The following is a 48,463-nucleotide window of genomic DNA, read 5'->3' as shown; positions in this document are numbered from 1 at the left end:
CCCACCGGCGTTTCACGGGGGATCGGTGAGGGCGTGTCGGGTGCGGCGGGTCGCGCGCGTGCGGTGGCGGCGCAACCCCCATAGGATGGGCGGGTGGTTGAGGTGCGCGGGGCCTTCGGGGTGCGGCATCCGGATGATCCGGAGCCGGTGGAGTCGACGAAGCTGGTGGCGGCGCGGATGCTCGCGGGTGTCGCGGTCGCGTTGTCGCCCTTCGTGGGCGGGGTGATCCCGGCCCTGATCGCGCTGATGCTCGCGCGGCAGGCCGAGGCCGATATCCGCGCGTCCGAAGGGTTCCTGCTCGGCGCCTCCCGACTGCCGCTGATCCGGCGGCTCGCGTGGACCGCCGTGGGGATCGCCTCGGCGGTCGTGGTGGCCGCCTTGCTCGTCTGGGTGATCACGATGGCCCGGGAGGCCGGCGGCTCGACCTATGGCGGGGGCGTCGCGGTTTCGGGTTGACGGCTCGGGGAACTGCTGGTGAACAGCGCCTCTCAGGGGGCATCCCGCGCGGGCCCGTCCCGTATCGCGAGCTAATATAGGCGACGGTGTGTCTACCGCACCGAATGAACAGGTCAGCGCCCCATCCACGGTGAAGCTTGCGAGCCGTGCTCTGGTCGGCCCCGTCAATCCGTGACTCTGAACACGGATGCCTTGCGGGACGAAATCGGCTTTGACCTTGTTCGTTAGGCTAGGTAGGCTTCTCCCTTGCGCCTGGACACCGCTTTGAGCGGCATGGTGGCCCTGTCAACTCCGGCAGCTCGGTCCCCGTGAGAGCCAGGCCAGGTTGCGTGCCTGCAAGACGGTGGGATCTGATCCCTCCGGCTGGCGTCACCGGCACGCATCCCTCGCACTGGGGGCTTCGTGAACACGGCCATGATGGTCGGCCCTATGGGTCCGTTCGCGAACGCGTCTGAATCTGCACGACGGTCGACTCCGGTCTGCCGCGGTTGCGGATATGGGTCCGGAGAGACGCGACACGCCCGAACGCGGGGGACGGGAACCCACGCCGCTGAGCAGGGCCGTTATACGGCCTCGCACACGCGCGCGGGTGAACAGGTGACGCCGCACAGCCAGGAATACGCAACCGTCGACTGTTGAGAGGGGTTCGCCTCAGTGCCAACCATCCAGCAGCTGGTCCGCAACGGCCGCAAGGCCAAGACCAGCAAAACCAAGACGCCCGCGCTGAAGGGCAGCCCGCAGGCGCGCGGTGTGTGCACGCGTGTGTACACCACGACGCCCAAGAAGCCGAACTCGGCCATGCGCAAGGTCGCCCGTGTGCGCCTCATGAACGGCACCGAGGTCACCGCCTACATCCCGGGTGTGGGTCACAACCTGCAGGAGCACTCCATCGTGCTCGTCCGCGGCGGTCGTGTCCGCGACCTGCCCGGTGTCCGTTACAAGATCATCCGCGGCGCGCTCGACACCCAGGGTGTCCGCGACCGCAAGCAGGCCCGCAGCCGCTACGGCGCGAAGAAGGAGAAGTAAGCCATGCCGCGTAAAGGTCCCGCGCCGCGCCGGCCGCTTACCGCCGACCCGGTCTACAACTCGGTGCTCGTCACCCAGCTCATCAACAAGGTCCTCAAGGACGGCAAGCGTCGCCTCGCCGAGCGCATCGTCTACGAAGCCCTCGAGAACTGCCGCAAGAAGGCCGACTCGGACCCCGTGGTGATCCTCAAGCGCGCGCTCGACAACGTCAAGCCGACCCTCGAGGTCCGCTCCCGCCGCGTCGGCGGCGCGACCTACCAGGTCCCGGTCGACGTCCGTCCGCAGCGCGCCACCACCCTCGGTCTCCGCTGGCTCGTGGGCTACTCCCGCGACCGCCGCGAGAAGAGCATGGTCGAGCGCCTGACGAACGAGATCCTCGACGCCTCGAACGGCCTCGGCGCCGCGGTCAAGAAGCGCGAAGACACGCACAAGATGGCCGATTCCAACAAGGCATTCGCGCACTACCGCTGGTAGTCGCAGAGAGACTGAGAGATCGTGGCTAACAAAGCTAACGCGGAACTCGCCAAGCTTCGCAACATCGGCATCATGGCGCACATCGACGCCGGCAAGACCACCACCACTGAGCGCATCCTGTACTACACGGGCGTGTCGCACAAGATCGGTGAGGTCCACGACGGCGCCGCCACGATGGACTGGATGGAGCAAGAGCAGGAGCGTGGTATCACCATCACCTCCGCCGCCACCAAGTGCACTTGGGGCGAGAACATCATCCAGATCATCGACACTCCCGGTCACGTCGACTTCACCGTCGAGGTGGAGCGTTCGCTCCGCGTGCTCGACTCCGCCATCGCCGTCTACGACGGTGTCGCGGGCGTGGAGCCGCAGACCGAGAACGTCTGGCGTCAGGCGAACAAGTACGACGTTCCGCGTATGTGCTTCGTCAACAAGCTCGACCGCACCGGCGCGAACTTCTTCCGCTGTGTCGAGATGATGCAGGACCGCCTCAACTCCAACACCGCGGTGATCCAGCTCCCGATCGGCAACGAGTCCGACTTCATCGGCGTCGTCGACCTGGTCGAGATGCACGCCAAGGTGTGGCGCGGCGAGACCGGTCTGGGCGAGAACTACGAGGTCGAGGAGATCCCCGCGGACCTGGCCGACCAGGCCGAGGAGTACCGCGAGAAGCTCCTGGAGACCCTCTCCGACGTCGACGACGAGTTCGCGGAGAAGTTCCTCTCCGGCGACGAGATCACGACCGCCGAGATCAAGGCCGCGATCCGCAAGGCCACCATCGCCAACCAGATCAACCCGGTGCTCTGCGGCACCGCGTTCAAGAACAAGGGCGTGCAGCCCCTGCTCGACGCGGTCGTGGACTACCTGCCGAGCCCGCTCGACATCCCGGCGATCCAGGGGACCCTCACCGACAACGAGACCCCGGCCGAGCGCCACGCGGACGTCGAGGAGCCCTTCGCGGGCCTCGCGTTCAAGATCCAGACCGACAAGCACCTCGGTCGACTCACCTACGTCCGGATCTACTCCGGCACGGTCGAGTCCGGCACTCAGGTCATCAACTCGACCAAGAGCCGCAAGGAGCGCATCGGCAAGATCTACCAGATGCACGCCAACAAGCGCGAAGAGCGCTCGGTGGCGCAGGCCGGCGACATCATCGCGGTGCAGGGCCTCAAGGGCACCACCACCGGTGACACGCTGTCCGACTCGAACAAGCAGGTCATCCTGGAGTCGATGATCTTCCCGGAGCCGGTTATCGACGTGGCCATCGAGCCGAAGTCGAAGGCCGACCAGGACAAGCTGGGCACCGCGATCCAGCGCCTGGCCGAGGAGGACCCGACCTTCCGCGTCAAGACCGACGAGGAGACCGGGCAGACCGTGCTCTCGGGCATGGGCGAGCTGCACCTCGACATCATGGTCGACCGCATCAAGCGGGAGTTCGGTGTCGAGGCGAACATCGGCAAGCCCCAGGTGGCCTACCGCGAGACCGTCACCCAGCGGGTGGAGAAGGTCGAGTACCTGCACAAGAAGCAGACCGGTGGTTCCGGTCAGTTCGCGCGCGTGCTCGTCAACCTCGAGCCGCTCGAGATGAAGTCGAACGAGGACACGGTCTTCGAGTTCGACGACCAGATCACCGGTGGCCGCATCCCGCGCGAGTACATCCCGTCGGTCAAGGCCGGCGCGGAAGATGCGCTCCCGGACGGCGTCCTGGCGGGCTTCCCGCTGGTGGGCGTCAAGATGGAGCTCATCGACGGCCAGTACCACGAGGTCGACTCGTCGGAAATGGCCTTCAAGATCGCGGGCCGCATGGCGCTGAAGGAGGCCGCGAAGCGGGCTCGTCCGGTGCTGCTCGAGCCCGTGATGGCCGTCGAGGTCATCTGCCCTGAAGAGAACATGGGCGATGTCATCGGCGACATCAACTCCCGTCGTGGCATGGTCCAGGAGATGGGCGAGCGCGGCAACGACCGCACGGTCGTGGCCCGGGTGCCGCTGTCGGAGATGTTCGGTTACGTCGGCGACCTGCGGTCGAAGACGGCCGGTCGCGCGAACTACTCGATGCAGTTCGACACCTACGCCGAAGTCCCGGCGAACGTCGCCAAGGAGATCATCGCCAAGGCGACAGGCGAGTAAGCGTTTCGGGCGCCCAAGCCTGGGCGCCCGGCGCTGACCACCTGTTGCCAGCAGAGGTGCTGAGTTCCAAAGCGACGCAATAGGTCAGATAAGTCAAACCAGATTTAACCAGTCCACAGGAGGACGAAGTGGCAAAGGCAAAGTTCGAGCGGACCAAGCCGCACGTCAACATCGGCACGCTGGGTCACGTCGACCACGGCAAGACCACGCTCACCGCGGCGATCACCAAGGTCCTGCACGACAAGTTCCCGGACCTGAACCCGTACACGCCGTTCGACGAGATCGACAACGCTCCCGAGGAGCGCCAGCGCGGTATCACGATCTCGATCTCGCACGTCGAGTACCAGACCGAGGCGCGTCACTACGCGCACGTCGACTGCCCCGGGCACGCCGACTACATCAAGAACATGATCACCGGTGCGGCCCAGATGGACGGCGCGATCCTCGTCGTGTCCGCCGCTGACGGCCCCATGCCGCAGACCCGCGAGCACGTCCTCCTGGCCCGCCAGGTCGGCGTCCCCTACGTCGTGGTGGCGCTCAACAAGTCCGACATGGTCGACGACGAGGAGATCCTCGAGCTCGTCGAGATGGAGGTCCGCGAGCTGCTGTCCGACCAGGGCTTCCCGGGCGACGACGCCCCGGTCGTGCAGGTCTCCGCGCTGGGCGCCCTCGAGGGCGAGCAGAAGTGGGTCGACGCCGTGGCCGAGCTCATGCAGGCCGTCGACGACTCGGTCCCGGAGCCGGAGCGCGCGACCGACCTGCCGTTCCTCATGCCCATCGAGGACGTCTTCACCATCACCGGCCGCGGCACCGTCGTGACCGGTCGTGTGGAGCGCGGTGTGCTCCTCCCCAACGAGGAAGTCGAGATCGTCGGCATCCGCGAGGGCGCGATCCAGACCAAGGTCACCGCCATCGAGATGTTCCGCAAGACCCTCGACGACGCGCGCGCCGGCGAGAACGTGGGCCTCCTGCTCCGCGGCACCAAGCGCGAAGAGGTCGAGCGCGGCATGGTCGTCGTCAAGCCGAAGACCACCACGCCGCACACCGACTTCGAGGCCGCGGTCTACATCCTGTCCAAGGACGAAGGCGGCCGTCACACGCCGTTCTTCAACAACTACCGTCCGCAGTTCTACTTCCGGACCACCGACGTGACCGGCGTCGTGACCCTCCCCGAGGGCACCGAGATGGTCATGCCGGGTGACAACACCGACATGAAGGTGGAGCTCATCCAGCCCATCGCCATGGACGAGGGTCTCCTCTTCGCGATCCGCGAGGGTGGCCGCACGGTCGGCTCCGGCCGCGTCACCAAGGTCCTCAAGTAAGACCGAATGCCGGGGTGATCCACTCGTGGGTCACCCCGGTTTACTTGCGCCTCATGCCGAACGTTCGGTGACCGGGGGCATCCCCGGATCCGGCTTCCGAGGCGCGGAGACATCGCTACCGCGTAACCTGTCCCACTGTCCCCCGACCCCAGCTTGCTGGGTGAATGGGGGAGCAGGCATAATATTCAGGTTGCGTACGCTCCGGCGTTCCCAGTGCTGTGCACTGCGATGGACACCGGTGCTCACGCCCGGCCCGCGGGCCCGAGTAGGCACTCGTAGGTGCTGAGAGGGACCGTTTCACGACGGGCAGGCGGGCGAGCCAAAGAGACCAGCAGAAGGCACAGCTGTGCCCAAGCCAGTCTCGAACTCGCGACACGCCCGACCGCGTGGAGCGGTCTGAACAGCCAATTTACGTTAGGTAAGGACACATGGCGGGACAGAAGATCCGCATTAGGCTGAAGGCCTACGACCACGAGGTCGTGGACTCCTCGGCCCGCAAGATCGTGGAGACGGTCACCCGTACCGGTGCTGCCATCTCCGGGCCGGTGCCGCTGCCGACTGAGATCAACCGCTTCTGCGTGATCCGGTCGCCGCACAAGTACAAGGACTCGCGCGAGCACTTCGAGATGCGCACGCACAAGCGCCTCATCGACATTCTCGACCCGACCCCGAAGACGGTCGACTCGTTGATGCGCCTTGACCTCCCGGCCGGCGTCGACATCGAGATCAAGCTGTAGGGGACCAATGGACAGGCAGATCAAGGGAATCCTGGGCACCAAGCTCGGCATGACCCAGGTTTGGGACGAGAAGGGCCGCGCCGTGCCCGTCACCGTGGTGCAGGCCGGACCCAACGTGGTCACCCAGGTTCGCAAGCCCGATGTCGACGGCTACTCGGCCGTCCAGCTGGGCTTCGGCGACATCAAACTCAAGAACGTGACCAAGCCGCTCCAGGGCCACTTCGAGAAGGCCGGCGTCGCTCCGCGTCGCCACCTCGTCGAACTGCGCACCTCGGACGCCGCCGACTACGACCTCGGCCAGACCGTCGAAGCGACGATCTTCGAATCCGGTCAGCTCGTGGACGTCACCGGCACCACCAAGGGCAAGGGCTTCGCCGGCGTCATGAAGCGCCACGGCTTCGGCGGTCTCCCCGCCAGCCACGGTGCGCACAAGGTCCACCGCGCCCCCGGTTCGATCGGTGGCTGCGCCACCCCGGGCCGCGTCTTCAAGGGCATGCGCATGGCCGGCCGGATGGGCCACGCCCGTCACACCACGCAGAACCTGCGCATCCAGGCGGTCGACGCCGAGCGCGGTCTGCTGCTCATCGTGGGCGCCATCCCCGGCCCGAAGAACGGCCTGGTGCTCGTCCGCACGGCAGTCAAGCAGGTGGCATAACCATGAGCCTCGAAATCAACGTCAAGAACGCCTCTGGCGAAGAGACGGGTAAGACCATCGAGCTCCCCGCGTCGATCTTCGACGTCGAGCCGAACATCCCGCTCATGCACCAGGTCGTCACGGCGCAGCTGGCCGCCGCCCGCACGGGCTCGGCCAAGACCAAGACCCGCGGCGAAGTCCGCGGCGGTGGCAAGAAGCCGTACCGGCAGAAGGGCACCGGTCGCGCCCGTCAGGGCTCGATCCGCGCGCCGCAGTTCGCCGGCGGCGGCGTCGTCCACGGCCCGCAGCCGCGGTCGTTCGCCGAGCGGACCCCCAAGAAGATGAAGGCCGCCGCTCTCGCGGGTGCCCTCACCGACCGGGTCCGCGGTGACAACGTGCACGTCATCGACGCCTTCATCGAGGGCGAGTCGCCCAAGACGAAGTCCGCGCAGGCCGCTCTGGCCGCGATCACCGAGTCCTCCAAGGTCCTGGTGGTCCTCACGCGCGACGAGCAGACCGCGGCCCTGAGCCTGCGGAACCTGCCGGCGGTGCACCTGCTCGACTGGGGCCAGGTCAACACCTACGACGTGCTCAACAACGAGGACATCGTGTTCAGCGAGGCCGCCATCGAGGCGTTCATCGCTGACCGGACTGAGCAGGAGGTCGCGGCGTGAGCGAAGTGACCGTCGCCGACCCGCGCGACATCATCATCAAGCCGGTCATCTCGGAGAAGACCTACACCCTGCTGGGTGAGGGCAAGTACACCTTCGAGGTCGACCCGCGCGCCAACAAGAGCCACATCAAGATCGCCATCAAGCAGATCTTCGACGTGGACGTCAAGAGCGTCAACACCTTGAACCGCTCGGGCAAGCGCAAGCGCACCCGTACCGGTTGGGGTCAGCGCAAGAGTGTCAAGCACGCGATCGTCACCGTGGAAGGCGACCCCGGTCGCCTGGGTGAGATCTTCGGCGGACAGATCTCGTAGGAGCAAGAAGCAATGGCTATTCGCAAGTACAAGCCGACGACCCCGGGTCGTCGCGGTTCGAGCGTCTCCGACTTCGCCGAGATCACCCGCTCGACCCCCGAGAAGTCGCTGCTGCGTCCGATCTCCAAGACCGGTGGCCGCAACAACTCGGGCAAGATCTCGACCCGTCACCGCGGCGGCGGCCACAAGCGTCGTTACCGCGTGATCGACTTCCGTCGGCACGACAAGGACGGCGTCCCGGCGAAGGTCGCTCACATCGAGTACGACCCGAACCGCACCGCCAACATCGCGCTGCTGCACTACGCGGACGGCGAGAAGCGCTACATCCTGGCCCCCAAGGGCATCAAGCAGGGTGACGTGATCGAGAACGGCCCGGAGGCCGACATCAAGCCCGGCAACTCGCTGGAGCTTCGTCACATCCCGGTCGGTACCACGATCCACGCGGTGGAGCTCAAGCCGGGCGGCGGCGCCGCCCTCGGTCGCTCCGCCGGCGCCTCGATCCAGCTCCTCGCCCGTGAAGGCAAGTACGCGCACCTGCGCATGCCTTCCGGTGAGATCCGCCTGGTCCAGGTCACCTGCCGCGGCACCGTCGGTGAAGTCGGCAACGCCGAGCAGGGCAACATCAACTGGGGCAAGGCCGGCCGTATGCGCTGGAAGGGCTGGCGCCCGACCGTCCGCGGTGTCGTCATGAACCCGGTCGACCACCCGCACGGTGGTGGTGAAGGCCGTACGTCCGGTGGTCGCCACCCGGTGAACCCGCAGGGCAAGCCCGAGGGCCGCACCCGCAAGCGCAACCACCCGAACGACCGGCTCATCGTCCGTCGTCGCAACGTCAACCGGAAGCGAGGGAAGTAGTCCATGGCTCGCAGCCTCAAGAAGGGCCCGTTCATCGACGACCACCTGCAGAAGAAGGTGGACGTTGCGATCGAGACCAAGAGCAAGAACGTCATCAAGACGTGGTCGCGCCGCTCGACGATCACCCCGGACTTCATCGGGTTGACCTTCGGCGTGCACGACGGTCGCAAGCACGTTCCGGTCTACGTCACGGAGAACATGGTCGGGCACAAGCTCGGCGAGTTCGCTCCCACCCGCACGTTCCGCGGGCACGAGAAGGACGACCGGAAGAGCCGTCGCCGCTAGGCCACGGGCTATGAGAAACGAACGAAGGATTTAAAACGATGGCAACAGTGGAGCAGGAGGCTCCGAAGGCGCGCGCGGTGGCGCGGTACGTCCGCGTAGCACCTCGCAAGGCGCGCCGCGTCGTCGACCTCGTGCGTGGTCTGCCCGTGGACGAGGCCTTGACGACTCTCGAGTTCGCGCCTTTCAGCGCGGCCGAGATCGTGTACAAGGTCATCGCGTCGGCTCAGGCGAACGCCGAGAACAACCTCGGTCTCGACCCGGAATCGCTTCTGGTGTCCGAGATCAAGGTCGACGAGGGCCCGACCATGCGCCGGTACCGTCCGCGCGCCCACGGCCGTGCCTACCGGATCAACAAGCGCACCAGCCACATCACCGTGGTGGTCGAGTCGGTCCAGGCCAAGCAGTCCGCCGCTCCGTCGGTGCGCCGCCCCAAGGCGGCCGCCCCGAAGCCGGTCGAGGCTGACGTGAAGTCCGAGAACGCTGAGAAGGAGGAGACCGCCTAATGGGTCAGAAGATTCACCCGCACGGGTACCGCCTCGGCATCAGCGCCGACTGGACCTCGCGTTGGTACGCCGACAAGGAGTACGCGGACTACGTCGGGGAAGACGTCAAGATCCGCCAGCTCATGACCAAGGGTCTCGAGCGCGCCGGCATCAGCAAGGTCGACATCGAGCGCACCCGCGAGCGGGTCCGCGTCGACATCCACACCGCCCGCCCGGGCATCGTCATCGGCCGCAAGGGCGCCGAGGCCGATCGTCTGCGCGGCAACCTGGAGAAGCTGACCGGCAAGCAGGTCCAGCTGAACATCATCGAGGTCAAGAACCCCGACATCGATGCTCAGCTCGTCGCCCAGGGCGTCGCGGAGCAGCTGTCCAGCCGTGTCAACTTCCGTCGCGCGATGCGCAAGGCCATTCAGTCGGCCATGCGCAACCCGACCGTGAAGGGCATCAAGGTGCAGTGCTCGGGCCGCCTCGGCGGCGCCGAGATGAGCCGTTCCGAGCAGTACCGCGAGGGCCAGGTCCCGCTGCACACGCTGCGCGCGAACATCGACTATGGCCTGTTCGAGGCCGCCACGACCTTCGGCCGCATCGGCGTGAAGGTGTGGATCTACAAGGGTGAGGCCACGCTCAAGGAGCAGGCCGAGCAGGTGCAGCGTCGTCGTGACTCCGGTCCCGACCGCGGCGGCCGTGGTGGCCGCGGCGGAGCCGGCGCCGCCCGTGGCGGACGCGGCCGTGGTGGCCGTGGTGCCGCTCAGCCGGCCGAGGCCGCTGTCGCCGCGCCCACCGAGTCTGAGAAGCAGGAGGGCTAAGCGACATGCTCATGCCACGGAAACCGCCGCGCGGTTACCGGAAGCCTCACGCTCCGAAGCGCAAGGGCAAGGCCACTCGCGGCACGAAGGTCTCCTTCGGCGAGTACGGCATCCAGGCGCTCGAGCACAGCTACGTGACGAACCGCCAGATCGAGTCGGCTCGTATCGCGATGACCCGCCACATCAAGCGTGGCGGCAAGGTCTGGATCACGATCTTCCCGGACCGCGCGATCACGAAGAAGCCCGCCGAGACCCGTCAGGGTTCCGGTAAGGGTTCGCCCGAGTTCTGGGTGGCCAACGTCAAGCCGGGCCGCGTCATGTTCGAGCTCTCCTACCCGACCGAGGAGATCGCCCACGAGGCGCTGCAGCGTGCGATCCACAAGCTGCCGATGAAGTGCCGCATCGTCTCTCGCGAAGGGGCAGGTGAGTAGTCATGGCTACTGGTATCGACACCGGTGAGCTGCGCGAGCTCAACGACAAGGAACTCCAGGCGAAGCTCGTGGAGAAGAAGGAAGAGCTGTTCAACCTGCGGGTCCGTAACGCTACGGGCCAGCTGGAGAACAACCACGAGCTCGGTCTGGTCCGCAAGGAGATCGCGCGGATCTACACCGTCATGAACGAGCGCCGGCTGGGCCTCAGCGCCGCGCCGGAGGAGGTTGAGAAGTGAGCGAGGAAACTCAGACTCGCGGTCGGCGCAAGGTGCTTGAGGGCATGGTCGTCGGCGACAAGATGGACAAGACCGCTGTCGTCGAGGTCGAGGACCGCAAGAAGCACCCGCTTTACGGCAAGGTCATCAGGTCCAACAAGAAGTACAAGGCTCACGACGAGAACAACGAGGCCGGGATCGGCGACCGCGTCTCCATCATGGAGACCCGTCCGCTGTCCAAGACCAAGCGTTGGCGCATCGTCGAGATCCTCGAGAAGGCGAAGTAGGGGGATCGGGACGTGATTCAGCAAGAGTCGCGGCTCAAGGTCGCCGACAACACCGGTGCGCGGGAGATCCTGTGCATCCGTGTCCTCGGCGGCTCCGGCCGACGCTACGCCGGTATCGGCGACACGATCGTGGCTTCCGTGAAGGACGCGACCCCGGGCGCCGGGGTCAAGAAGGGTGACGTCGTCAAGGCCGTCATCGTTCGCACGGTCAAAGAGACGCGCCGTCCCGACGGCACGTACATCAAGTTCGACGAGAACGCCGCCGTCCTCGTCAAGGACGGCGAACCGCGAGGGACCCGTATCTTCGGGCCGGTCGCCCGCGAGCTGCGCGACAAGCAGTTCATGAAGATCATCTCCCTCGCACCGGAGGTGCTGTAAGAGATGAAGATCAAGAAGGGCGACCGAGTCCGCGTCATCGCCGGCAAGGACAAGGGTGCCGAGGGACTGGTGCTGGAGGCGTACCCCGACCGCGAGCGCGTGCTCGTCGAGGGCGTCAACCGCATCACCAAGCACACCAAGGCCGGGCAGACCGCGCGCGGTTCGAAGACCGGTGGCATCGTGGTTCAGGAAGCCGCGATCCACATCTCGAACGTGCAGGTCCTGGACGCCGACAACCAGCCCACTCGCGTGGGTTACCGGTTCGGCGACGACGGCCGCAAGGTCCGCGTTTCGAAGCGGACGGGTAAGGACCTGTAATGACTGACGTTGCAGAGAAGATCCAGCCGCGTCTGAAGGAGACCTACCGCTCCGACATTCGTCCCGCGCTGCAGGAACAGTTCAAGTACACCAACATCCACCAGATCCCCGGTCTGACGAAGATCGTGGTCAACATGGGTGTCGGTGAGGCCGCTCGCGACTCCAAGCTCATCAACGGCGCGCTCGAGGACCTGACGACCATCACCGGTCAGAAGCCCCTCGTCCGCCGGGCGAAGAAGTCGATCGCGCAGTTCAAGCTGCGCGAGGGCCAGGCGATCGGCGCGAAGGTCACCCTCCGCGGCGACCGCATGTGGGAGTTCCTCGACCGCCTCCTGGCGATCGCGCTGCCGCGCATCCGCGACTTCCGCGGTCTCTCGGACCAGCAGTTCGACGGCAACGGGAACTACACCTTCGGTCTCACCGAGCAGAGCGTGTTCCCCGAGATCGACCAGGACAAGATCGACCGGGTTCGCGGTATGGACATCACGCTGGTGACCACCGCGAAGACCGACGACGAAGGCCGGGCGTTCCTGAAGCTGCTCGGCTTCCCGTTCAAGGAGAACGACTAATGGCGAAGAAAGCCCTCATCGCGAAGGCCAAGCGGAAGCCGAAGTTCGCCGTGCGCGCCTACACCCGCTGCCAGAAGTGCGGCCGGCCGAAGGCCGTCTACCGCAAGTTCGGCCTGTGCCGCGTCTGCGTGCGCGACATGGCCCACGCGGGTGAACTCCCGGGCGTCCACAAGGCTTCTTGGTAACCCAAGGAAATCTGGGCAATCAGGTTCCCTGGTAACCCAAGGCCAATAGCTCCGATCGCCACAGGCCCCGCCATTCTCTACAAGGCGGGGAACCGGGGTGAGAAAGGTAAACAACGCTAATGACAATGACCGACCCGATCGCAGACATGCTGACCCGTCTGCGGAACGCCAACCAGGCGTACCACGACCAGCTCACGATGCCGCACTCCAAGATGAAGGCCTCCATCGCGGAGGTCCTCAAGCAGGAGGGCTACATCGCCGAGTGGCGCGTCGTGGACCCTGAAGAGGGCAAAGTCGGCAAGACCCTGGTCATCGACCTGAAGTTCGGCGAGCGCCGCGAGCGGTCCCTGGCGGGCCTGCGCCGCGTCTCCAAGCCGGGCCTGCGGGTCTACGCCAAGTCCACTGAGCTGCCGCGCGTCCTCGGCGGCCTGGGTGTGGCCATCGTGTCCACGTCCCAGGGCCTGCTGACGGACCGTCAGGCTCGCAAGCGCGGCGTGGGCGGCGAAGTCATCGCCTACGTCTGGTAGCAGGAGGGTATAAGCATGTCCCGCATTGGGAAGCAGCCGATTCTGGTGCCCTCCGGCGTCGACGTCAAGATCGACGGTGCGACGGTGACCGTGAAGGGCCCCAAGGGCCAGCTCAGCATCGAGCTGCCCGAACCGATCGCCATCGAGAAGAACGAGGACGGGTCGCTCAACGTCACCCGCCCCAACGACGAGCGCAAGTCCCGGGCCCTGCACGGCCTGGCCCGCAGCCTCGTCAACAACCTGGTCGTCGGCGTCTCGGAGGGCTACAAGAAGTCCCTCGAGATCAACGGCACCGGTTACCGGGCCGTCGCCAAGGGCAAGGGCGTGGAGATGAGCCTCGGCTTCTCCCACACCATCCAGGTCGACGCTCCGGAAGGCATCTCGTTCACCGTCGAGAAGCCGACCCTGCTGCACGTCGAGGGCATCGACAAGCAGCTCGTCGGCCAGGTCGCGTCGAACATCCGTCGTCTTCGTCCGCCGGAGCCCTACAAGGGCAAGGGCGTCAAGTACGTCGACGAGCGCATCCGCCGCAAGGCCGGGAAGGCAGGTAAGTAATGGCGAGCAAACTCGAAAACCGCCGCCCGTCCGGCTCGGTGTCCGAGCGCCGCCGGATCGGCAAGAACCGGCGTCACTTCCGCGGTCGCAAGAAGATCACCGGCACGGCCGCTCAGCCGCGCCTGGCGGTCTTCCGCTCCTCGAAGCACATCGTGGCCCAGGTCATCGACGACGTGACGGGCCGCACGCTGGCCGCCGCGTCGACGGTGGAGCCCGGTCTGCGCGCCTTCGAGGGCGACAAGACCGCGAAGTCGAAGGAAGTCGGCAAGCTGGTCGCCGAGCGCGCCAAGGCCGCCGGCGTCGAAGCGGTCGTGTTCGACCGCGGCGGTGTCAAGTACCACGGTCGCGTCGCGGCCTTGGCCGACGCCGCCCGTGAGGCCGGCCTGAAGTTCTAAGTTCTTAGAACGGCTTTTGTGAGCCGGGGAGGAGCATCCGCTCCTCCCCGGCTTTCGTCATGTCCTGAAAGGCACCGCCGGTGTGATTTCGGTGTGATTCCGGTCGGCTTGTCCGCGGGGCGCGTTTGCGGGGAGGACAGGTCTGGGTCAGGATGGGCGGGTGCGTTCGCCGAAGCTCTCCCGCAAGACCGTGCTCGTCTCGAGCGTCGCCGGGGCCTTCGCGGTCGTCGGCGGCGGGGCCGTGATCGCCGAGGCGGCGTCGCGGCGGGGCGGAGACGAACCGGAGGGCGATGTGCCGGTGGACGACGAGACGACGCCGGACTGGGTCGAGACGCAGATGGCGTCGATGTCCCTGGCTGACAAGGTCGGCCAGTTGTTCATGGTGTACGTGCACGGCGAGTCGGCCGATACCGACCATGCCGACGCGGTCGCCTCGAACCTGGAACGCCTCGGCGCCGACAACGGCGCAGCGTTCATCGCCGGGTTCAAGCCCGGCGGGATCATCTACTTCGACTGGGCCAACGGCCTGACCGATCCTGAGCAGATCGTGGCGCTCTCGAACGGTCTGCAGGAGGCCGCCGAGGTGCCGCTGCTGATCGCCACCGACCAGGAGTACGGCAGGGTCGTGCGGATCGGGGAGCCCGCGACGCAGTTCCCCGGGGCGATGCCGCTGGGGGCGACCCGGGATGCCGAGGCGGCGCGGAACGCGGCCGAGACGGCGGGCTCAGAACTGCGGGCCATGGGCCTCAATCTGAACTTCGCGCCGGACGCCGACGTGAACGTCGACCCGGCGAACCCGGTGATCGGGGTGCGCTCCTTCAGCTCCGACCCGGAGCTCGTCGCCCAGTTCACGACCGCGCAGACCGGCGGCTACCAGGCCGGGGGAGTGGCGGTCTCCGCCAAGCACTTCCCGGGCCACGGAGACACCGGCACGGATAGCCATCTGGGCCTGCCGGTCATCACGCACACCGTCGAGGAGTGGGAGCGGATCGACGCCCCGCCGTTCAAGGCTGCGATCGCGGCCGGGACCGACTTGGTGATGTCGGGGCACCTGCAGTTCCCGGCGCTCGACGATTCGCTGCGGCCCGCCACGCTTTCGGAGCCGATCCTCACGGGCCTGCTGCGGGAGCAGCTCGGCTTCGAAGGCGTGATCGTCACCGATTCCCTTGAGATGGAGGGGGTCCGGACCGAGTATGGGGACGAGCGCGTGCCGGTGATGGCACTGCAGGCCGGGGCCGACCTGCTGCTCATGCCGCCGGACTTCCCGCTCGCGTACGACGCGGTGCTCGCCGCCGTCGATGCGGGCGAGCTGACCGAGGAGCGCATCGACGCCTCGGTGCGCCGGCTCCTCGCACTCAAGGTCAAGCGAGGCCTCATTGAGGAGCCGTCGACCGACCCGTCGGGCCTCGACGTGGTCGGCTCGGACGGACACCGGCAGGTCGCGGCCGACATCGCAGACCGCTCGATCACGCTGCTCGCCAACGACGGCACGCTGCCGCTCGCCGCAGGCAGTGTGCTCGTGACCGGGTGGGGCGAGAACACCACCGCCCGCCTGACCGCAGCGCTCAACACCGAAGGGCTGCAAGCCGAAGCGCTCGTGACCGGCGATGAACCGGACGCGGACCGGATCAAGGCCGCCGTGGCCGCCGCCGCGGGCCGGGACCTGATCGTGGTCTCGACGTTCGACGTCAAAGCGGGTGGTGCGCAGGCGAACCTGGTGGCCGAACTCCGCAAGTCCGGAGTGCCGGTGGTGACCGCCGCCGTGGGCACGCCCTACGACGCCGCCCACCTCGGCGCGGTCAACGCCAGCCTGGCGACCTACTCCTACACAGAGACTTCCCTTGCGTCCCTGGCGAAGGTGATCACCGGAGCGGTCGACCCGACCGGGACGCTCCCGGTCGACGTGCCGGATGCCAACGGCGGCACCGCGTTCGCCTTCGGCCACGGCCTCAACTACACGTAGCCGTTCACTGGCCCGTAGTAGAAAGTTATTTTCACACGCTTGACTCCCCGCGGAACTTATCTCCATACTGGGGCCAGGTGCAAAACCGTGCACTCCCCCCAATCCACTGATCTCCTCACAAGCAGGGAGTAATAGTGCCGCTTTCCCCCACCCTCAATCGACTCCGCGCCGCCGTCGTCCTCGCCGCGGCCACCGTCCTCACCGTCGCCGGACTCGCCGTCGCGAGCCCGGCCCAGGCACAGACCGGTCCCGCCGGCATCGACGTCTCGAACTACCAGGGCGCGATCAACTGGACCTCGGTCAGGAACGCCGGCATCCAGTGGGCCTACATCAAGGCCACCGAGGGCACCACCTACAAGGACCCCCGGTTCAACACGAACTACCCGGCGGCGCACGCGGCCGGCGTCATCCGCGGCGCGTACCACTTCGCGCGCCCGAACTCCTCCGGCGGTGCGGCGCAGGCGGACTACTTCGCCAGCAACGGCGGCGCCTGGTCCGCCGACAACCTCACCCTGCCCGGCGCGGTCGACCTCGAGGCCCCGCCCTCGGGCGCGGCCTGCTACGGGCTGACCACCACCCAGATGCGCACCTGGATCACCGACTTCTACAACCGGTACAAGGCGCGCACCGGCCGCGACGTGGTCATCTACACGACCGCCTCGTGGTGGAACTCCTGCACCGGCTCGTGGACCGGCATGGCCTCGAAGAGCCCGCTGTGGGTCGCCCACTGGGGCGCGTCCTCGCCGTCGCTCCCGGCCGGCTGGAGCTCCACGACCTGGACGTTCTGGCAGTACACCGCCACCGGCTCGGTCTCGGGCATCGCGGGGAACGTCGACCGCGACCACTTCAACGGCACGAGGGACCGCCTCCTGGCGCTCGCGAACAACACCTAGAACCGGAGGTCCGGGGGCCCGATCGGCCCCCGGCCTTCGTATTCGGAGGCAGGCATGAACACCGACCATCACCGCATCCGCCGCAGGGTCCTGTTCGGGACCGGCGCGGCCGGACTCCTCGGGGCCGTGGGTTTCGCGGCCTTCGCCGCGCCGGGCGCGAACGCTCAGGCGGTCGAACCCGACATCGACGCGACCGACGAGTGGGGCGCGCGAACCCCGAACGGCACCAACCCGGTCATCGCGGGCAGCCCGAGCAAGCTGATCGTGCACCACACGGTCGCGCCGAACGTGGAGGACTTCTCGCGCGAGCAGGCGCACGCCCACGCGAAGTGGGTGCAGGACCTGCACATGGACGACAACGGCTGGCGCGACACGGGATACAACTTCATCGTGAGCCGCGGCGGCTGGATCACCGAGGGCACCACCGGGAGCCTCGACGCGCTGCAGTCGGGCGAGCGGTTCATCCAGGGCATCCACACCTCGGGGCAGAACACGCAGGCGCTCGGCATCTCGAACGAGGGCTCCTACCACGACGGCGCGGAACCCCCTGCGGCGCAGTGGGATGCGCTCGTCGCGGTGTGCGCCTTCGCGTGCGACCAATATGCGATCCCGTCGAGCGAGATCTACGGGCACATGGACTTCAACTCGACCCAGTGCCCGGGCATCTTCCACGACCGGCTCCCGGAACTCCGGGAAGCGGTCGAGGCGGCGCGGAACTGAAGCACCGCACACCGATCGCGCGCGGCCGACCGCCGCGCGCGATCATTCATGCCCGCTGGCGTCCCGAGACGGCCGCGGCCGTCGCCGCGAGGGCCTTCGCGGTCCGCTTGCGCTGCTTGGCCGCCACGCCCACGAAGAGGCAGTCGACGACCATGAGCTGCGCGATGCGGCTGACCGTGGCGCCCGAGCGGAACGTCGTCTCGCGCGCGGCGGTGGTGAGGACCAGATCCGCGGCCTTCGCCAGCGGCGAGCGCGCATGGTTGGTGATGGCGATCGTGGTCGCCTCGCGGTCGCGCGCCGATTCAAGGAACTCGACGGTCTCGGTCGTGGCGCCGGAGTGGGAGATCGCGACCGCGACGTCCTTCGGGCTCGCGAGCGCGGTCGCGACCAGCGCGGAGTGCACGTCCGGCCACGAGAACGCGGTGCAGCCGATGCGGTGGAGCTTCTTGACGAGGTCGGCGGCGACGATCCCGGAGGCCTCGACGCCGAACACGTCGATGCGGCCCGCCCCGGCGAGGGCCGCGACGGCGGCTTCGCACGTGGCGGTGTCGAGGGCGTTCGCGGTGTCGGTGATCGCGCCGACGTCGGCGTAGGAGACCGTGGCGATGATGCGGGACATGTCCGCGCCCGTGGGGATGTCGCCCCCGGCGATCTCGCGGTCCGGGCCCTCGCCGGTGCCGATGACGGCCTGCGCGGCGCGCATCCGCAGCTCGCGGTGCCCCGCGAGGCCGAGGGAGCGGCAGAACCGCACCACGGTGGCCTCGGAGGTGCCCGCCGCGCGGGCGAGTTCGGTGATCGTCCGGGTCGAGGCGGCTTCGGGTTCGCGGATGATCTCTTGGGCGACCTTGGTCTCCGCCTTCGAGAGCGAAGGCAGGACGGACTTGATGAGCACCAGGAGGTTCGGCGTGTCGGTGCGGCTGGCAGGCATGACGTCACCGTACACCTGCGCCGGGCCCGGCATGGTGCGGCGCGATTCTTCATGTCCAGACGGTGGGATGAAAATTCACTTCATTGCGCTAGGCTCGCAACTGTGAGTGAGACGACCGAGCGCCTGCGGGCGCGCACCCAGCTGGCCGCGCTGGCCACCGAGCAGGCCGACCCCCGCTACGCCGGGATCGAGGCGCTGTCGACGCTCGACTTGGCGCGCACCATGAACGAGGCGGACGCGAGCGTCCCGACCGCGGTGGCCGCGGTGCTCCCCGAAGTGGCCGCCGCGATCGACGCCGTCGCCGCGCGGCTCGCGAAGGGCGGGCGGCTCAGATACGTGGGGGCCGGGACGGCCGGGCGGATGGCGGTCATGGACGCGGCCGAGTGCCCGCCCACCTTCTCCACCGACCCCGAACTGGTCAAGGCGATCCTCGCCGGAGGCAAGGCCGCCGAGGGCGGAGCGGTGGAAGGCACCGAGGACGACGCCGCCGCCGGGATCGCGGCGATGGCTTCGGAGCACATCGGCCCCGCGGACGCGGTGGTGGGCCTGGCCGCGAGCGGCCGCACGCCGTTCGTGGTCGCGGCGGTCGAGGAGGCCCGCCGGCGCGGGGCGCTCACCGTCGGACTCTCCTGCAACACCGGCACGCTGCTCTCGGAAGCGGCCGAGCACCGCATCGAGGTCGAGGTCGGCCCCGAGGTCGTCGCAGGTTCGACGCGGTTGAAGTCGGGCACGGCGCAGAAGTTCGTGCTCAACATGATCTCGACGATCACCATGGTGCGCTTGGGAAAGGTCTACCGGAACTACATGGTGGACATGCGGGTCGCGAACTCGAAGCTGGCGGCGCGGGCGGTGCGGATGCTCCGCGAGATCACCGGCGCGGACGCCGAAGCCGCGGAGGCCGCACTGGCCGCCTCGGGCGAGCACGTCAAGACCGCGGTGGTCATGCTCGAACTCGGTGTCGAAGCGCCCGAAGCGAAAGCGCGCCTCGAAGCGGCCGAAGGCCGCCTCTCGGGGGCGCTCGGCGCGGCCTAGCGGACCCGGTCGGGCGGGCGGGACGCGCCCGCCCGCCTACCGCCAGGCCAACTGGCGGTGGAGTCGCACGCGGGCCTCGGGGTCCGTGACGAAGGCGCTGGCGGCCATCCAGGCCGCGCCGATCGCCGGGTCCGTGGCCTTGCTGATGCCCGCCTTGGGGTACACGAGGCGGAACCGCTCCTGGAGCAGCGCGGCGATCGGGGTCGGGCGCGTCAGGAGGCTGCCCGCCATGACGATCGGCAGTTCGCGGTCGACCACGTACGAGACGGACTCGGCGAGGTGCCCGACGGCCCTGGCGACGATCGACTCAGCGACCGGGTCGCCGCCGTCGGCCGCCTCGCACACGAGCGCGGAGAAGCGCGAGAGCCGCACGGGCGGATCCGCCATGCACTTGGCCACCAAGGCACCCGAGCGGCGCTTGTCCGGGGCGATCGCGGCGATGATGGCCTCGACGAGCCGCCCGCCGGGGCCGTTGCCGTCGATGTGCCGCAAGGCCGCGCGCACGGCCTCGCGGCCGAGCCAGAAGCCGGAGCCGGCGTCGCCGAAGAGCCAGCCGTAGCCGTCCGAGCGCAGGTGCGGGGTGCGGTCGCGGATCGCGAAGGCCACCGCGCCGGTGCCGGAGACGACCACGGTGCCGTCCGAGGCGGACGATCCGGCCGCGAACGCGATCACCGCGTCCGAGACGACCTGGACGTCGCAGCCGGTCCCGAAGCGCCGCTTGAGGTCCGCGGAGAGCTCGCGCACCTCTTCCGTCAGTGAGAGGGCGCCGGCGGTGCCGACGCAGACCGAGCCGACCTCGGCCGGGTCGATGCCGCCGAGGGCGCGTTGGAACGCCAGGGCCATGTTGGACAGCGCGATCTCCCGGTCGCCGCCGACCGGATTCGCCGGTCCTGACGCGCCGGTGCCGAGCACCGCGCCGGTCTCGTCGATGAGGACGGCGCGGCTGCTGGTCCCGCCGGCGTCGAGGCCGACGGCGAGTCTTGCGTGCATGTTGGGGTCCCCGCTCCTTGCGATACCAGCAGTATCCGCCTTCGGTGCAAACCAGTAAAAATAATTCTCATGAACTTGACACGAGTGTGGCATAGGTAATAGTTTTTCTTGCATCCACCTCCCGAAGGGGATGCCAATGGAGCGAACCAGCCCAGATGCACCCAGCACCCCCGCCGCGGCCGGAGTCCTCGAAAGGATCCGCCACGGCGCGAGTGAACTGTCCGAAGCCATGTCGAAAGTCGCCGAGCAAGTGCTCGCCGACCCCGAAGCCGCGGCTCGGGCCACGATCATGGACCTCGCCGAGCTCTCCGGTACCTCCCCAGGGACCATCACTAGATTCTGCCGCCATCTCGGATATGACGGTTACGCAGCCCTCAGGGTTGCAATCGCGACCGAAACAGGTCGCGCCTCAGCGCGGCTCGAGACCGGCTGGGACGTCAACATCGGCCAGGAGATCGCCCCCTCCGACCCGCTCGACCGAGTCCTCAAGCAGCTCATCACCATCGACGCCGCGATGCTCCGCGACACAGTGGACACCCTGGACCTCGCCGCCGTCGAGCGCGTCGCCGCCCGCGTCTGCGACGCCCGCCGCGTCGACGTCTACGGCGTCGGCACCAGCGCCACCGTCGCCCGCGAACTCCAGATGGGCTTCTACCGCACCGGCGTCGCCGCCTGGGTCTGGACCGAGGTCCACGACGCCCTCGCCAGCGCCGCCCTCCTGGGGGAGCACGACATCGCGTTCGCCGTCTCCCTCTCCGGCTCCACCGCCGAAGTCATCGAGATGCTCTCCGAGGCCGACAGCCGCGGCGCGCTCACCGTCGCCCTCACCGGCGACGGCGACTCCGCCCTCGCCGAGATCGCCGACATCTGCCTCGTCTCGGCCACCACCCGCACCGGCCACCGCGCCGACCTGCTCGCGTCCCGGCACTCCGCGCTGCTCGTCGCCGACCTCGTCCACATCGCGGTCGCGCAGCGGCGCTTCCCCGCGGCCCTCGAAGCCCTGGAGTCCCGGGCCCGGGCCGTGGTCGGCCACCGGCCGACGAAAGAACGGAACGGAACGAGCTGACCCTCGCCGTCCACAGCGGTCATGCCCACCCTGCTACCCCTTGAAGGAGCGACCATGAGGAACACGCCAGCCGACAAGCAACCGATGTTCAACCGCCGCAACCTGTTCGGAGCCACCGCTGCCGGACTCGCGGCGTCCTCCCTGGCGGCCTGCGCCACCAGCGGCAGCGACGACGAAGGCGGCGAGGTCACCGTGGGGGAGGACGCCGAGAACCCGTTCGGCGTCGACCCCGCGGCCCCCCTGAACGTCGTCATCTTCGACGGCGGCTTCGGCCAGGACTACGCCGTCTCCCACCAGGCGCTCTACAAAGAGACGTTCCCTGAGTCCGAGATCGAGTTCATGGCGACCCAGGCGATCGCCGAGACCCAGCAGCCGCGCTTCGCCGAAGGCAAGCCCGCCGACGTCCTCGACAACTCGGGCGCCTCGCAGATCCCGATGGACGCGCTCGTGGGCCAGAAGAGATCGACCAGGAACTGCTGCCGGGGGACCGGCGGACGTTCACGGTGACGGCCGAGGACGTGTGGCCGCTGGTGTACGTGCCCGGTTCCGTCACGGTGACGACGACCGTGGTCGGCGAAGGCGAAGACACCGCGATCGAACCCGTGGAGGCCGACGCCGGATTCTGGGCCGTTCCCTGGCCGCAACTGATCGTGCTGGTCGGACTCACGCTGCTGATCGGCTCGAGCCTCCGAGGACGCCGCCGATCGCGAGCACGCCTGGAGAACAAACTCGAACAGGCCCGAGAAGAAGGACGCCGCGATGCACTGAAGCAGCACGCCTAAGCAAACCCCGTCGGCGTCCCGGCCCCTTCCGAGCCGGACACGACCGGTTCGACGACGACGGCCGCCTCCCGAATGCGACGCTCTACAGGACGCTGCCGAGAGTCGTTACAGCACAAGACAATAGGCCCGGACCATCAGGTCCGGGCCTTTCTCAATCTGCAGGAGTGACAGGACTGGAACCTGCAACCCTCGGTTCTGGAGACCGCAGGTCAAATGGCCTCTCACCAGCCAGAGCATGGCCGTGACTCCAAACTTTGGCACACTTGGACGCGGGTCTGGCGATCCCTCCAGGCCCTCGCTCGCGCCGAGCCCGACTGGCGATCAGGTCCGTAGTATCGGGCTGGTGAAACTCCCTCATGGTCTTGGATTCGGTTCGAGGCGGCATGTGCCGGAAAGCGGTGGTTCCGGTATTCGGTATGGTGCTCGTCCGTTCGTGTGCGGTGCGATCGGCGATTGGGATCCGTTGCTGCTGCGGGCGTTGACTGAGCGTGCCCCGGCCGCGGTCTCTCGGGTTGCGCACCGGCGGGGCGATCTGGTGCTCTTCAGCTCGGGGCGGACCGAACGGTGGCGATCGGGTGGCAGTGTCGGCCACCGTTGGGGTTCTCTCGCGAGTGGGGTGGAGCCGCGCGATTGGCGTGACGCTTGCGAAACGTGGATGTCGGCTGGTGTCGAGATCAACCGGCAGTACGCGGCCGTCCACACTGATGCTTTGGGCATGCAGGACCTCTATTACCGTCGGATCGGGGAAGCGGTGTATTCCACCGGCCATATCGATCCGCTGGTCGGCACTGGGAATGCGAAGCTTCACATCAACTGGGGCGCATGGGCGTCGACGCTGGCGATGACCGCCCCAATCGGTGAGGACACCCCGTTTGAGGAGATCCGGCGACTCCCGGCCGCGAGCGCATGGGTCCGTCGGGACAGCGGGCTGCGTCTGGAGTCATTCGAGCCCTCGTGGATGGCCGAGGCGGTTGACCCTGGCGGACAATCCTGACGTTGAGCAGTGGTTGGGACTCGCGGCTGCTGGGCAGCCTGGCCCGGCGGCGGCATCAAGGAATGCGGGCTTGAACGACGAGCCCCGATGATGGCCGTGACCTCGACGTCGAGTACTCCCGTCGCCGAGGCGCTCGGCATGAGCCACGATGTGCTGATCCCCGGTGAGCGGGCGTGGCTGGACGAGTACGCCGAGGTGCGGCGTCGCACGGGTTTCCAGACCGTCCACCACGTCTGGCTCATGCCCTTGGCGAGGAACCTGCACGGCAAGGGTGCCCCGCTGCTCGACGGCCTCGCCGGTGATGTCCTCTTCAAGAGCACCTACGTATCGGACGCGCTGCTGGCCGAGCAGGACCCGGCACTGCAGTCGCGGTTGCTGTGGGAGGGACTGAAGAACAACCGGCTTCGAGCCAATGAGTTTCTGCGACCGGAGGTCGCGGCGTCGTTCATCGACTGCAGCAAGGACGCGTTCCGATCCGCTATGGCGCCCTTCTCAGGGCACGAGGCGGCGGTGACGCTCGGCAAGTTGCACACTCGGGCGGCGCGCGCGATCGCGCCTTCCCCTCTGTGGCTGTTCGGGCCCGAGATCGATGTGGAGCTGCCGTTCCTGCAGCCCGAGGTGATCCGGGCGGGGTTGCGCGTACCGTTGGCGTCCAAGACCAACGGCGATTTCTACCGACGAATGGTCGCAGCGGCCGACTCTCGTATCGCGGCCCTTCGCTCGACCAACGACGGAGGACTGCCCGCTCCCGCCGGGCCCCGGCGCCAGACCAGCCCGGAGAGCCTCAAAGTCCTCAGCGAACAGATCGGCTCCTCTGCGATCGTAATGAACCTGCTCACGCCGGAGGCCCGGCATTCGATCCTCGAACCAAGTTTTCCCGGGCGGCCGGGACGACAGCGGCGAAAACTTGCCATGTTGCACTGGGCGAGCCTCTTCGCACACTGGTTGGAACATCACGAATCGGATCTGGCACCGGAGGATTTCCGGCGCCGTTCGCTCGAACCGATTAAGGTCCTGGCTCGGACTTGCCGAGGCGCGACTGTTCACTAATCGGAATCGGGAATGCTGAGGCGGCTCGAGCCGACGTGCATCCGATACCCGCCGTTCTCAGCGACGATATCGCCCTCGATACTTACTCCTTTTGCATGGCGATGGGCATCAATCGCCCGACTGTAATCGTCTTCGGAGACGAACGCCCATAGGCTCATCTCCTCCGGCCCTTCTTCGCGATACGCGGTGCCCTTGATCTGAATACGACGGCGACGTGTGCCGTCTTCGAGGTGCAAGCCGATCACCTTTCCTTTGACGACCGCCTTCCCCGTGCGGGCAAGTCGTTCAAGGCGATTGCCAAAGCCATGCAGTTTGCGAGCCATCAGACTACTGAAATGTAGTGCAGGGCTCGCCATTAGATCGGCGTCGCCGAATCCAGAGTTGAACGAGATCTCGAACGCGTGCCGTCGTTCATCGCCGCTGAGATCGGATAGCGCCTTGCAGAGATTGGAAGATATTCCTTGCTCCGAAGGATTGTTGATTGATCCGTTCTCCGCCAATGTCTTCGCCACTTCATGTGCCCTGAAGACGGCTGACTGAAGGCCTATCGCGACTTCATGATCGGAAGGAAGGCGGGAACTCGGTTCCATTGACTCGAAGAGTGATTCCTGCCTTGCAGGATCGGCTCCCGAGAACCTGGTGGTAAAGATGTAGCTACCCGGTTCGGTGAGACCGAGCTCCACTCGGTTCAGGAACGCATTGACGGGTTCCGCGGCTTTGTCCCGGTGGTACATGCGCGGTCCTTCGAACGCGTTCCGGCCCGCATCCCGAAGCACCTCATAGATCGCCGAGATGGCCTTGTGCCCGTAGGCGATGGGGATGCTCCCCGAAGGTGTGGGCGGTAGGAGCCGAAAACGCTGGATGTCGGCCCGAGGCTGCGCCAGATCGGCGAGCACCAGATCGGCTCGACGGTCCTCGCTCGCGGCCAGCTCGTAGAGCGCCCTCGCGAGCAGGCGCTTCCCTGATCGGCTGTGCGGCTCCTCCGGCACGAACAACTGGTCCGATTCGGGACCGCGTTCCCACACGGTGGTGCCGCGCCAGGTCGCGACAGGGTGCCATTCGCGGGCGCGTAGGTACGAGACGAAGGCTTCGGGATCGACCTGGAAACTCGGTTCGTGCATCAGAGCCCGCCTCCCGTCTGTCTGGGCACTATCGGCGTGAACCCCTGGGCCGCTTTCTCGTACTGCGCGTCCAGGACCTCCGCAGTGAGAATATTAGTACAGGGGATCGATATCGTCCTGGTCTCTTTGCGGGGTACGCCGTCGTCGGTGCCCTCCAGCGAAACCCAGAGGATCGGGGCGCGAAAACCGGTGGAATCACCCGATGGTGGCAGCACGTACTGGTGTCGGTCCTCCGGGACCTTGACCACGAAGAGAAGGGCGGGCGGTCCCTGGTAGTCGACTGCGCTGAGATCCTGGAACGCCCGTTCGTCCAGGCGGTACTTCCATTGGTCGCCGACTCGGTTCAGATCGAAGGTGCTCTTCACCTGAACGTCCAGAACCGGACCGCGTCGAAACGGGCCGCCGAACTTCCGTATGGAGTAGTCGATGCCGTTGTCCGGCTCCCATGCGGTGAAGCTGTAACCGGCCGAGGCGCAGAAAGCCGCGACCAGCTTCTCGCCGAAGAAGCCTTGATGTCGGTTCTTGTCGATTCCGTCGAAACGGTCATTTTCTGGTAGCCGAGTCGACTCTCCGTGCGCCAGCGTCGTTCCCTCCAGAGGGGCGGGGATCGGGGGACCGAGAACTGAAGCAGCCTAACATGTTCCCTGCCGAATCGCGTCGCCGCCAGTGTGGACGACGAATCCGCGATCGGCGGTCGATTCGCGGATCGCATCGGATACGAGAACACCGCTCAACAGGGGCCCTTGTTAGAGTTGACCGCCGGTCCGGTAGCGCCTTCACCACTCGTCCGAATACGCTGCGGACCCGCGATGATCCTGTGAAGGAGCGGCAATCGTGGCGAATCAGGCGACAGCAGCACCGGACACCGACGCAAGCCTCCCTGGGCTCCCCTCCCTCGGGCAGGTCGTGTCCGTCCGCGGGTCCACCTGGGCCGTCACCGACGTGCGCGAGCAGTCGGCCCCCGAGGCACCCGGCTACGGGGCGCCTTCGGAACCCACTCACGTCGTCTCACTCCAGTCGCTCTCGGAAGACCACCTCGGCGTTGAACTGCGGGTCGTATGGGAGCTCGAGGTCGGCCATGGCCTTCTGCCCGCCCACGGACTCCCCGAGACGCTCAGCCCCGAGACTTTCGACGACCCCAACCGGCTCGCCGCCTTCGTCGACGCCGTCCGCTGGGGCGCCATCACCTCGGCCCGCGCCGACGCATACCAGTCGCCTTTCCGGGCCGGGGTGAACATCGAGGCGTTCCAGCTCGAACCCCTTCGCCGCGCCCTGGGCTCCTCCCGAACCAACCTTCTCCTGGCCGACGACGTCGGCCTCGGCAAGACCGTCGAGGCCGGGCTGGTCCTCGCCGAACTCATCCTCCGCCAGCGGGCCAAGTCTGTCGTCATCGTGTGCCCGCCCAGCCTGCGGCTCAAGTGGCAGGACGAGATGCGCGACAAGTTCGGCCTCGACTTCACGATCGTCGACTCGGCGCTCATGGCCCGTGTCCGCCGCAGCCACGGCCTGGCCGCGAACCCGTTCCGCCTGTACCCGCGCACCATTGTGAGCATGGCCTGGCTTTCCACGGTCCGGGCACAGCGGCTGCTGCGCGAGGTCTACGCCGACAGTCGCGACACGGGGAACGGCCGCCGGTACGCCTTCGACGCGCTCGTCGTCGACGAGGCGCACCACGTCGCCCCCGCCAGTCCGACCCGAGTCGGCGGGGCGCGTGGCTACGCGGTGGACAGCAGGCGGACCATTGCCACCCGCGCGCTCGCAGAGCAGTGCGAACACCGCCTGTTCCTCTCGGCGACCCCGCACAACGGCTACAGCGAGTCGTTCACCGCGCTCATGGAGATGATCGACGACCGCCGGTTCGCACGCGGCGCCCTCCTGGACGAGCAGGCCCTCGGCGAGGTCGCCGTGCGCCGCCTCAAGACCCAGATCAAGGAGAAGGACTTCAAGGCCCGCGAGCTGAAGTCGATCCCGTTCGAGCCGACCGCCGAGGAGCAGCAGCGCTTCACCGAGCTGGAGCGGATCCTCACCGAGTCGGCTCGCAGGAACGGCAAAGGCCGCGCGAGGGACATCACCTCGATGCTCCTCAAGAAGCGGTTCCTATCCAGCCCGTGGTCGTTCGGGCTCACCTTGAACCAGCATCTGGAGGGGCCCGCGGCGGGCCGGATCGACGAGAACCGCGACTACTACCAGGACGTGCTCGGCTCGGGCCAGGCCGACGAGGAGGAGGGCGAGGCCGACCACCCCGAGGCCGAGACCCTGCGTGCGGCGAAGCGCACCGCTCCGCTCTCGGGAGCCGCCAAAGCCGATCTCGCCGCGCTCGTCAAGTGGGGCATCGGCTACCAGTACCGACCCGACTCGAAACTGTCGGCCCTGATCGACTACCTCACCGCCGTCTGCCGCCCCGACGGGAAGCGGTGGACGAACGAGCGCGTGGTCGTGTTCACCGAGTACACCACCACGCTCGACTGGATGAAGTCGAACCTGGAGCAGGTCGGGTTCGGCGACCGGCTCGCCGTCATTCAGGGCTCGACCGACCACGAGGACCGCGAGCGCATCCGCGAGCGCTTCTCCGCCCCGCCGGACCAGGAGCCCGTGCGCGTCCTGCTCGCCACCGACTCGGCGGGCGAAGGCATCGACCTGCAGGCCTACTGCCACCGCCTCGTCAACTACGACATCCCGTTCAATCCCTCGCGCATCGAGCAGCGCATCGGCCGCATCGACCGCTACGGCCAGCGCCGGACGCCCGAGATCTACCAGTTCCAGCCGCACTCGTCGTCCGCGACCTACGCGGCGGACGCCGACTTCATGCGGCGCATCGCCGTGAAGGTCGGCACCGTGGCCGCCGACCTCGGATCGGTGAACCAGGTCGCCGACATCGACGCCGAGGTCGAGGACCATTTCGCGCCGATGCCGAACCGGCCCAAGGGCAAGAAGACACCGGAGAACGGCAGTGAGGTTATCGGCCGGGCCCTCGCCGGCAGCACCGACCTCAACCGCGAGATCGCCCGGGTCACCGCCGACCACGAGCGGACCCGGGCGGCCATGCACTGGTCGCCCGCGAACGCCCGCCGCGTGGTCGATACCGCCTTCGAACTGGACGGCCAACCGACGCTGATTCCAGTCGAAGACCCGCGAGACGGCGAAGGCGCCCCGACCTCAGGCATGTTCGCGGTTCCGAAACTGGACGCGTCTTGGCAGTCGGCCCTGAACGGGCTGGCGACCCGCCTGCACCCCGACGACCCGCGCCCGGTCACCTTCAGCGGTGAGACCGCGGCCGGGCGATCCGATGTTGTCCACCTCCACCTCGGCCACGCCCTGCTGCGGCGTGCCACTCGCTTCCTGCGGGCCGAGCTCTTCGGCGGCGACTCGCTCCTGCACCGCGCCACCGCCACGGTCGTGGAAGGCCTCGACGAGTCCTGCGTGGCCGCGATGGGCCGCCTGGTCCTGGTGGGCCGTGGCGGCCTGCGGCTGCACGAGGAGGTGTTCCTCACGGGCCTTCGCCTCAACGGGCGCCCGCTCGCCCAGGACCGCACCGAGCAGGCCGTGGACCAGGCGCTCGACCGCGAGCACATGCGCCTGGCCGACCCCGAGGTCCTGGCGGCCTTGGCCGAGAACTGGAACGCCGAGGGCTCCCTGCTGTACACGCGGCTGGTGAACGCGATGCACGCCAAGGCCGACAAGCGTCAAGCGCTCGTTGAGGCCGACCTCGGCAAGCGCCGCAGTGCCGACCTCGACCGCTCCGAGGAGATCTTCAAGGGCTTCAGGGCCAACCTGCGCGAGTCGATCGACCAGCGCAACCGCGACCTGACCGAGCACACGAACGGCCTGTTCGGCGTCAACGACCGCGGCGAAATCGACCTGGCCCGGGAGCAGGAGCGGCAATTGCGCGACGACCTGCGGGCGATGGAAGACCGCCTGCGCCGACTCGACGAGCAGCAGTACCGCGAGCGCGTCTCGATCGAAGCCCGGTACACCGATGTCCGCCCCCACCTGACCGGGGCCGCCGTGATCTTCGCGCTGACCCCCGAGGACGCCGAGCAATGGAAGGCCCGCCGGTGAAGCACCGCAAGCCGATTCGACCCGACGACCTGCACCGCTCCTGGCTCGACCTGGTCGAGACCGAGGGACCGTTCCTGTCGCTCCCGGTCCTCAAGCGGGTCTGGCCCACCGGCATGGCCGCATTGGGCGACGAGCCGCGCGCGGCGCTGCGTGCTGCCCTCCCCGACTTCGAGAAGGCGTGGGACGCCCTCGACCGGGACCAGAACGAAGCTGCGCTCGACCACTACTGCAAAGCACGCGACCTCTGGGTCGAGACCGTACTGTGCGACGTCTTCGGCTGGGGCGCCTCCTACCTGACCGCGGACTCACCGGTCGTCTCCACCATTCAGGTCCAGGCCCCGAACCGCAGGACGACCGCCACCCCCACCGGCGCGCTCGCCCACAAGGACCTCGTCGGCGCCCTCGTACTGGTATGCGACCCGGTCGCTTCACTGCACGACGCCCTCGACGACGGCTGGAACGCCAGCCCGATCGACCGCATGAGCGAACTCCTTCGCGCCTCCGGAACCCCGATCGGCGTCGTCACCGACGGCCGCTGGTGGGCCGTCGTCAGCGCCCAGAAGAACCTGCGCACCGCCTCGGGCGTCACCGACGCCCACCTCTGGATCGAGGAGTCCCAAGCGGTCTCGGCCCTCGCGCAGCTCCTCAGCCGCAAGCACCTCGTCGGCGGCAAGGCCGACGACCGGCTCGCGAAGCTCTTCGTCGACTCGGTCGCCGACGCCGCCGACATCACCGAAGCTCTCGGCGTCCAGGTCCGCCAAGCCGTCGAACTCCTCATCCAGTCCTTCTCCGAATCGGCCCTGCGCGCCGCCGAACGCGGCGAACCGGACCCGTTCCCGGCCGACCGCGACGAGGTCTACCAGGCCGCCGTCACCGTCATGATGCGCGTGGTCTTCCTGCTCTTCGCCGAAGAGCGCAGCCTGCTGCCCGAGAATGAGCTCTTCGCCGCCGGGTACAGCCTCTCTGACCGATTCGACCTGCTCGACCAGCGCGCCCGCGACGAAGGCCACGGCGCCCTCGGCGGCACTTACATCACCTGGCACCGCCTCCTCGCCGCCTCACGGGCGCTGTACGAGGGTGCGGTCTTCGAGGATCTGCGGCTGCCGGCCTACGGCGGCTCCCTCTTCGATCCCGAACGGACCGCGTTCCTCACCGCAGCGGGCGGCGACGGCCTCGCCATCACGGTCTCGGACCGGGTCATGCTCGAAGTCCTGCGGGCCGTTCAGATGCCCGTCGTCAAGGGCGAGGCACTGCGGATCTCCTTCCGCGAGATCGACGTCGAGCAGATCGGCTACATCTACGAAGGCCTGCTCGGCTACTCCGCCGCCGACGTCGAGGAAATCACCGTCGGACTGATCGGTAAGGCCGGCGCTGAACCCGAGATCCCGCTGAGCGTCCTCGAAGACATCGCTGCGAAGCACGCGGGCGAGGCCAAGCTCGCAGCGGCGATCATCAAGTGGGCCAAGGAAAACCAGAAGGCCGCGGAGCCACCTGCGGCGAACGCGCTGGCGAAGGCCCTCAAGGCCGAGGTCGAGGACGTCGAGACCGCGATCCGCGCCGTCTCGATGGACCCGAAGCTGCAGGAGCAGCTGCGGCCCTTCATCGGCATCATCCGCCGCGACCTGCGCGGCAGGCCGCTGGTCGTCATGCCCGGCGGAGTGATGGTGGTCGAGACTCCGTCACGGGCGAACGCGGGCGCGCACTACACGCCGAAGGAGCTCGCCGACGAAGTCGTCGAGCACGCGCTGAAGCCGTTGGTGTACGAGGTCGGACCGCACCAGACCGATGACGACAGCCAGTGGGTACGGCTCCACAGCGATCAGATCCTGGCGCTCAAGGTAGCCGACATCGCTTGCGGCTCAGGAGCTTTCCTCGTCGCAGCGGCACGCTTCCTGGCGGGAGAGGTGGTGAAGGCATGGCAGGAGCAAGGCGACGTCTTTGGAACGCCCAAGGAGATGGAGACGCGAGCCCTCCGGAAGGTCGTCGCCCAATGCCTGTACGGAGCCGACATCAACGAGCTGGCAGTGGAGATGTGCAAACTCTCCCTTTGGCTTGTCTCGCTTGACAAGGACCTGCCGTTCTCGTTCGTGGACGACAAGATCTTCTGCGGCAACTCCCTGCTCGGCATCGTGGATCCGAAGCAGATCGAGACAATGAGCCTCGAACCCGAGACCTCGGCACCGGCCACGCTCTTCGACATCGCCTCCGAGAGCCCGGACAAGCTCGTGGACCGTATGGACACGAAAGAGGTCCTGGACAAGGTCACGGCGCTGCGACGCAGCCTCGCCAGCGAGGTCGACAACTCCGACCCGCAGCGCTCGGTAGCAGCGAAGCGGCGACAGGTCGAGCGGCAGCGAGAGTTGACCGCGAAACTGACGAACATCGCTGATGGAGTCATCGCAGCCGGGCTGCGGCTCGGCGGCAAGCCGGGGAAGAAGCTCAAGGAGTCTTACGAAGACCTGCGTATCGCGGTCGGCCTGGCGTATCCGAAGAAGGGAGAGCCCGACCGAGCAATGCTCGACGGCATCCTCGAAGTCGGACTCACTCCGACGGTTGAGACCGACTACGAGCGCTGGAAACCGCTCCACTGGGTCCTCGCTGCGCCAGATGTGATCGTCGACCACAAGGGCTTCGACGCCATCATCGGCAATCCGCCTTTCGTCGGCGGCCAAAAGATCACCGGCGCGATGGGTACCAACGTCCGCGACTGGTTTGTCAACCGGCTCGCCGGAGGGCAGAAGGGCAGCGCCGACCTCGTCGCGTACTTCTTCCTCCGCACCAAGGAACTTTTGACCGGGAGCGGGAACCTCGGCTTGATCGCCACCAACACCATCGCCCAGGGCGACACAAGAGAGGTCGGCCTCGATCGACTCGATGCGGGCGGCTTTACCATCACTCGGGCAATTCAGAGCCGAAACTGGCCTGTCAAGACTGCCAACCTCGAGTTCGCGGCGGTTTGGGGTTCCTTCGGGCCGGTCTCGGGCAGCGTGAAGCGGATCGCCGACGGCAAGAAGGCCGACTGGATCATCACTATGCTCGACCCTGCACGGAGCCCGGAGCGTCCGCCTAAGCGGCTGAGGGAGAACGCTGACATGGCGTTCACTGGTTGCTATGTTCTCGGTCTTGGATTCGTAATCACTCCAGAAGAAGCCTCTTCATGGATCGAAGTCGATCCCAACAACAAGAAGGTTCTCTTTCCCTACTTGAACGGTGAGGATCTCAATCAGCGTCCCGATAGTTCACCTCCGAGATGGGTAATTGACTTCTTCGCCAAGACCGAGGAGGAAGCACGTGTCTTCGATCTCCCGTTCGAGCGGGTATGTCAGACTGTTAAGCCAGAGCGCGAAAAAGGCGCCGCACACGCCCGAAAAACTCCCTGGTGGCAGTTCACTAGACAGCGCCCGGCATTGCGAAAGGCGATTGCGGATCTCGACCAAGTGCTCGCAATTGCCCGGGTCAGCAAGACGGTCATGCCCCTGCGGGTGCCAACAGGCCAAGTGGTCAGCGAAGCAGCAGTTGTCTTCGCGACTGATTCCTACGCCGACCAGGCTGTTCTCTCCTCGGGCCTGCACCAGCTCTGGGCGGTCAAATACGCATCTTCGATGCGCACGGATGTCCGCTACACCCCCTCTGACGTCTTCCTGACCTTCCCGCGTCCGCTCGATGCCGGTTCTCTCGATGAGATCGGCCGGACTCTCGACACCGAGCGCCGGGAGATCATGCTCCGCCGCGACCTCGGCCTCACAAAGCTCTACAACCTTTTCAATGACCCCGATGTCAGTGACTCCGCCGATCGCGATGTTGCCCGTCTCCGTGAGATCCATGTGGAACTCGACCGTGCCGTGCTCGCTGCCTACGGTTGGGACTTTGATCCCGACCACGGCTTCCATGAGTATCGGCGCATGACCCGATTCACGCTCTCGCGCGAAGCCAGAGTCGAGGTATTCGACAGACTCCTCAAGGAGAATCACCGTAGGGTCGCCCTGCAAGGCGAAGCGCCCGAGGTTGAAGCCGAGGAGGATGACGAGTGAACCTGGACGACTACGTGTCAGTCGACCCGACCGGAGGCGGCCGCTCGACCTATGCGGTCAAGCACTCGCCTGATGGGTCATCTTGGACTGCTCGCGAGAATCTGGCCGACATCTTCGAGCGCGAGATCCTTGGTCCCGCAGGCGGACCGGAGGAGATCCTCGAGGGGCAGCCAGACGCAGCCTATCTCGTCGGGCGGATCGCCCCGGCCAAGATCAAGCCCGGCAAGACAAAGCTAACCAGCGCTGACGATGATGACGCCGCACTCGATGTCGCCGAATCGGCCGAGGACGAGATCAGTCGCGGCGTGCCGGTCTCAAGCGTGGACGACTCGTCCGCTGAGTCTGACGAAGACATAGTCGACGACATCCCGCAGCAGCGCGGCCTGATGATCCCGGCCTCGATGGGGTTGCGCTTCCAGGTGCCAACCGACTTGGAGTATTTCACGGTCACAGCCTCGTGGGGCACCTACAACGTCCACAAAAGCGACGAGGAAGAAGACGGCCCGAAACCGAGGTCCGGCCGCCGCTATAAGCGCGAGAACTTCAACATTCCCAAGGTGATCCGCCTCGCCGACCTCGTCCCCGGCCAGACCGCCGAGGTGCATCTCCGCGACGCCATCGTCATCCGCATCGACCGCTACGACTCACCTGACCACAGCTGCGCCACGATCGAGATGGCACTGTGCAATGACCGGGAGACGCCGCGCCAGATCCCGGTCAACGCCTGGCTGTACCAGACGAAGCTCGAGGCCTCCGCCGATGGCGACGCCGTCTTTCTGCCGGTCCGCGACCTCGTAGTTGACACCGACTGGGCGCCTGACGAAGTCGAGGAGATCCGCCGCCTCGATCTCCAGTACCGCAACCGGCTCGAGTTCGCGCAGGGCCGGACCTGCTCGGCCGATTGGGAGACCGACTGGGACAAGGCCCCCGAAGACGACCTCTCGGCCCGCCGCGCCAAGCGCGTGTGGACGACATGGCTGCCGGTCTCCGAGACCCCGCAGACCGATGCGCCGGAGGTCCCCGGCGTGCTCCAGGACATGACGGTGCTTGCGAATGCCGGTCCGGACGCGCTGGACTCGGGCCTGCGGCCGATCGTCGCCGGGTACGCCGACTGGCTGGAGGAACGCAGGACCCAGGCTGAGGGCCTGCCCGCGCACCTCCGTGATGAAGCGCTCGACGCGGTCGAGGACGCCCGCATGGTCCACGAGCAGCTCGCCGACGGTCTCGACTTCCTGCTCGCCGATGCCCAGGCACAGCAGTGCTTCCGGTTCATGAACGAGGTCATGGCCGCGCAGCGCGTCCAGACGCAGATCGCCGCGATCCGCACCGCCGACGCAACGGTGACGATGGACGAGGCGCGTGAGCAGGTGCTCGCCAAGAAGACCCCGCACCATTGGCGCACCTTCCAGTTGGCGTTCATCCTCACGCAGATCCGCATGATGACCGATCCCACCTGGAAGTACCGGTCCGGAAACCTGGCGCGAGCGCAGTTGCTGTTCTTCCCCACCGGCGGCGGCAAGACCGAGGCCTACCTCGGTCTGGCGGCGTTCACGTTCGCGATCCGCCGGCTCCAAGGCGTCGTCCAGAGTGACTCCGGGCCTCTCGATGGGAACGCCGGAGTTGCCGTCATCATGCGGTACACCCTGCGGCTGTTGACCTCGCAGCAGTTCCAGCGCGCCACCGCGCTCATGTGCGCGGCGGAGAAAGTCCGGGTCGACGACCCCGGCACCTGGGGTACCGAGCCGTTTCGCATTGGGCTGTGGGTCGGCACCAGCGTGAGCCCCAAGCGGTTCGATGAAGCCAGCGATGAGATCACAAAGGCCAGGAACAGCGAGGGCGCCGTACACCGGCTCACGGTCCTTCAGATTCAGCGCTGTCCCTGGTGCGGTGAGAAGATCGGCGTCGGCAACATCAAGGCCGACCCGATCGAGCGCCGGGTGCGCGTCTACTGCGGTGACGAGCTCGCCGAATGCCCTTTCGCCGAAGGCGGCGAGGCCGGAGAGGGCCTGCCGGTACTTACCGTCGATGAGGAGATCTACCGTCTCGCGCCCGCCTTCATCATCGCAACCGTGGACAAGTTCGCACGGCTCGCCCGCGAAGGGGAAGCGGCCGCGCTGTTCGGGTACGTCTCGAAGTACTGCGACAGGCACTGCTACGTGCACCCCGATTACGCCAAGTGCGACGTCGCCGTTGACGGGAAGCACCCCCGGAAGGGGAAGCACCCGGCCGCCCGGGTGCGCCGGACCGGCCGCCTGCGCCCGCCTGACCTGATCATCCAGGACGAGCTCCACCTCATCACCGGTTCGCTCGGCACCACCGTGGGGCTCTTCGAGACCGCCGTGGACACCGCCGCCGCGTGGACCACCGCCGAGGGAGATCCGGTTCGTCCGATGCTGGTGGCCTCCACGGCGACCGCCCGGAACGCGAACGACCAGGTGCGGGCGCTGTACGGCAGGGACACCCAGATCTTCCCGCCGCAGGTGATCGACGCCGGGGACACCTTCTTTTCCCGGGAGCTGCCGATCTCGGCGAAGCACCCGGGCCGCCGCTACATCGGCGTAGCGAGCACCGGGGTCCGGCTCACGAGCGCGGAGATCCGTGTTGCCGAAGTGCTCCTCGCCGCCGGGCAACTGCTCATCAACACGGGCAAGGCGAACGAGGCCGATCCGTACATGACGCTCGTCGGCTACTTCAGCGCCACACGCGAACTGGCCGGCATGACCCGCTTCCTCGGCGACGACATCCAGACGCTGCTCAGCAAGGGCCGCGAATGGTCGAAGCTGCCGCGCCGGTCGGGAACCGCGTTCGGGCACTTGAACAGCGCCGAACTCACCTCCCGCGTCTCCTCCGCCGACATCGGGGCCTCGCTGGACCAGATGGCGGTGCCGTTCGACCCGGCCTTCGACTCCACGGCAGCCAAGCGCGCGGCAGGGGCGGCGGCGAGCCGCGGCGAAGAGGTCGACCAGCGCGAGCGGCTGCCGCTCGACACGGTGCTGGCGACGTCGATGCTGCAAGTCGGCGTGGACGTGACCAGGCTAGGGCTCATGCTCGTGGTGGGCCAGCCGAAGAACACCGCCGAGTACATCCAGGCGTCCTCGCGCGTCGGCCGCGACGCGGACCGGCCCGGACTCGTGGTGGCGCTCGGGAACTGGGCCCGACCGAGGGACCTCGCGCACTTCGAGACCTTCAGGCACTACCACGAGACCTTCTACAAGCAGGTCGAGGCGCTGTCGGTGACGCCGTATTCGCAGACCTCGCTCGACCGCGGGCTCGACGGCGTCCTCGTCAGCGCCTCCCGTGTGCTGCAAGCGGACCGGATCGACGGGCTCTCTCCGGAGCAGGCGGCGCGGCGCATCAAGGACGAGACGGCGTTCGTGCAGCGGCTCATCGACCAACTGTGTGAGCGGATCGCCCGCGCCAGCGATGACGAGACCGCCGAACGCGCCCGGACGCGGCTGGGCAACCGGCTCGATCATTGGCTGCAACGCAAGAAGCAGCTGGAGCCCAGGTCGCTGGTGTACGACCGGGTGAACGACGAGTCGCGGTTCGGCTCGCTCATGATCAGCCCGGAGAACGCCCGGTCGATGGCCGGCCGCAAGGACATCGGACCGTTCAAGGTGCCGAACTCGATGCGGGAAGTGCAGCCCGAGATCAACCTGCTCGTCAGCCCCATCAAGGCGAACCTGGACGACCGCACCGGGGACGAGCCGGAGTGGGAGACGCAGCGGCCGTCGAAAGGTGCCTCGTCATGACCGACGTGGAATCGCGATTCACTCCGGTAGCCGAAGATCAGGCCCTCGATCCGCTCGGCGATGCCGACGCCGAACGCAACGCGGGACGGAACCGGAACTACGCGAAGGTCGGGTCCGGGCGGCCTTCGTCGCTGCTGTACACCTACGGTCCCGGGTCCGTCATGGACCTGCCGCAGTTCACGATCATGCCTTCGGGGCTCGACGACTGGAACCGCATTTGGGCCAGGCGCGACGGCGAGCCGCTGACCATTGAGGCCCCGCAACTGCGCCAAGCCGTGGCGAAGCTTCTGAAGTCGCGGAACATCGAGCTGCGGCCGTTCCCCTGGCAGGCGGTGGCGTTCACCGGCTCCGAGGAGGGCCGGGACCTCGGTGTGCCCTCCCGCGTGTTCCCGCAGTGGCTGCGCTGCACCGGATGCGACAACCTCGGCCGCATCAGCCAGTTCGGCTACGACAACACGAAGCGGTACCGGCCCGACAAGGCCCACTTCTACCACGAGAAATGCCATGGGAACCCCGACCGGCCCCGGAGCAAGGCGAGCAAGCAGACGGCCGTCCCGGCCCGGTACCTCCTCGCCTGCCCGGACGGGCATCTCGACGAGTTCCCGTACGACTGGTGGGTCCACGGCGGCAAGCCCTGCCCCACCGGGGTCGCGTTCCCGCAACTTCGGATGACCGACCGCACCTCCGGCAAGGGCGCGGCGGCCACGATCCGCTGCACGCAGTGCGCGAACGCCCGGCCGATGAACGAGGCGCAGGGCGAGTCCGGCGCTTCGAAGCTGCCCCTCTGCCGGGGCCGCCACCCCCACCTGGGGACCTTCGAAAGCGGCGGGTGCGGCAACCGGCCCAAGCTGATGCTGATCGGCGCGTCGAACCTTTGGTTCGGGGCGACCCAGTCCGTCATCGTGATGCCCCAGTCGACGGCCGACAAGGCCGACAGTCTCGCCCTCAAACTCTGGAAGGCCAAGGGCGAGAAGCTCGCGAAGTACCGGCACGATCTCGAGATGGTCCGCGATTTGGTCGAAGGCCAGGTCGACCTCGAAGACGTGGACGACGAGACCTTGCAGGCCGCCGTCGACGAGGCGCTTTCACCAGAGGAGCCCGAGGAGGTCCAGGAGGAGCGGATCCGCAACTGGGACCCCATAGATCTGCTCGTCCCCGAATGGCACTACCTCAAGCAGCAGTTCCCGCTCGGGACCCAGCACAGCGACGAGGCCAGCGGCCTCGTGCTCACCGAGCAGGACTGGGACGGCGGGAGGGATGTCAGCCGGGTGCTGGCTGTCGAGAGCCTGCGGAAGGTCAACGCGCTCCTCGGCTTCACCCGGATCGACGACATGGACCGTGTGGGCGACCTGGGGCAGAGGCTCGTGCCGCTCACCCGAGAGAAACCTCATTGGACAGTGGCGACCGAGGATCGCGGCGAGGGGATCTTCCTCCAGTTCGACGAGGAGCGGATCGCTGCGTGGGAGGCCCTGGTCGAGGACAGCGATCTGTGGCTGGCCCACGTCGAGGCCCACACTCAGAACTTCCGGAACCGGTTCTCGGAGACCGCGAAAGCGGTGGAGCCGAGCAGCCGGATGAGACCGCCGCGGTACTGGCTCCTGCACACCTTCGCCCACATCCTCATCCGGGAGTGCGCGCTCACCTGCGGGTACTCCGCGGCGAGCCTGAGCGAGCGGCTGTACGCCTGGCAGGGGTCCGAGGACCGTGAGGCCGCGGCCGGACTGGTCATCCTCACCACCGCCTCGGACTCGGACGGCACGCTCGGCGGCCTCGTGCAGCTGAGCGAGCCGAACCGCCTGCGTGGGCTCATCAGCGGAGGCCTGTACCGGGCCGAGCGCTGCTCGTCCGATCCGCTGTGCGCCGGCCGGACCCCGAAGTCTCCGGAGGACTTCCTCCACGGTGCCGCCTGCCACTGCTGCGTGATGGCCTCCGAGACCTCGTGCGAACGCGCCAACCGCTTCCTCGACAGGCGGTTCCTCGTCCCCCTTCCCGGGGAGCACCGGCACCTTGCCTTCTTCCAGTGACGAGCGGAGCGCCGCCGCCGAACTCGGCCGCACGCTCACCGGCGGTGAAGCGGCCGACCTCGCCGACCGGCTCGCCGACGGACAGCCGCTGTGGGTGGCGCTGCGAGCGCTGTCGCCACAGCGGCGCGCCGTCGTCCGGCCGCTGGCCGAGCGGATCGCGACCGACCGGCTGCTGCCGCTGCTCGACGCGGTGAGCGCCGCCCGAACCCGGATCGGGCGGGTGGAACCGGTGTGGACCATGCCGGGGCCGCTCGCGCAGACCGGCCCGCTGACCACCTCGATCCTCCGCCACATCGAAGGCGCGCGGCAGTCGATCACCTGCTCCACCTTCAATTTCCAGCGATCGTCAGGGCTCTGGCCGGCCCTCGCCGAGGCGGCCCGGCGGCCGGGGGTCGGCCTGCGGGTCTACCTCGACGCCGACGCGGCCGCCTCCGGCAGCCGGACCCCGACCGCCGAAGAGGTCGCCGCGCACCTGCATCCCGGGATCGTGCTGCGCACCAAGCATTTCGACGGCACGAAGGTCCGCAACCACGCCAAGTTCGTAGTCGTCGACCATCGCTTCGTACTGGTCACCAGCGCGAACCTGTCCTGGAGCGCCGAGTACGGCAACATCGAGCTCGGCATCCGCACTGACGATGCGCCCCTTGCCGAGTCGATCGAGCGGGAACTGTTCGACGTCGAGGACCGACTCTACGAACGCGTGCACGCCGACTGACGGTGACGTCGCTTACCTCATTGGGGGAGAAGGCGACCGGCCAGGCGTGAGGGGACCGCCCGAACTAGACGTTTTCGTGCAGGCGGCGTGTCGCGCCTTGAAAACGGCGAAAAGACGTGGAACAGTTTCAGCACGCGTGTATCACGCGTCCCAAAGAACAACCGAATACAAACGCGGCGGGCCGCCGCAGGATCTTGGCAGAACTAGGCGGCCCGCCCCTTACCAGAGAGGAAACCTCCCGTGGTCTCGTTCAGCGTACGCCATGACCCCGTCCCCGCCTCGGTCAAAATCGACCTCGAACTCCACAAGCCCTACCGGACCTTCTTCGGTCTCGGCCGACTCCGCTGCGAGTGGTGCAACCACAAGTGGGGCGCCCACGGATGCCCCCAGCGCCGCTCGGCGGTGAAACTCCTCGCCTCCAAGATCGGCTCCGACTCGCTCCGGGACGTGCTCACCACCCTGATCGGGTTCTCTTGGGGCGGTGCGGCATGAACCCTGAGCGCATCGTCCTGGGCCGCTTCACCCTCGAACACCGCCGGATCGAGGTCTACCAGGTCGCCGGCGGTTCCACGACCTCTGTTCGACTCCGCCGCATCGGACCCGAACCCGCGGTAGACCTCGGCTACATCAACCGGATCGGGTCCCCGTTCGCCCGGCTCCACCTCTACCGCGCCGAATGGTCGAAGTCCCTGCGCCGGATCGCGGTCGACCACACCACCCGGATCTGGTCGCACGCGGCCCGCCACGAGGCGGAGGTCGAAGGATGACCCTGCGCTTCACTGACGGCCTGCCCGTCCTCGGCTACCGCGAGATCGAGGACCGCACCCTGGCCTTCGCCTGGCAATGGCATGAGCCGACGCTCCGAGTGACCTTCACCGAGCACACCCCGGTGCTCCTGGGTCACGTCACCCACCTCGACGGCCTCCCACGCCTGGCTGTGGCCCCCGAAAACCACGACTGGCTCGATCCGGCTCGGACCCAAGCGCTGGTTGAACACGCCATCGACCTCTGGCGTAGGAAGGAGCGCGTCTTCCGACAATGCGAAGGCTGAATCGTTCCGTCGGCTCAAGAAGAAAGCGGGAAGCGGATGAGCGCTATCGCCTCATCCGCAGGCGACTTGCCCGTCTGGCGTGCCTCGATCGCAGTAAGTCCGGCGATGCAGGACCACAGCGGATCCGGGTTTCCGGCTGCCTGACTTCCAGAGCTCACCATGGCGGCGGCATACAACGTGATCCGGGCGGTCGCGATCGTGCCGAGGTCGAGTGGTGAACGGCGGTCGAGCATCGGCGTGAGCGCTTGCTGTACAAGGTTCAACTGATCTTGGATCAGACTTGGCGGAGCTGCGGGGCGCCTGCCGGTCCGCATCGGGGTGTCGAAGAGCTGTCTGACCTCTCCGAGTCGGGGCAGGACTTCGCCGGGCAAGACCCGCGTCGGCATTTGCGCGTCGAGCAGAGCATCGTGGAGGTAGTGAGGGTGGGCACGCAAGGATCCCGGATTCAACATGCGGGTCGGCAGGCGCGGAGAGAGCAGCACTGCGCCCGCCCTCGCGGTCAAGTCGGACTCAGCGTCCCTTGCGCGGTAGCGACTCCGGTACCAGTTGAACGATTCGGTGAAAGCCGCAGTGACAGTGTTCTTGAACGCCTCGATCTGGTCTTCGACCGCCGCGATGTAGATCGGATCATGCTGGGCGTATGGATCCGGGCGTGGGGCCGGACGGATCTCCTTGAGGACGGCGATCACATCGAGCAGCATGATCGTCCGCTGGTCGACGAGCGATTCGAGCTCTTTGGTCCTCTTACTCAGATGATCGGTGTATTCCCGGCGGCGGTTTGTCGCTGCAGACGCCGCCGGGTCAGTGCCCTGCTGCCCGGATTCCAGGTCGCGAACGGTCGCCGTGGCGCTTTGCACCGCCTGCTGCAGTGCGGCGAATCCGTCCCTGATCTGTTGGACCGCGAAGTCGGTTCCGGGCCTGCCGGACAGGTCGAAACCGCCGATCATGAAATCCCAGTCCGCTTTCATCTGATCGCTGATCGTGCCACGTGAAACCGAGAAGCCCTGCGAGCCTGCCCGAAGCGGATTGAAGGGCTTGGCGCCGCCCTCATCGGTCCACAACCCGTGCGCTTCTATACTCGGCGAACGTTGCAGCGGGTACTTGGCCGCCTCAACCTGCCGCGGCAGGCGGTAGCCGAGACCGTTCTGCTCGAATCGGTTCAACCAGCCGAGGAACTCTTCGACCTCGACGGGCCACAGGCCTCTGACAATGCCGTTGGCGTCGACGGCGTGCCTTGAGAAGTGGAGACCACGCTGCTCCTGAACCCTTCGGTACAAGCGGAACAACTCACCTTTTACGGGTTCTGCGCAGACAATGAGATCGTCGCCTTCGACCCTGATTCGTTCGAGGTTGCGCCGGATCAACTCGGTGCAGACGATGAAGTGCTCAACACTGTCAACGGGATGCTCCTTGGCGAGGAACGCCTCGATCCGGGCTGCCAGATCGGCGCGGACGGGCCGCTCCCGGGCAGCGGAGTCATGCTCGAGGCGAATCGCGAGCGCCCAGCCGTCACTCGACCGCAACTTGAGAGCCGCGTCGATGAGTGGGTCGGCATCGCCTTGCATCGCGGCGAAGCGCGCAGTCTCCTTCCACCAAGAGTCGCCGATCCGCTCGATGAGCAGATCGGTCGTGCCGGTCGCACAGATTTCTTGCGCCGCAAGATACTCCTGGAATGACAGGTGGGCGAACGCGTACGTGTCGGAATCGATCTTCGAAAGCAGTCCGTTCTCACGCAGATCGTTCACCAACTCCTCGACGGTGACATCGAGACCAGTCCCCTCGATGACCTGTTCGAGTACTGAGGCCGGATCGAAGTCCACGAGCCTGTCGAGCATCAACTTGAGAGCAAGCCGCTGGGCGATCAAGCGCTTCGGTTTCAGTTCGAGTCCGCTCACGGGGCCGACGCCTTTCGTGTGCTTCCGCCTCTCGTGCAGTAGCATGCCCATCAGCTCCTCGTAGAGCTCGTCCCGGTCGGCGGGCAGACCGTGCTGCCCGTAGTGGTGGACGAGGACGATGAGATGCAGCAAGAGTGGAGTCGAAGCGAGCTCGAGGAGCGCCGGAGTGCCGAGAATACTCCCCAGGAGTCTGGTGCCTTCCAACTTCGCCTCCGACATGCGCATCTCGCCTGACTTGCCCAGCGCCTCATACCATTTGGTCACGAAGGCCCTGATCTGGTCCGGAGTGAGCGGGCAGACCTCCAGCACGATCTTGCGCACGTCGAGCCGAGCCGACTCAAATCCGGCCTCACGCGAGGTCACGACGAGGTCGCTCCGCGGGTACCTTCCGTGCAGGTTCTCGGCCCAGGTGAGCACGATCGGCCGGTGCTCGGCTCGTACCTCGTCCAGTCCGTCGAGCATGATCGCGCAGCGGCGCTTCCGCAGCCAACGCTGGATCTGCTCACGCGGAATGTAGTCGGCATCGAGCCATCGCGAGTTGGATACCACATCAATTAGCGAGATGTGCTCGTCGGCGACGATGTCCTTGGTGTGATGCGCGAGCACGATGAGGATCGGAATGGGCGCCCAGGGACTGTGCGCCTTCGCCAGCTTCAGCGCGGTCGCCCGCAAGAGCGTCGACTTTCCCGCCCCGAGCATGCCGTAGATGGCAAAGACGTTGGCGTCACCGCCCCCGAGGAAATCGATGAGGCTCGAGCGCTTCCCTCGCCGATCCTCGAAGCGGCCGTAGAACTTCTGTTTCTGGGCGCCCCGTCGAGGCTCCTGCAATTTGACATCGACGTACAGAGCGTCGATCGAGAGCACTGGGCCTGTGTCCGATTGTGCTCCAACGATCACCAAGTCCTGCAGGTATTTCGACTTGACAATACGCATCCGATATCGGAAGAGCTGGATATATGCGTGCACTGGGAGAGCGGCGACGGCCGTGGTGAGAACCGCAAGAGCGACAAAAACGACCACTATCACCAGTATTGAGTTCGTCTTCGATGCGGTGATCATCGATCCGCATGTGGAAGTGATGCCCGAGAGGAGAGTGGTCACGCCGACAGCCCACTTGAAATCTGAACGAGAAGCGGGGGACGAGCCTGAGGACGTTGAGGACATTGATTCCGCCTTCGAGGGGGAGTGGAGTCAGCCCTGGACCTTCAAGGAATTTACGGCAGTTCGGTGATCGTCGCAAGCCTCAATGGTCGGATGCCGCTCGGTCGGCCTCGGAGGTCGGCAGGCGACAGCGAGGGTTGTGGACAGGCATGCCATACGCTAGTGTCCCTCATGTAGTTGTGGCGTCACGCAAGGTACGGGGGCGTGTCTGGCGTCGTCTCTTCCTCTGGGGGGCAACGTCATGGCCGGAACCGTCCGAGACATCCTCGACCACATTCGCGCTGCGTCGCAGAGCAACGCCGAGCGCGGTCGTCGATTCGAACAGCTCATGCTCTCCTTCTTCCGCACTGACCCGCAATGGCGGCAGCAGTTTTCCGAGGTGTGGATGTGGGCCGATTCCCCCCTTGCCGAAGGCAACGCCACCGATACCGGTATCGATCTAGTGGCGCGGGAAGCGGGATCCGAAGCGTTCTGCGCGATCCAGTGCAAGTTCTACGGACCGGACAAGGTCATCCGGAAGGCCGACCTCGACTCCTTCTTCACGGCCTCAGGCAAGAAGGGCATCAACCGGCGCATAGTCGTGTCCAGCACCGACAAGTGGGGCCCGAACGCCGAGGCCGCCCTCGCGGACCAGCAGGTCGAGGTGACCAGGGTCGGTATGTCCCAACTCGACACAAGCCCGATCGACTGGGGCAAGGTCGCCGCCAAGCATGCATGGGCCGCAGGAGAGCGCCTCGATCCGCAGTACCTGCACGCCAAGAAGTCGCTTATGCCGCATCAAGAAGAGGCGACCGAAGCCGTCCTCACCGGATTCGAGACGCACGACCGCGGCCGGCTCACCATGGCCTGCGGTACCGGCAAGACCCTGACCTCGCTCAAGATCGCCGAAAGGCTCGCCTCCGCGCATGAGGATCCCATCAGCGTGCTGGTTCTGGTGCCATCGATCGCCTTGCTGTCGCAGACGATGCGCGAATGGGTCTCTGAGGCCGAGACCGCCTTGCGGCCCTTCGCGGTCTGCTCGGATCCGAAGGTCTCCAAGCAGTCTCGTCAGGTCGATTACGGCGATCAGGCTGTGCACGACCTCGCCCTGCCCGCCACGACGAGTGCCGCGAAGCTCTTCGATCGCATCCGCGGCGGCAGCTACGGGCCCGGCATGACGACGGTCTTCTGCACGTACCAGTCCCTGCCCACCATCGCAGCCGCCCAAGCCGCTGGCCTCGAGACGTTCGATCTCGTCGTCTGCGACGAGGCGCACCGCACCACCGGTGCCGCGCTCACCGGCCGGGACGAGTCCAACTTCACCCGGATCCACGATCCGGCCTACATCGCCGCCGAACGGCGCCTCTACATGACCGCGACACCGCGCATCTTCACCGAACCCGCCAAGGCCGATGCCGAGCGGCAGAGCATCCAGCTCTGTTCAATGGACGACGAGGCAAGGTTCGGACCCGAGTTCCATGAGTTGGGCTTCGGCAAAGCGGTCGAAGCCGGGCTGCTCGCGGACTACAAGGTCCTGGTCTTGGCCGTCGACGCGAGCTATGCGGCAAGAACCATGCAGATGGAACTCGCCGACGACAATATGGAGCTCAATGTCGCAGACGCGGCCAAGATCATAGGAGTCTGGAATGGACTCCGCAAGCGCCTTGGCCCCTCGATTTCGGAGAGCGGGTTCCGTCCCGGCGAGGCGCCAATGCGGCGCGCTGTCGCCTTCGCGCGGAACATCGCCGCGTCGAAGCACCTGACCGAAGTCTTCTCGCAGGTGACCGAGCGGCTCAGTGGAGCCGCCGAGGAGAGCCTCCGCTGCGAAGTCGAGCATGTCGACGGAACGATGAACGCTCTGGAGCGCGGCAGAGCGCTCGAATGGCTGAAAGCCGATCCGGGCAAGGCGACCGCCCGAATCCTCTCGAATGCCCGATGCCTGTCCGAGGGAGTGGACGTTCCGGCGCTCGACGCGGTGCTGTTCCTCCACCCTCGCAACTCGATCATCGACATCATCCAGGCCGTGGGCCGCGTCATGAGAAGGGCGCCAGGGAAGGAATACGGGTACATCATCCTGCCTGTCGCCGTTCCGGAAGGCGTTCCTCCGAACGAGGCTCTCGACGACAACGAGCGCTACAAGGCGGTGTGGCAGGTTCTGAACGCCCTTCGCTCCCATGACGACCGGTTCAATGCCGAAATCAACCGGATCGGACTCAACAAGTCCCGCTCCGATCGGATTCTGGCCGGCCACATCGCTGACGACGACTACGACTCGGACGCTCTCGGGAACCTGGTGCAGGCGGCCCGGAGCGGCGTGCCGTCGGTCGAGGAGTGGCGAAACGCCATCTACGCACGGATCGTGCAGAAGGTGGGCACCCGTGTCTACTGGAAGGAATGGGCCAAAGAGGTCGCGGACATTGCGGGCGACCACATGGCCCGCATTCGAAGTGCCCTCGAACTCCCGGGCAAGCGAGCAGTGTTCGGCACGTTCGTCGCCGCTTTGCGCTCGAACCTCAATCCCTCCATCTCAGAGCATGATGCGATCGAGATGCTCGCGCAGCATCTGATCACGAAACCGGTCTTCGACGCGCTCTTCGAACAGTACGAGTTCGCCACGCACAACCCGGTCTCTGAAGCCATGGAGACCGTGCTTGAAGCGCTTGACGACCAAGCCTTGGACTCGGAGCGCGACAAACTGAAACGGTTCTACGAACAGATCCGAGTTCGCATCGAAGGCATCGACAACCCCGAGGGGCGTCAGAAGATCCTCCTGGAGCTGTACGAGCAATTCTTCAGGAACGCCATGCCGCAGGTGTCCGATCGGCTCGGCATCGTCTACACCCCGGTCGAGGTTGTCGACTTCATCCTCCAACTCACCGACCAGGCGCTGCGGAAGTACCTCGGTGCTTCGCTGAGTGACGAAGGGGTCCAAGTAATCGACCCCTTCGCAGGCACTGGCTCCTTCATCGTCAGGCTCCTCCAATCGGGTCTCATCCGTTCCGAGGACCTCGTCAGGAAGTACCGCAATGAGCTGCACGCGAACGAGATCGTCTTGCTCGCCTACTACATTGCCGCGGTCAACATCGAGGAGGCATTCCACAGCAGGTTTGGGGAAGCGGGGTACCAGCCGTTCGACGGCATGGTCTTGACCGACACGTTCCAGCTCTACGAAGGCCGGACTGAGGCTGCAGACGGCGTGCTGGGCGGCAACACCGAGCGCGCGGTCCGCCAGCAGAGCGTTCGCATCATCGTCATCACCGGCAACCCGCCGTACTCCGTAGGTCAGAACAACCAGAACGACGGCAACCAGAACCTGAAGTATCCCGGTCTCGACCGACGCATCCGCGAGACGTATGCCGCCAAGTCGACTGCCACGAACAAGAACTCGCTCTATGACTCGTACGTGCGGGCACTGCGCTGGGCGAGCGACCGGATCGAGGACGGCGGCGTGATCTGCCTCGTGCTGAACAACGGCTTCATTGACGGGAACACCGCGGCTGGTCTGCGCCGCACCCTCACCGAAGAGTTCGACGCGATCTACTGCTTCAACCTCCGAGGCAACCAGCGGACCGCCGGCGAGCTCTCGAGGAAGGAAGGCGGCAAGATCTTCGGTTCCAGCAGCCGGGCAGGGGTCGCGGTGCTCCTTCTGGTCAAAGGCGGTAGCGCGGCCGAAGGCGATGGGTGCCGCCTCTTCTACCGAGACATCGGTGAGTATCACAGCCGAAGCCGAAAACTCGAGATAATCGGACACGAGGTCACGCGTCTCAGCCGAAGAGGATTGGACGCGCTGGATTGGCGGCAGATCGATGCCGACGGAGCCGATGACTGGATTTACCAGAGGAACAAGCGGTTTCAAACATTCCGTCCCGCAGGAAGCAGGACTCCCATAGGAGACGCGGAACCCGTCTTCCAACTGATCACGACGGGACTGCAGACAAACCGAGACCCGTGGGTATACGGGTACTCCGAAACCAAGATCGCAGAGAACATGCGGTCGATGATTGATTTCTACAATAGCCAAATTGTGGAAATCGAGATCCATAGACCTCTGAGTGGCTCGGCGGCTGAACGAGTGCGGCGGGTGGAGGGACTGGTCCACGGGAATCCCGGGCGCATCAGCTGGTCCTCCAGTCTGCTTGCCAAGGCGGCACAGTCCAAGAGGCTCGAGTTCGACCCGAGTCGTATAA

At 66.6% G+C, this 48,463-nt stretch carries 46 protein-coding genes (1 of these 46 running past the window's edge); 41 read left to right on the top strand and 5 right to left on the bottom strand.

The features are described from left to right. The first annotated feature begins 93 nt into the window (after nt 1–93). From O2L01_RS22220 to O2L01_RS22095, 26 genes are all read left to right on the top strand, one after another. Entirely contained in the window at nt 94–456 is a 363-nt protein-coding gene (locus O2L01_RS22220; RefSeq protein WP_270124218.1) for a hypothetical protein, read from the top strand. Nucleotides 457–1,110: 654 nt separating this feature from the next. Beyond that, on the top strand, nt 1,111–1,482 hold the full coding sequence (rpsL, locus tag O2L01_RS22215; protein WP_270114993.1) for a 30S ribosomal protein S12: 372 nt from the start codon (nt 1,111–1,113) through the stop codon (nt 1,480–1,482). Nucleotides 1,483–1,485: 3 nt separating this feature from the next. Beyond that, nucleotides 1,486–1,956, top strand: a complete 471-nt coding sequence (rpsG, locus tag O2L01_RS22210; protein WP_030155149.1) for a 30S ribosomal protein S7 — start codon at nt 1,486–1,488, stop codon at nt 1,954–1,956. A 21-nt stretch (nt 1,957–1,977) separates the two neighbouring features. Beyond that, nucleotides 1,978–4,083: an elongation factor G gene (gene fusA, locus O2L01_RS22205; RefSeq protein ID WP_270124217.1), complete on the top strand. Its 2,106-nt coding sequence runs from the start codon at nt 1,978–1,980 to the stop codon at nt 4,081–4,083. A gap of 128 nt (nt 4,084–4,211) precedes the next feature. Next, nucleotides 4,212–5,405 carry an elongation factor Tu gene (gene tuf / locus O2L01_RS22200; protein WP_270109021.1) on the top strand — a complete coding sequence of 398 codons (1,194 nt, stop codon included), beginning with the start codon at nt 4,212–4,214 and terminating at the stop codon, nt 5,403–5,405. Between the two features lie 428 nt (nt 5,406–5,833). Continuing rightward, a complete protein-coding gene (gene rpsJ / locus O2L01_RS22195) occupies nt 5,834–6,142 on the top strand; it encodes a 30S ribosomal protein S10 (RefSeq protein ID WP_026922761.1) in 309 nt (102 codons plus the stop codon). 7 nt (nt 6,143–6,149) lie between these two features. Next, on the top strand, nt 6,150–6,797 hold the full coding sequence (gene rplC, locus O2L01_RS22190) for a 50S ribosomal protein L3 (protein ID WP_270124216.1): 648 nt from the start codon (nt 6,150–6,152) through the stop codon (nt 6,795–6,797). 2 nt (nt 6,798–6,799) lie between these two features. Beyond that, nucleotides 6,800–7,450, top strand: a complete 651-nt coding sequence (rplD, locus tag O2L01_RS22185; RefSeq protein ID WP_270124215.1) for a 50S ribosomal protein L4 — start codon at nt 6,800–6,802, stop codon at nt 7,448–7,450. Beyond that, complete coding sequence (gene rplW, locus O2L01_RS22180) at nt 7,447–7,761, top strand: 50S ribosomal protein L23 (RefSeq protein ID WP_205326521.1); 315 nt, start codon at nt 7,447–7,449, stop codon at nt 7,759–7,761. The genes rplD and rplW overlap by 4 nt, the downstream gene beginning before the upstream one ends. Before the next feature lie 12 nt (nt 7,762–7,773). Beyond that, nucleotides 7,774–8,616, top strand: a complete 843-nt coding sequence (rplB, locus tag O2L01_RS22175; protein WP_228094838.1) for a 50S ribosomal protein L2 — start codon at nt 7,774–7,776, stop codon at nt 8,614–8,616. 3 nt (nt 8,617–8,619) lie between these two features. Next, nucleotides 8,620–8,901 carry a 30S ribosomal protein S19 gene (rpsS, locus tag O2L01_RS22170; RefSeq protein WP_208496280.1) on the top strand — a complete coding sequence of 94 codons (282 nt, stop codon included), beginning with the start codon at nt 8,620–8,622 and terminating at the stop codon, nt 8,899–8,901. A gap of 38 nt (nt 8,902–8,939) precedes the next feature. Continuing rightward, a complete protein-coding gene (gene rplV, locus O2L01_RS22165) occupies nt 8,940–9,404 on the top strand; it encodes a 50S ribosomal protein L22 (protein ID WP_205326518.1) in 465 nt (154 codons plus the stop codon). Next, nucleotides 9,404–10,210, top strand: coding sequence for a 30S ribosomal protein S3 (rpsC, locus tag O2L01_RS22160; protein ID WP_270124213.1), 807 nt, complete (start codon nt 9,404–9,406; stop codon nt 10,208–10,210). Before rplV ends, rpsC begins: the two co-directional genes overlap by 1 nt. Nucleotides 10,211–10,215: 5 nt before the next feature. Then, nucleotides 10,216–10,641, top strand: coding sequence for a 50S ribosomal protein L16 (rplP, locus tag O2L01_RS22155; RefSeq protein WP_136528409.1), 426 nt, complete (start codon nt 10,216–10,218; stop codon nt 10,639–10,641). A gap of 2 nt (nt 10,642–10,643) precedes the next feature. Continuing rightward, the gene (rpmC, locus tag O2L01_RS22150) at nt 10,644–10,877 is read left to right on the top strand and encodes a 50S ribosomal protein L29 (RefSeq protein ID WP_205326516.1); all 234 of its coding nucleotides are present in this window, start codon (nt 10,644–10,646) and stop codon (nt 10,875–10,877) included. After that, nucleotides 10,874–11,143 (top strand): 30S ribosomal protein S17, encoded by a 270-nt coding sequence (gene rpsQ / locus O2L01_RS22145; protein WP_208496284.1) that lies wholly within the window; start codon nt 10,874–10,876, stop codon nt 11,141–11,143. Before rpmC ends, rpsQ begins: the two co-directional genes overlap by 4 nt. A gap of 12 nt (nt 11,144–11,155) precedes the next feature. Next, on the top strand, nt 11,156–11,521 hold the full coding sequence (rplN, locus tag O2L01_RS22140) for a 50S ribosomal protein L14 (RefSeq protein WP_091039823.1): 366 nt from the start codon (nt 11,156–11,158) through the stop codon (nt 11,519–11,521). Between the two features lie 3 nt (nt 11,522–11,524). Further along, on the top strand, nt 11,525–11,839 hold the full coding sequence (gene rplX / locus O2L01_RS22135) for a 50S ribosomal protein L24 (RefSeq protein WP_270124212.1): 315 nt from the start codon (nt 11,525–11,527) through the stop codon (nt 11,837–11,839). After that, nucleotides 11,839–12,408, top strand: coding sequence for a 50S ribosomal protein L5 (gene rplE, locus O2L01_RS22130; RefSeq protein ID WP_270124211.1), 570 nt, complete (start codon nt 11,839–11,841; stop codon nt 12,406–12,408). Before rplX ends, rplE begins: the two co-directional genes overlap by 1 nt. Then, the gene (locus tag O2L01_RS22125; RefSeq protein WP_030155111.1) at nt 12,408–12,593 is read left to right on the top strand and encodes a type Z 30S ribosomal protein S14; all 186 of its coding nucleotides are present in this window, start codon (nt 12,408–12,410) and stop codon (nt 12,591–12,593) included. Before rplE ends, O2L01_RS22125 begins: the two co-directional genes overlap by 1 nt. 119 nt (nt 12,594–12,712) lie before the next feature. Continuing rightward, the gene (gene rpsH / locus O2L01_RS22120; protein ID WP_270124210.1) at nt 12,713–13,120 is read left to right on the top strand and encodes a 30S ribosomal protein S8; all 408 of its coding nucleotides are present in this window, start codon (nt 12,713–12,715) and stop codon (nt 13,118–13,120) included. A 15-nt stretch (nt 13,121–13,135) separates the two neighbouring features. Next, a complete protein-coding gene (rplF, locus tag O2L01_RS22115; protein WP_270124209.1) occupies nt 13,136–13,675 on the top strand; it encodes a 50S ribosomal protein L6 in 540 nt (179 codons plus the stop codon). Beyond that, complete coding sequence (gene rplR, locus O2L01_RS22110) at nt 13,675–14,070, top strand: 50S ribosomal protein L18 (RefSeq protein WP_270124208.1); 396 nt, start codon at nt 13,675–13,677, stop codon at nt 14,068–14,070. Before rplF ends, rplR begins: the two co-directional genes overlap by 1 nt. Nucleotides 14,071–14,230: 160 nt before the next feature. Further along, the gene (locus O2L01_RS22105; RefSeq protein WP_270124207.1) at nt 14,231–16,033 is read left to right on the top strand and encodes a glycoside hydrolase family 3 protein; all 1,803 of its coding nucleotides are present in this window, start codon (nt 14,231–14,233) and stop codon (nt 16,031–16,033) included. A gap of 134 nt (nt 16,034–16,167) precedes the next feature. Continuing rightward, nucleotides 16,168–16,926, top strand: a complete 759-nt coding sequence (locus O2L01_RS22100) for a GH25 family lysozyme (protein ID WP_270124206.1) — start codon at nt 16,168–16,170, stop codon at nt 16,924–16,926. A gap of 54 nt (nt 16,927–16,980) precedes the next feature. Continuing rightward, entirely contained in the window at nt 16,981–17,646 is a 666-nt protein-coding gene (locus tag O2L01_RS22095; protein ID WP_270124205.1) for a peptidoglycan recognition protein family protein, read from the top strand. A 46-nt stretch (nt 17,647–17,692) separates the two neighbouring features. Here O2L01_RS22095 and O2L01_RS22090 read toward each other — a convergent pair whose 3' ends face one another. Continuing rightward, nucleotides 17,693–18,607 carry a MurR/RpiR family transcriptional regulator gene (locus tag O2L01_RS22090; RefSeq protein ID WP_374727630.1) on the bottom strand — a complete coding sequence of 305 codons (915 nt, stop codon included), beginning with the start codon at nt 18,605–18,607 and terminating at the stop codon, nt 17,693–17,695. Nucleotides 18,608–18,676: 69 nt separating this feature from the next. On the opposite strand from O2L01_RS22090, the gene murQ reads away from it, so the two are divergent. Next, nucleotides 18,677–19,606 (top strand): N-acetylmuramic acid 6-phosphate etherase, encoded by a 930-nt coding sequence (gene murQ / locus O2L01_RS22085; RefSeq protein WP_270124203.1) that lies wholly within the window; start codon nt 18,677–18,679, stop codon nt 19,604–19,606. A gap of 36 nt (nt 19,607–19,642) precedes the next feature. Here murQ and O2L01_RS22080 read toward each other — a convergent pair whose 3' ends face one another. Beyond that, entirely contained in the window at nt 19,643–20,596 is a 954-nt protein-coding gene (locus tag O2L01_RS22080) for an N-acetylglucosamine kinase (RefSeq protein WP_270124202.1), read from the bottom strand. A gap of 136 nt (nt 20,597–20,732) precedes the next feature. On the opposite strand from O2L01_RS22080, the gene O2L01_RS22075 reads away from it, so the two are divergent. The 5 genes from O2L01_RS22075 to O2L01_RS22055 all read left to right on the top strand — a co-directional run bounded on the left by O2L01_RS22075 (nt 20,733) and on the right by O2L01_RS22055 (nt 24,488). Further along, nucleotides 20,733–21,662 carry a MurR/RpiR family transcriptional regulator gene (locus O2L01_RS22075; RefSeq protein ID WP_270124201.1) on the top strand — a complete coding sequence of 310 codons (930 nt, stop codon included), beginning with the start codon at nt 20,733–20,735 and terminating at the stop codon, nt 21,660–21,662. A gap of 54 nt (nt 21,663–21,716) precedes the next feature. Further along, nucleotides 21,717–22,169 carry a hypothetical protein gene (locus O2L01_RS22070; RefSeq protein WP_270124200.1) on the top strand — a complete coding sequence of 151 codons (453 nt, stop codon included), beginning with the start codon at nt 21,717–21,719 and terminating at the stop codon, nt 22,167–22,169. Further along, nucleotides 22,166–22,444 (top strand): hypothetical protein, encoded by a 279-nt coding sequence (locus tag O2L01_RS22065; RefSeq protein WP_270124199.1) that lies wholly within the window; start codon nt 22,166–22,168, stop codon nt 22,442–22,444. The genes O2L01_RS22070 and O2L01_RS22065 overlap by 4 nt, the downstream gene beginning before the upstream one ends. Before the next feature lie 343 nt (nt 22,445–22,787). Further along, nucleotides 22,788–23,438, top strand: coding sequence for a hypothetical protein (locus tag O2L01_RS22060; RefSeq protein WP_270124198.1), 651 nt, complete (start codon nt 22,788–22,790; stop codon nt 23,436–23,438). A gap of 87 nt (nt 23,439–23,525) precedes the next feature. Beyond that, on the top strand, nt 23,526–24,488 hold the full coding sequence (locus O2L01_RS22055; RefSeq protein ID WP_270124197.1) for a hypothetical protein: 963 nt from the start codon (nt 23,526–23,528) through the stop codon (nt 24,486–24,488). Here the strand turns inward: O2L01_RS22055 and O2L01_RS22050 are convergent. Both O2L01_RS22050 and O2L01_RS22045 read right to left on the bottom strand, forming a co-directional pair. Beyond that, complete coding sequence (locus O2L01_RS22050; protein WP_270124196.1) at nt 24,485–25,609, bottom strand: hypothetical protein; 1,125 nt, start codon at nt 25,607–25,609, stop codon at nt 24,485–24,487. The genes O2L01_RS22055 and O2L01_RS22050 overlap by 4 nt on opposite strands. Further along, nucleotides 25,609–26,100 carry a DUF4365 domain-containing protein gene (locus tag O2L01_RS22045; protein WP_270124221.1) on the bottom strand — a complete coding sequence of 164 codons (492 nt, stop codon included), beginning with the start codon at nt 26,098–26,100 and terminating at the stop codon, nt 25,609–25,611. Before O2L01_RS22045 ends, O2L01_RS22050 begins: the two co-directional genes overlap by 1 nt. A 343-nt stretch (nt 26,101–26,443) precedes the next feature. On the opposite strand from O2L01_RS22045, the gene drmD reads away from it, so the two are divergent. The 8 genes from drmD (at nt 26,444) to O2L01_RS22005 (ending at nt 41,241) form a co-directional block, all read left to right on the top strand. Then, nucleotides 26,444–29,668, top strand: coding sequence for a DISARM system SNF2-like helicase DrmD (gene drmD, locus O2L01_RS22040; RefSeq protein WP_270124195.1), 3,225 nt, complete (start codon nt 26,444–26,446; stop codon nt 29,666–29,668). Next, nucleotides 29,665–33,699, top strand: a complete 4,035-nt coding sequence (locus tag O2L01_RS22035) for an Eco57I restriction-modification methylase domain-containing protein (protein WP_270124194.1) — start codon at nt 29,665–29,667, stop codon at nt 33,697–33,699. Before drmD ends, O2L01_RS22035 begins: the two co-directional genes overlap by 4 nt. Then, a complete protein-coding gene (gene drmA / locus O2L01_RS22030; protein WP_270124193.1) occupies nt 33,696–37,451 on the top strand; it encodes a DISARM system helicase DrmA in 3,756 nt (1,251 codons plus the stop codon). The genes O2L01_RS22035 and drmA overlap by 4 nt, the downstream gene beginning before the upstream one ends. Continuing rightward, nucleotides 37,448–39,475, top strand: coding sequence for a DUF1998 domain-containing protein (locus O2L01_RS22025; RefSeq protein ID WP_270124192.1), 2,028 nt, complete (start codon nt 37,448–37,450; stop codon nt 39,473–39,475). The genes drmA and O2L01_RS22025 overlap by 4 nt, the downstream gene beginning before the upstream one ends. Next, complete coding sequence (drmC, locus tag O2L01_RS22020; RefSeq protein WP_270124191.1) at nt 39,459–40,190, top strand: DISARM system phospholipase D-like protein DrmC; 732 nt, start codon at nt 39,459–39,461, stop codon at nt 40,188–40,190. The genes O2L01_RS22025 and drmC overlap by 17 nt, the downstream gene beginning before the upstream one ends. A 240-nt stretch (nt 40,191–40,430) precedes the next feature. Beyond that, entirely contained in the window at nt 40,431–40,682 is a 252-nt protein-coding gene (locus O2L01_RS22015; protein WP_270124190.1) for a hypothetical protein, read from the top strand. Beyond that, nucleotides 40,679–40,957, top strand: coding sequence for a hypothetical protein (locus O2L01_RS22010; RefSeq protein WP_270124189.1), 279 nt, complete (start codon nt 40,679–40,681; stop codon nt 40,955–40,957). Before O2L01_RS22015 ends, O2L01_RS22010 begins: the two co-directional genes overlap by 4 nt. Beyond that, nucleotides 40,954–41,241 (top strand): hypothetical protein, encoded by a 288-nt coding sequence (locus O2L01_RS22005; protein WP_270124188.1) that lies wholly within the window; start codon nt 40,954–40,956, stop codon nt 41,239–41,241. The genes O2L01_RS22010 and O2L01_RS22005 overlap by 4 nt, the downstream gene beginning before the upstream one ends. A 14-nt stretch (nt 41,242–41,255) precedes the next feature. Here O2L01_RS22005 and O2L01_RS22000 read toward each other — a convergent pair whose 3' ends face one another. Continuing rightward, the gene (locus tag O2L01_RS22000; RefSeq protein WP_270124187.1) at nt 41,256–44,237 is read right to left on the bottom strand and encodes an NACHT domain-containing protein; all 2,982 of its coding nucleotides are present in this window, start codon (nt 44,235–44,237) and stop codon (nt 41,256–41,258) included. A gap of 301 nt (nt 44,238–44,538) precedes the next feature. Between O2L01_RS22000 and O2L01_RS21995 the strand changes: the two genes are divergently transcribed. Next, nucleotides 44,539–48,463 carry the 5' portion of a DEAD/DEAH box helicase gene (locus O2L01_RS21995; RefSeq protein WP_270124186.1) on the top strand. The gene runs 914 nt beyond the window's last position, so only the first 3,925 of its 4,839 coding nucleotides appear in the window; its start codon is at nt 44,539–44,541; the stop codon falls past the right edge of the window.

The organism is Glycomyces lechevalierae, from assembly GCF_027622945.1.
Classification (GTDB): domain Bacteria; phylum Actinomycetota; class Actinomycetes; order Mycobacteriales; family Micromonosporaceae; genus Glycomyces; species Glycomyces rutgersensis.
Note: the sequence above shows the minus strand (reverse complement) of the source record. Positions and strands in the feature narration are given on the sequence as shown.

What these genes read in the sequence shown, in the direction of transcription:
- rplP (WP_136528409.1), top strand. Translation starts at nt 10,216, where the DNA reads ATGCTCATGCCACGGAAACCGCCGCGCGGTTACCGGAAGCCTCACGCT.
- rplE (WP_270124211.1), top strand. Translation starts at nt 11,839, where the DNA reads ATGACTGACGTTGCAGAGAAGATCCAGCCGCGTCTGAAGGAGACCTAC.
- O2L01_RS22005 (WP_270124188.1), top strand. Translation starts at nt 40,954, where the DNA reads ATGACCCTGCGCTTCACTGACGGCCTGCCCGTCCTCGGCTACCGCGAG.
- rplC (WP_270124216.1), top strand. Translation starts at nt 6,150, where the DNA reads ATGGACAGGCAGATCAAGGGAATCCTGGGCACCAAGCTCGGCATGACC.
- rplD (WP_270124215.1), top strand. Translation starts at nt 6,800, where the DNA reads ATGAGCCTCGAAATCAACGTCAAGAACGCCTCTGGCGAAGAGACGGGT.
- O2L01_RS22080 (WP_270124202.1), bottom strand. Translation starts at nt 20,596, where the DNA reads ATGCACGCAAGACTCGCCGTCGGCCTCGACGCCGGCGGGACCAGCAGC.
- rpsG (WP_030155149.1), top strand. Translation starts at nt 1,486, where the DNA reads ATGCCGCGTAAAGGTCCCGCGCCGCGCCGGCCGCTTACCGCCGACCCG.
- rpmC (WP_205326516.1), top strand. Translation starts at nt 10,644, where the DNA reads ATGGCTACTGGTATCGACACCGGTGAGCTGCGCGAGCTCAACGACAAG.
- rplB (WP_228094838.1), top strand. Translation starts at nt 7,774, where the DNA reads ATGGCTATTCGCAAGTACAAGCCGACGACCCCGGGTCGTCGCGGTTCG.
- rpsJ (WP_026922761.1), top strand. Translation starts at nt 5,834, where the DNA reads ATGGCGGGACAGAAGATCCGCATTAGGCTGAAGGCCTACGACCACGAG.
- O2L01_RS22070 (WP_270124200.1), top strand. Translation starts at nt 21,717, where the DNA reads ATGAGGAACACGCCAGCCGACAAGCAACCGATGTTCAACCGCCGCAAC.
- O2L01_RS22010 (WP_270124189.1), top strand. Translation starts at nt 40,679, where the DNA reads ATGAACCCTGAGCGCATCGTCCTGGGCCGCTTCACCCTCGAACACCGC.
- O2L01_RS22025 (WP_270124192.1), top strand. Translation starts at nt 37,448, where the DNA reads ATGACCGACGTGGAATCGCGATTCACTCCGGTAGCCGAAGATCAGGCC.
- O2L01_RS22050 (WP_270124196.1), bottom strand. Translation starts at nt 25,609, where the DNA reads ATGCACGAACCGAGTTTCCAGGTCGATCCCGAAGCCTTCGTCTCGTAC.
- rplX (WP_270124212.1), top strand. Translation starts at nt 11,525, where the DNA reads ATGAAGATCAAGAAGGGCGACCGAGTCCGCGTCATCGCCGGCAAGGAC.
- O2L01_RS22125 (WP_030155111.1), top strand. Translation starts at nt 12,408, where the DNA reads ATGGCGAAGAAAGCCCTCATCGCGAAGGCCAAGCGGAAGCCGAAGTTC.
- rplF (WP_270124209.1), top strand. Translation starts at nt 13,136, where the DNA reads ATGTCCCGCATTGGGAAGCAGCCGATTCTGGTGCCCTCCGGCGTCGAC.
- rpsC (WP_270124213.1), top strand. Translation starts at nt 9,404, where the DNA reads ATGGGTCAGAAGATTCACCCGCACGGGTACCGCCTCGGCATCAGCGCC.
- O2L01_RS22075 (WP_270124201.1), top strand. Translation starts at nt 20,733, where the DNA reads ATGGAGCGAACCAGCCCAGATGCACCCAGCACCCCCGCCGCGGCCGGA.
- rpsH (WP_270124210.1), top strand. Translation starts at nt 12,713, where the DNA reads ATGACAATGACCGACCCGATCGCAGACATGCTGACCCGTCTGCGGAAC.
- rplV (WP_205326518.1), top strand. Translation starts at nt 8,940, where the DNA reads ATGGCAACAGTGGAGCAGGAGGCTCCGAAGGCGCGCGCGGTGGCGCGG.
- rpsS (WP_208496280.1), top strand. Translation starts at nt 8,620, where the DNA reads ATGGCTCGCAGCCTCAAGAAGGGCCCGTTCATCGACGACCACCTGCAG.
- O2L01_RS22090 (WP_374727630.1), bottom strand. Translation starts at nt 18,607, where the DNA reads ATGCCGGGCCCGGCGCAGGTGTACGGTGACGTCATGCCTGCCAGCCGC.
- O2L01_RS22055 (WP_270124197.1), top strand. Translation starts at nt 23,526, where the DNA reads ATGATGGCCGTGACCTCGACGTCGAGTACTCCCGTCGCCGAGGCGCTC.
- O2L01_RS22095 (WP_270124205.1), top strand. Translation starts at nt 16,981, where the DNA reads ATGAACACCGACCATCACCGCATCCGCCGCAGGGTCCTGTTCGGGACC.
- rplR (WP_270124208.1), top strand. Translation starts at nt 13,675, where the DNA reads ATGGCGAGCAAACTCGAAAACCGCCGCCCGTCCGGCTCGGTGTCCGAG.